This window comes from uncultured Paraglaciecola sp., from assembly GCF_937123705.1.
Classification (GTDB): domain Bacteria; phylum Pseudomonadota; class Gammaproteobacteria; order Enterobacterales; family Alteromonadaceae; genus Paraglaciecola.
Genome location: NZ_CAKZKO010000038.1, coordinates 115,343 through 173,013, shown reverse-complemented (window position 1 = coordinate 173,013; position 57,671 = coordinate 115,343). Strand labels below are relative to the sequence as shown.

The window sequence follows — 57,671 nt, the reverse complement described above, 5'->3', positions numbered from 1 at the left end:
CTCAGGGAATTCGCTTAGGATACAGGGATGCGTTCACAGCTAAACATCTGACTCAGCAAATCGGCTTTGAATTAACGCCAGAAGTGTATATGTCAGATTGGACAATTAATGATGGCAATCTTTATCAAGACATACAATTGGTAAGAGCTGTGGTATATATCGCATTGAGTTTAGTGATTGCCGTGGCTTGTTTTAATATTGTGTCAACCCTTGTCATGGCGGTAAATGAAAAACAAAGTGAAATTGCTATGCTAAAAAGCATGGGAGCAAAAAACCGTCTAATTGTTTTTGTGTTTATGCTACAAGGCACGCTGAATGGGTTAATAGGTACAATTGTGGGGGTTATATTGGGAGTCTTAATGGCTACTAATTTGGCCTCGGTGGCACGCTTTGTTGAAGATTTATTCGGGATACAATTTTTGTCCGGTGATGTGTATTTTATTAACTTTTTGCCCTCAGAGTTAAATTGGAATGAAGTCTTCTTTACCGCGCTGATTGCCGTGGTACTGAGTGTTGTAGCAACGCTATACCCTGCAATTAAAGCGGCAAAAATAAACCCTGCGACAGTACTAGGGCATTAACGATGAAGAACAACCCTATTGAAGTGAGAAATATTCAAATCACCGACCAAAAAGATTGGGCTGCAGGCGTGCCTGCTGTTGCATCGGCATATAAAAATGTCAGTGTTAAAGTCGGCCCAATCAAAGGGACTAAATTACTTGCACAGCTAAATCAGATAGAAGGCTTTGATTGCCCAGGTTGCGCTTGGCCTGACCCTTTATTAAAACGCTCCACTTTTGAATTTTGCGAAAATGGTGCCAAAGCGGTGGCAGATGAAGCGACGTTAAAACGCGCCACAGCAAAGTTTTTCGCTAGTCACAGCATTGATGATTTAAAACAAAAAAGCGATCGTTGGTTAAATGATCAAGGTCGACTTATTGAGCCGTTATTGCTAGCAGAAGGGTCAAGCCACTATCAACCAATCAGCTGGAGTAATGCCTTAACGCTTATAGCAGGTAATTTAAAGAAACTTACCTCACCGAACCAAGCTGCCTTTTATACTTCTGGGCGCACCAGTAACGAAGCGGCGTTTTTATATCAATTATTTGTCCGAGAGTTTGGCACCAATAATTTACCCGATTGTTCAAATATGTGTCACGAGTCAAGTGGTGTGGGATTAAGTGAAACTATAGGTGTGGGTAAAGGTACGGTATCGTTAGAAGATTTAGAGCATAGTGAGGCCATTTTTATATTTGGTCAAAATCCTGGCTCAAACCATCCTAGAATGTTGAGTTCGCTACAAGCGGCTAAGCGCCAAGGAGCAAAAATAGTCGCGGTCAATCCTTTGGACGAAGCGGGTTTGCAACGCTTTAAAAACCCTCAAGAAGTACAAGGTGTAATAGGCGAGGGGACCGCCTTACGAGATCTATATTTACCGGTAAAGATTAATGGTGACATTGCTTTATTAAAAGGCCTATGTAAAGCCCTGATTGAAAGAGACGAAGCCGGCCAAGAGGTGCTAGATAAAGCCTTTATTTCTGAATACTGCCAAGGTTTTTCCACCTTTAGGCAAGATATATTGGCAACGTCTTGGGAGAAGATCGAACACCACAGTGGCTTAACCCAACAGCAAATTAATCAGGCGGCAGATATTGCCTGTGGCTCAAAAAAGACAATCTGTTGCTGGGCAATGGGTATGACCCAACATAAAAATGCTGTGGCTAATATTCAGCTGATGACGAACTTCTTAATGCTGCAAGGCAATTTAGGCAAACCTGGCGCAGGAGTGTGCCCAGTGCGCGGCCATAGCAATGTTCAAGGCGACCGTACTATGGGCATTTGGGAAAAGCCTTCCAAGGCTTTTCTTGATGGATTACAACAAACTTATCACTTTGATGTGCCAACCGAGCATGGCTACGACAGTATTGAAACTATTCAAGCTATGGCACAAGGGCAAGTGAAAGTATTCTTTGCCTTAGGCGGCAACTTTTTTCGCGCTACTCCTGACCATACAGCTACCAAACAGGCGTTAGCTAACTGTGAATTAACGGTGCAAGTATCCACAAAACTCAATCAATCTCATTTGTATACGGGGAAAAATGCCCTCATTTTACCAGCGCTTGGGCGCACCGAAATTGATCAGCAATCCTCTGGCATTCAAACGGTGACAGTGGAAAATTCAATGGGGGTAGTGCAAACCTCTCACGGTAAAATCCCTCCGGCTTCAAATTTACTAAAAAGTGAAGTGGCCATTGTTGCCGGTTTAGCTCAGCGAACCTTAGAAAACAGCCAAATTAACTGGCAACATATGCAAGACGACTATCGCGTTATTCGCGATGGCATTGCGCAAGTGGTCCCGGGTTTTGAAAACTTTAATCAACGTATCGATGAACTAGGCGAATTTGAGTTGCCTAATGCTGTACGAGATAAACGGGAGTTTGCTACCCAAAGTGGCAAGGCAAATTTTGTGGTACATAACATTGAGTCTATTTTGGTGCCGGCTGGTTGCTTATTGATGATGACTATTCGTAGTCACGACCAGTTTAATACCACTGTGTACACCAATAATGATAGATATAGAGGTATATATGGCAGCCGCCGAGTTGTTTTTATCAATGGAGATGATTTAGCAGAATTAGGTTTTAAGGCAGGGCAGCAGGTTGATATACATAGCCACTGGCCAAATGAGAAGGTAAAAACACGAGTAGCTAAAGATTTTACTTTAGTCGAATATGCTATTCCTAGAGGCTGCGCTGCGGCTTATTACCCAGAAACCAATGACTTGATCCCACTTAGCGCCGTGGCTGATAAGAGTAATACCCCTGCCTATAAATCTGTGGTGATAAGTGTGCATAAAGCCTAAGGCTAACCTCCAACTATTTTGAAAAAAGCAGCCTATGATTTCTCATGATGTTTTCTCTGCCATTACTGTTATAGGAGCTAAGTATGATTGACCCACACGCCTCTGAAACGCGGCGTACCTTCGCTGATTTGATTGAACAAAAATATCTTAGCTTAGAGCAGAGCCCTGATGCCTTAGCTTCAAGCGAAATCTCTCCCTCTGCGAAACAGTGGCAAGGCTTTATCGCAACTATGTTACTTTGGTTCGGCGCTATGGCATTGGCGTTCAGTGTTATATTTTTTATTGCCGCCAATTGGCAGGATATAGGGCGCATGACTAAATTTGCCCTAGTAGAAATTGCTTTAGTGATGGCAATGGTTAGTTTTGTCAAATGTAAGCATGATAATAAACTCAAACAAGCTAGTTTAGTGGTGAGTATGTTATTAGTGGGCGCATTAATGGCGCTATTTGGACAAACTTATCAAACTGGCGCCGACCCTTGGCAGTTATTTTTTAACTGGGCAATAGTCACCACTCCTTGGGTTATTATTAGCCGCTCTAGTGTTATGTGGGTGCTGTGGTTACAATTATTGAACCTTTCTGTCGGCCTCTATTATCAAACCTTTGGTGGGTTTCTCAGCTATAACTGGCCCTTGTTTTTATTCAATGCTTTAGCTTTGCTTGTATGGCAAGTAAGTGTGGTTAAATATTCTTTTTTAAACAAAGGCTGGGCAATTAATTGGTTAGCCTTAGTAAGCAGCTATTTTGGTTTGTGGGTATTTTCCCAAGCACTATTTGATGATAGACCGATTCAAGTGCTGATTTGGTGCGGTTGGGCGGGAGCGCTATTTTATATCTACCGTTACCGTACTTTGAATGTATTTATGTTGGCAGTTTGGTCCCTGTCAATTTTGGTTGCAGGCAATGCTTTGTTAATCAAGATCTTACCTGATAGTTTTGATGCTTTTTCTTTTCTGATTTTAACTTCTGTTACCGTTGCAGGCGGTACTTATTTAACGGTTTGGCTAAAAGGCTTGAGTAAGGTGTCTCGCTTATGAAAAATTCTCAGCAATGGCTGGAGTCACTCAAGCAGCAAGGATTAATAACTACAGTAGCTGTAAAGGACAAGCAGGAGCAAGATCCCCCTTGGTATATTAAAACGCTAATGGGCTTTTGTGGTTGGCTGGCAGCTATTTTTATTCTCGGTTTTTTGGCCGTTGGGATGGGCAGTTTATTCGATAACCTTTTTGCCTTAAGCATAGTCGGGACGCTAATGATTGCCGCAAGTTATGGCCTTCTATCTTCATCAAAATTAGAGTTTGTTGCGCATCTAGGATTAGCGGTGAGTTTTGCCGGCCAGGCGCTTATTGCCTTTGCTTTATTTGAATATGGCAACATACCGACATTATGGGCTTGGTTGCTGTTAACCATGTTACATGCAGGTTTGGCAATGTGTATGCCCAGCTACATTCATGCTATGTTGTCGGCGTATTTTGCGACATTTTGCTTGTCTTTCTTTATGTTCGAAGCCGGTGCTGTGTCTTATTTCAGTAGCCTTGTTTTGTTAGTCGTTGCCAATATGTGGTTACGAGAATTTACCTTTAGCCAACAGGTGCGAAAGTTGCAAAGTATGGCCTACGGAATAGTTGTTGGCTTAGTTCAGTTTAAAACTATGGCGCTGCTTATTGGTCAGGGGATATTCTGGGATCAAGCCTCACTGCCTGATGTTAATCAATGGATTGATGAGGGGCTCAATGTATTGGTACTTCTGTTCATTTTACAGCAACTTGTTAGGCATAAAACAACAATATTAAACACGGGCGAAAAATGCTTTGCTGCGGCGCTGGTTGTATTGCTTTGTATTGGCTCTTTTTTTGCTCATGGCATTGTGTCTAGTCTGTTAATCATCATCCTTGGTTTTGCCACTCAAAATAAAATTTTATGGGTGTTAGGCATGCTCTCGGCCATTTTAAATATCTCTGCCTACTACTATCTTTTGGATATTTCATTACTCGATAAGTCATTTATTTTGGCCGGGTTAGGGACAACGGCATTATTACTGGCGTATATATGCAATGCATTATCTAACCTAAGGGCAGATCATGAAAACTAATATTGTGGTGCTGCTAACGGGAATGACTATTATATTTTTGGTTAATTTCGCTATTTGGCAGAAACAGACCCATTTAGATAAAGGGGAAGAGATATTTCTAGAGCTTGCGCCTGTGGATCCTCGCTCTTTGATGCAAGGGGATTATATGGCTTTGCGTTTTGAGCTTAGTGATGCCATTCAAAAAGCCATCTTTGCTACCGATACCCCCCAACAACAAAACTTTCCAGCTAATGCAGGGAAAGGCGTGTTTTCTTTAACATATGACGGTTTTGTTGTAGTTGAAAAAGATATAAATCAAGTCGCACAATTTGTTCGTATTAATAATGAACAAGCTATCAGTTCCAATCAAAGAAAATTGCAGTTTAGAATACGCAATAACAAGATTAAATTTGCCACTAATGCTTTTTTCTTCGAAGAAGGTGATGGGGCGATATACCAAGATGCTCGCTATGGCGTGTTTCGATTAAATGATAAAGGTGAAGTGTTACTGACCGGTATGCTCGATGCAAACCGGCAACCCTTAGGTGATAATTAAATCGCGGTCAGGATAAAGAGGGCATTTTTCCATTATGCAAGAATTGCTCTTGGGTAAACGTCACTGGAAAGGCCCGAGGTTGACAAAACCGCACTATCCCAGCTTGAGGATCGGTCTGGCAGATATATTCTAACTTGTCTTCAGGTTTTGTAGATTGAATAACCTTGTGGTTGTCGATGGCTAAATTGATACCTTGAACTTGTGAGCGCGCTGAAAAATAGCGCAATATATCTGCTCCCGCTTGACGACCGAGTTTCCCGATTTGTTGCGAAAATTGATAGGATCCAGGGTGGGTTAATTGCTGGACTATGTCAGATTGTGAGATCCGAGTTAGATCTAACGTATGGTGACTTAAAACCTGAACAAAAAATAATGAGTGATCCGACTGTATGATCTTAGGGAAGGGCTCTTCGGTGCCTGCAATAAGATAAAAACGATAAAAAGCAGCCTCAGCTAAGCAGGTTGAAATAGACTCGCTGGCATAGAAAAAACTGGGCTCGGTTAATGTACCAAAGCGGGACCCGTACTCTAAAGGAGGATATCGAAAGGGAGTGGCAATAAGGTAATGTAGTGACTCTGTGCCTTCAGCGTAACTAGGTTTAAAGTCATCCAAAATTTGCTCTAAAATGGCTTGCTCTTCAAGGTCATCAACTAAGGATAAGGTCGCCGCATATTCTTGGGTTTCAACCATGCGACATACCGAATTTTTATACGCCCGTAATCCTCCAGAAATCTCTAACAGTTCATCTAAATTCAAGCCTTGCCTCGTAGCGCATCTAAATAGGCATTGATATTGACTAAACCTGTCACTGTAAAACACAACTCTTTAGGTACGCCGCGAACATGTGTGTTTTTATGCTCAAACCAATGTTTCATTGCCATAGTATCGCCACCAAATAACGCAAATAATGAGCGATACAGGCGAATAAAAAGGATCTGAAGTTCACTTTGTTTGGAGCCAGTGTCGAAACTGAGTTTACGTAATAATGTAGAGCGGCCCACACCTATTAATTTTGCCGCTTGAACATCAGAAATTCCCATCGATTTATAGGCATTAATATAGGCTTTCATAATTACTGTTTGATTGTTTGCTGTTTTCAGAGCTTGCATATCACTCACCTTAATAGATTAAAGTGATTATAACACAGCTGTACCATTTGAGACAACGTTATGGCCATTGTCTCAAATGGTGTTCTTCGAGCCCGGCCTTGTGTTAATTGGCCACAGGGGCTTGGTTGCTCTCATGGGCTACTTCGTGTTTTAAGGTCATTGCAATCAATAAGATAGAGCAAATACAGCCACCTACTAGCAATACAAAGCCACCGTCCCAGCCGAAGTGATCCACTGTATAACCTAGGGCTATATTGGCTACCACAGCGCCTCCTAAGTAACCAAACAAGCCAGTTAATCCTGCCGCAGTGCCCGCTGCCTTTTTAGGTACTAGCTCTAGCGCAAATAAGCCAATTAACATTACTGGGCCGTAAATTAAGAAGCCAATCGCCATAAGGGCAATAATATCAACAGTTGGATTACCCGCTGGATTAAACCAGTAAACCAATACGGCTCCTAACACTAATACCATATATAAAATGGCCGCAGGTGCGCGGCGCCCTTTAAACCAAGCATCACTAATGTAACCACATAATAAGGTGCCAGGAATGCCGGCCCATTCGTATAAAAAATACGCCCAAGAACTCTTATTAAATGAAAAGTCTTTTACTTCGTATAAGTAAGTCGGTGCCCAGTCAAGTACACCGTAGCGAATAAGGTAAACAAAAGCATTGGCCACGGCTATATACCAAAGTAATTTGTTGTTCAGTACATACTTAAAGAATATTTCTTTGGCACTAAACTCTTGTTCATGGGCTGCTTCATAATCTTTAGGGTAATCGTTGCGGTGGGCCTCTATGGGGGGCAATCCACAAGATTGCGGCGTGTCTCTTAAGGTGAAAAAGATAAATACCGCGATTACAGAGGCGGCAAAAGCAGGGACATAAAAAATACTATGCCATTCATTAAACCAAGCCATGCCTAATATCGACAAAGGCCCAATTAACCCGCCGCCTACATTATGGGCAATATTCCAGAAAGAAACGGTTTTGCCCCGTTCGTTGCCAGAAAACCAATGCACCATAGTGCGGCCACACGCTGGCCAGCCCATACCCTGTGCCCAGCCGTTTAAAAATAGTAATAAAAAGATGGCACTAACACTTTGGGTAGCCCAAGAGGTAAAGCCGAATATAAACATAACGCCGGCCGATATCAGTAAACCTGTCATTAAGAAAAAACGGGGATTACTGCGGTCGGATACGCTTCCCATTAGAAATTTACTCAAACCATAGGCAATTGACACGGCTGATAGGGCAAAGCCTAGCTCACCCTTGCTAAAACCTTGTTCTTCAATCAGGAAAGGCATGGCTAAAGAGAAATTCTTACGGACTAAATAATATCCCGCATAACCAACAAAAATGCCCATAAACACTTGCCAGCGCAGGTGTTTATAATCATTGTCTATTTGGTCTTTGGGACGTGATGGAATATGTGGAGCGGGTTTAAAAATACCGAACATAACAGCTGAACCTAATTTTTGTTTCGCTAATTAGAACAGATAATTATCTATAGATGTATCAATAATTTACCTTTTGTTGGGATTCGCTTTATGGCGTCAAACCCCCTGAATGTATCCTTTGGTGTTTAGTCTAGGTTTAGTAAAGTATTTGGGCTAGGTTGCAACAGGGGTAAAAGCTCCCTAGCCCGATCGTAATATGATAAACCTTCTGCCGGTTAATTATTGTTTTGAGGTGACGTCAAACCAATCAGCTATCACTTGCCTATCGGCATCTGTCATAGCTGTTTTATTCATCATAGGCATATCTTTGGTGATAACTGCTCGTCTGTGGATCACCGCGGCTCGTTGCTGTATTTGCTGCCATGTATCAAACATTAATCCTAAAGGTGCGACGACAAATATTTCATCTGTAGGCTTTGCAGAATGGCAGTTGGCACAGTGAGTCTGCATCACATCAAACACTTGTTGCTGCTGTTCATTGAGAGCAATGGCTGGCACAGGTGGTTGTGTAGACACTAAGTCAGGGTCAGGCGTGATAGGTCTAGACACCCAACCCGCAATCAACACCATACCGATAGCACCAGTGATTAAAATAGAAGGTCTGGATATGCCAATATGTTTTAAATTGAAATAATGGCGTATCCACGCCGACACCACACCTATCGCCATTAACACCAACCATGCATTTGGGTGCTGGTAGGTCATAGGGTAGTGATTACTGATCATAATAAATAACAAGGGTAGGGTAAGGTAATTATTGTGTACCGAGCGCAATTTAGCCCCTAAACCCCAGCTAGGGTCGACTTGTTTTTTATTGGCTACGGCATCTACCATGAGTCGCTGGGCGGGCATAATTTTGAAAAATACATTGCCGGCCATGATTGTGCCTACTAACGCGCCAACGTGCATAAATGCGCCGCGACCACTAAACCAATGGGTCGCTAAATAACTGGCTGCCATAAGCATAATCAAAAACGCTATGCCGAATATTTGCGGGTATTTAGACAAAGGACTGCGACAGGCAGCTTCGTAAACGAATAAGCCGCCGAAAATTAAGCCTAAACCTCTGATGATGGCTTCGGTAGGTGTTAATTCCATCACAGCGTTGTCAATTAGGTAAATCGATGCGCCGTGGTAATACACTAAACTGAGTAGCAAAAATCCACTTATCCAGGTGGTGTAAGCTTCCCATTTAAACCAATGCAGTTTTTCGGGCATGGCCTCTGGGCCATATTCATACTTAGCAATTTCATAAAACCCACCACCATGAACGGCCCACAAATCGCCTTTTATGCCTTTTTGCTTCTTCCAGTCGGGCGGAGTGCGCAAATTATTGTCTAGCCAAATAAAGTAAAACGATGCACCTATCCAAGCCACGCCTGCAATAACGTGGAACCAACGAAGAAATAACGAAATCCAATCAAGCAACATTACAGTGCTCCTTCTAAAGTGTTTGGGGTTGCCTGATAAACGGCTTTACCGGCTATATAAGTAGCTGTAATAGCTCTATCATCGGCTAACATAGATAATGCAAAAATAATGTCCTGCGGACTGCGATGGTGTTCAAAACGTAACGCACTAAGCTCATCAAATTCTGGATCTAAGATAACAAAGTCAGCATCGCTTCCCACATTTAGGTTGCCAATTTTATCTTCTAGGCCTAATCCTAACGCGGCGCCTTGTGTCATTAAATATAGTCCTTGCATAGGATCCATTTGGTCCCCTTTAAGTTGGCAAACTTTATAGGCTTCGCCTAGGGTTTTTAGCATACTAAAACTGGTGCCGCCGCCCACATCGGTGGCGAGCATAACATTGACCTGTTGTTGCTGCGCTTTTGCAAGATCAAACAATCCGCTGCCCAAAAATAAATTAGACGTAGGGCAAAAGGCAATACTGGCTTGGGATTCATGTAAGCGCTGCCATTCTGCTTGTTCGAGGTGAATACCATGACCTAATACTGTGCCTTTTCTGAGTAAGCCAACATGGTCGTATACATCCAGATAATTTTTTTGCTGTGGAAATAACTGCTTTACCCAAGCGATTTCTTGCAGGTTTTCAGATAAGTGGGTTTGAATAAACACATCTGGATACTGCTGGGCAAGCTCACCCAAAGCATGTAATTGTTCGGGGCTACTAGTAGGCGCAAAGCGCGGTGTGATGGCGTACTTTAAGCGGCCATGGTTATGCCATTTATCGATTAATGCGGCGCTGTCTTGTTGTGCACTGTGTGGGGTGTCTTGGAGCCAGTCAGGGCAATGTCTGTCCATGCACACTTTACCGGCAATCATTAACATATTATGCCTAGCAGCTTGTTGAAAAAGGGCGTCGGCCGCCTGCTTATGTACCGACGAATACACCATGCCTGTGGTGGTGCCATGGCGGTGTAATTGTTTAATAAATAGCTTGGCAATATGACTGGCGTATTCTGGGTCAGCAAACTTACGTTCTACCGGAAAGGTATAGTCGGTTAGCCAATCCAGTAGCTGTTCACCAAAGCTGGCCAGCATTTCTGTTTGCGGAAAGTGTAAGTGAGCGTCGATAAAACCTGGTAAAAGCAGTTTACCTGAATAATCTTGTATTTTTACTTCAGAGTATTGATTTATATAATGTTTATACTCACCTATGAATTCAATTCCCCCGTTACGCGTAACTAAGATTCCATCATCAAAGTACTGATAGTCTTGTTTAGGACTATGGCTTTGTTTCGGAAAATGCAAAATAGAGGCACGATATGCTTGGGTTGTCATTTATTGAATATCTCTATGGTTAAAACGTACAAAATTGACCTAACTGCCACGATAACTACTAAAACCAAAAGGCGAAATAAGCAGCGGCACATGATAATGCCCGCCGTTTTCTTTCAGTTCAAAATGCACATCGACAAAAGGATAAAAAGCTTCACTGTGATGTGTCAGCAAATAGTCTTTAGTCAAGAATCGCAGGCAATATTCGCCTGCTTGAAAATCAAAGTCTTGCCATTGATTACAACGGCCATCGTTATCCGTTTGTGCCTGAATAACTTGCCCATCTATGGTTGTTAAGGCCAATTTCATATTGGCAGCAGGTTTACCTAAGGTGGTATCTAACACATGACTGGAAAGGCTAATGCTCATGATGGGGTATTTCCTCTTTTAATGTATTTTGTAACCCCTTTTGTAACCTAAGCAGGGTAATTTTTAGTTGTTCTGCGGCGGCTAGGGTTATTTCTGTGGCGGTATCATTGGATAAACGCAAGGTCAGGGCATCCAGCATGGTCTTAGCACTCAAGCCAGTGGCACAAATAATAAAAATAAAACCATGTTTATCTAGATATTGCCGATTAGCGGAGGCTAAACTTTGTAGGCATTGTTCATCGGCCTCACTTGCTCCTTGCTGCTCATTACTGGCCATGTTTTTTGTGGCTGCGTATTTCTTACGCAAACTGCTTACATCACCAATCATAGGATGGGCTTCAAAGGCAATTAGAAAGTCTGGTGCTGTGCATTGTTGCCACGCAGTCGTTGCCATTTGTACAACGGCTTTATAATCGGCGAAAGGCCGAGCCTGAGCCATCCCTTTAAACCACTTAGGTGCGGCGCAGCATTGACTAAACCACTTTTCGCTGTCTTGGGTATTAAGTGTATTTAACTGCTGTACGCTTAGGGGGGTATTGATTTGTGTCATTCGGGTATTACCAAGGATTGCATCAGTTGCTTATTATCGCGCCATGCTTGTTTTTGCTGAGTATGAGAGGCTTTTTCTGGGGCAAGCCTATGTATCAATTGCGCCGCTATAGACACAGCTACTTCGATAGGACGCTTACCTGGGATATCTAACATGCCAACCGGAGAAACTAAACGCTCGATCTGAGTTTGTTGAAAGTCTCGGTGCTCTAAGCGCGTTCTAAATCGCCTTGCTTTGGTATCTGAGCCTATCATCCCAACAAAGTCCACATCTTCGCGAGACAAAGCCGCCGCCACCAGATCAAAATCTAGCTGATGGTTATGGGTCATGATCAAAACCCAAGCGGCACTGGGTAAGGTGGTAATAGTGTCAGCAGGGTGTTCACTGGCTTGCAGTTTTACGTTGTTAGGTTGAGTTGTCTTGGCAATATCATCAAGCATTTCTTGGCGGTTATCAATCCAACGTATTTGTAAAGGAAGCTGCGCTAATATGGGCACTAAGGCTTGCGACACATGACCCGCACCGTAAATAGCTAGATACTGGGTGTGCTGAGTAAAAACTTCAAATAATACATTGGTGGCACCACCACAACATTGACCTAGTTTGCTGGAAAGTGGGTAGTGTTCAACTTTCTGAGTAGTGGCATTGTTTGCTAACAAGCTCCGCGCTTGTTTAATGATCTCAAACTCCAAATGCCCACCGCCGATTGTGTCGTAGCTGCTGTCATCACATACTAACATTTTGCTGCCGCCATTACGGGGCGTTGATCCAGCAGTGGCCAGTAAGGTAACTAATACATAACCTTTACCTTGCTGCTGACAAAGATGCAGGGCATCAAACCATGTTGTTGGCTTCATGACTGTTGGTTGGCTCATGGCTGCAGCTCCATCCAAGTTTGGGCTTGGGTGATGGCATGGTAGACTTTTTCTGGGGTGGCAGGAGGATGCAACACAGGATCAATTTGATAGTCAGTGATACTGGATATGGCGTCTTTTAAAGCGCACCACACCGAATTCGCCAACATAAAAGGCGGTTCGCCTACGGCCTTAGAGTGATAAATGCTGTCTTCGTCGTTAGCTCTAGGATACAGGTCGACATTGAATATCTCTGGGGTATCGCCAATGGCTGGGATCTTATAGGTGGCGGGATTGTTACTTATAAGTTTGCCATTATCATCCCACAATAATTCTTCGCTGGTTAACCAGCCCATGCCTTGAATAAAGCCCCCTTCAATCTGACCTATATCAATGGCAGGATTTAAGCTTTTACCGACATCGTGTAAAATATCGACTCGTTCAATTTTGTATTCGCCCGTTAAGGTATCAATACTGACCTCTGAACAACTTGCACCATAAGCGAAATAGAAAAATGGCCGTCCATTACCTGTGGCCCGGTCATATTTTAATTTAGGCGTTTTGTAGAAACCCGACGCCGAAAGAGAAATACGCTGCATGTAAGCTTGTTGAACCAACTCACTAAAGGCAATGGAGTGATCGCCAAGTTTAACATTTTGTTGTTCAAATCTAACTTGTTGTACATCACCCTTCACTTGTTTGGCATAGAATTCCGCTAAACGTTGTTTTATAAGCAAACAAGCATTTTGTGCGGCCTTGCCATTGAGATCGGTACCACTTGACGCTGCAGTGGGAGACGTATTAGGGACTTTATCGGTACGGGTTGAGGTGACTTCAACATGAGATAACGGGACACCAAATTCATTGGCAACTATCTGGCCAATTTTGGTGTGTAAACCTTGGCCCATTTCTGTGCCGCCATGATTGATTTGCATACTGCCATCGGTGTAAATATGCAACAAAGCACCTGCTTGATTGAGATGTTTGGCGGTAAATGAAATACCAAATTTAACCGGCGTTAGGGCCAAGCCTTTCTTAATGATGGGGCTGTTTTGGTTAAACGCGGTCATTTGCTTACGGCGCAACTGGTAATCGCTTGAGCTTTCAAGTTTATCGATTAAATCTGGTAGCAAGTTATGTTCAACTTGCATGCCATATTGGGTGGTGTTTCTGCTGTCTTGGCCATATAAATTGAGTTTGCGAACCGCGAGAGGATCTTTGCCTAGCTTACGGGCAATGGCATCCATCATGGCCTCGGCAACTATCATGCCTTGAGGGCCACCAAAGCCGCGATACGCAGTATGAGAGACTTGATTAGTACGACATCTATGGCCTTCGATATAACAATCAGCTAGGTAATAACCATTGTCACAATGAAACATGGCTCTATCGACTATGGCGTCTGATAGATCTGGCGAATGGCCGCAATTGCCGTTAATTTCGATATGAGTTGCCTGAATTAAGCCTTGTTCGTTTGTAGCTACTCTATAGCTGTTTTCAAAAGGGTGACGTTTACCTGTGGCCATCATATCCAACATGCGGGGCAAGCGTAATTTTACCGCGACGTTATTACGACTGGCGAAAATGGCTGCTAAGCAGGCCCATTGCGCGGCTTGGGTCTCTTTGCCACCAAATCCACCACCCATACGGCGCATATCAACTATAACTTTGTGAAGTTTGATATCTAATACTTCGGCAATGAGTTTTTGCACTTCACTGGGATGTTGGCTAGAAGAATAAACCAGCATGCGGTCTTCTTCCTCAGGGATGGCCATAGACACTTGGCCCTCAAGATACATATGCTCTTGGCCACCAATTATCATGTCACCGCTAAGCTGGATAGGACTTTGTTTAAAACGGCTTTGCATATCGCCTTGCTGCATAAAGTGAGGAGGGCGTACAAAATTGTCTTGAGCTTTGGCTTGATCGATCGACAAGCAGGGCTTGCTACTTGAAATCTCTATCTTGGCTTTTAATGTGGCTTGGCGCGCTAGGTTAACACTAGTGGCTAACACCGCAAATATAGGTTGGCTGTGGTACAAAATTTCAGTGCCAGCAAGCAATGGATCGCCGGGGAAAACCGGCCCTATATCAGTATGCCCTGGGATATCTGCCACTGTGATCACATCTATTACGCCTTCGCTGGCTTTCACCTGTGACAAGTCGATAGATGTGATAGTGCCACTAGAGGCAGAGCTTACACCTACAGCGGCATGATGCAGGTTTGCCGCTTCGGGCATATCATCAACGTAACGGGCCTGGCCACTTACCTGACGTTCGGCACTTTCATGTTGATGTGACTTGCCGGCAACGCCTTGAAGGGCTGAGTCTACTTGAGGTGGTTCAATCAGTTTACGCATGACCTGTCTCCGCTGTAGTAGAGGGTAAATGTACTACACGGGTTTGAATTTGTTGACTTTTTTGATTGGTTTCTAACCAGAAACGTTTCCATAAATTGCTGAGCATAGCCACCCGGTAGGCTTTACTTGCTCTCACATCATCTAAGGGCGAAAACGCATCTTTAAGAATGTCATAACCTATTTCTAAGGCTTCACGGCTCGACCAGCTTTGTCCTACTAGTGCTTCGTTTAATGCAATAACACTTGCGGGTATAGCTGCCACACCACCAAACCCGCTATCTATTTGTTTCACTATTCCGTCTACAACTTTGACATTAAACACCGCGCTTACGGCTGAAATGTCATCTTCATAACGTTTGGATACTTTGTATGCTCCGATGTGGTTAGTGTCATCAATATAAGGAATAAAAATGCCTTCAATCCATTCAGATGGTTGTAAAACGGTTTGCCGATAATCAATAAAGAAGTCCTTTGCGGCTATGGTTCTTTTTTGCTGCCCATCATCTAGGAGAATCATGGCGTTCAAAGCCAACAAAGCCGGCGGCATATCGCCAATGGGTGAGGCGTTAGCGACATTGCCCCCTAGACTGGCTTGATTACGAATAGGCGTGGCGGCAAAACGCCATAATAATTCGGATAACTGCGGAAAATGTTTTATTAAACTGGATTCAATTTTACCTAAAGGTAGCGCGGCCCCTATGAACAATCCTTGCTGTTGTTCAAGCAGTTGGTTTAATTCTGGTAATGCGCCCAACGGGATCATTTTATCAAATGATTTTAGTCCTTGAGTAACCTCTAAGGCTAAGTCTGTACTGCCCGCAAACATTTTCGCTTGTGGATATTGAGCCTTGTATGCGGCAAGCTGTTGTCTTGATGTTGGGATTAATAAATTGTCGGTGCTAATAGATTGCTTATTGATAGCCTGTAATTGTTTAAGCGTCTTGGTTTCTGCTTGTTGAAATTTATCCGTCACCTTGTTTTGGCACACACTTAAAGTCGCATCAATAATAGGTCGATATCCAGTACAGCGGCATAAATTACCCGAAAGGGCTTGAATAACGGTTTCTCTGTCTGGCAAATTTGGCTGTTGATACAAAGCAAACATAGACATAATAAACCCCGGTGTACAAAAGCCACACTGAGAGCCATGGTGATCAACCAGGCTTTGTTGCACAGGATGTAATTCCTTGCCATTTGCCAAGTGTTCAACTGTAATTAATTGTTTGCCATGTAAGGCAGATAAAAAGGTCACACAACTGTTAATTGCACGATATTCTAGTTTGTTCGGCTCAGACTCACCCTTGTTTATCACTTCAGCTATAACAACAGTGCAGGCACCACAATCCCCTGAGGCGCATCCTTCTTTGGTTGCTTTTAGGTTTTGTTGGTCACGCAAGTATTCAAGTAAAGTTAAATCAGCTTTGGCCGTCTCTATGTTGGTAATTACGTTGTTAAGCAAAAAGCTAATCATATTTCGCTCCAGTATGTAGAGTGTAAGGAGTAACCCGACTTCGGGACAGGCGACAATGTATTATCCTTACTCGCGACAAGAATTACAATGCATACTAGACTAATTGGTCAAGTTTTTAAATTCATTTCAAAATTTCATACTTAGGTTGTGGTGTAAGATATTGATCTTATAAGCTAATGTTTCTAGTAATCACCTAGATTGGGTGATATTTTTAAACCTAATATCAGCGACTGTAATGCTTCTAACAAAGGAAAACTAAATAACAAATGTCTGCATCTAAAAGTGATAGAGAAATCAGTATAGGAGATCTTAACCGTAGCAAAATATTAAGCGCAGCTGAGAAAGAATTTGCGTTACACGGTTTTAAAGGGGCAAGAGTGCAGCAAATAGCCGACAGGGCAGAGCTCCCTAAAACTAATGTATTATATTATTTTAAGTCTAAAGAGTCGCTTTATTTGGCTTTATTAGAGGATATTCTAAGCCTGTGGAATGGTCGTTTTGATGAAGCGAATGCCGGTGATGATCCTGCCGAAGTTTTAGCTCACTATATTGCGGATAAAATGGAAATATCACGTTGTCGTCCTGACGCATCGAAAATTTTTGCCCTCGAAATTATTAATGGGGCGCCAAATTTAAGCGCGTTTTTTAAAGATCAACACGCATCTTGGATGGCAGGCCGAGTAGACGTAATCAAACAATGGATTGATCAAGGTAAATTAATGACAACTAATCCTCATTACTTGTTATTTAATATTTGGGCTACGACTCAACATTATGCAGACTTTTCTGCTCAAATTAATGAACTCAAAGGTGAGCCTATGACACAGAGTGACTTTGCTGAAGCCACAAATAATGTCATTGGATTAATTTTGACCGGCTGTGGTTTGGCTGTTCCAACAGAGTTTAAATAAGGTATTTAATGAAACATGCATATCCAAGGGACTTAATTGGATACGGTCAATATCCTCCCCATCCCAAATGGCCAAATAATGCCAAAATAGCGCTGCAATTTGTACTTAACTACGAAGAAGGTGGCGAAAACTGTGTGTTGCACGGTGATAATCACTCTGAAACTTTTTTGTCTGAAATAATAGGTGCACAGCCATATCCTAATAGGCATTTAAGTATGGAGTCCATGTATGAATATGGCAGCCGCGCTGGATTTTGGCGTTTATATAATATGTTGGTGCGTTACAACTTACCTATTACCGTATTTGGAGTCACTATGGCACTACAGCGCAATCCAGAAGCGGTAGCTGCCATGTTAGAAGCTGATTGGGAAATTGCCAGTCATGCTATGCGCTGGATCCATTATCAAGATATGCCAGAAGTCCAAGAAAAGAAAATGATTAATGCTGCTGTACAACTACATCAAGCTATAACCGGTAACAAGCCTGTTGGCTGGTATACGGGAAGAACGAGCCCAAATACCTTGAAACTGATTGCAGAAAGAAGTGATATTTTATATTGCGCCGATTCTTACGCTGATGACTTACCCTATTATGACACCCAATATGCAAAACCTTTGTTAATGGTTCCCTATACACTAGATACCAATGACATGCGCTTTGCCTCACCTCAAGGCTTTAATTGTGGGGAGCAGTTTTATCAGTATCTAAAAGATGCCTTCGATGTGTTGTACGCAGAAGGCGAAACTGCACCCAAAATGTTGTCAATTGGCTTACATTGCCGAATTGTTGGTAGGCCTGCAAGAATGGCTGCATTGCAACGTTTTATTGAATATGTCCAAAGTCACGAGCGAGTGTGGTGCTGTACCAGAGAGCAAATTGCTTTGCATTGGAAAGCGAATTTTCCGGTTTATACCAGTCCCTCCTAACAATTGATCACTCAGCGAGATTTAAAAGCACCTAATCAAGGCGCTCGAATGAAGCAATAGTTATTCTATTGTAAGTTCGGGCAACGCAGAGTAGGTGCTTTTAAACCTCGCCCAAAGGGAGAACACCAGTGACTAATTGTTAGGATGAATTGGTATTAGTTGAAGGCGTTTCGAGCGGCGAGTGACTAGCTACCAGTAATAAAGAAAAAACCGACTCAGTTGAGTCGGTTTTTTCTTGGAATACATACTTTCAAGATAAAAATCTTGCCAAGCTCGTTACTACTTCAAATCCAACACATATCTGAGTACAAACACAGCAGCCATGGCATATGTGATCAAGGTCACTTGTTTATAACGTCCTGTGCCTAACATTATGCCCACGTAGGTAATAAAACCAAGGGCAATACCTTCGCTGATACTAAAGGTCAGAGGCATGGCTAATAGCGCGACTGTGGCTGTAGCTAATGAGGTGATGTCGTCAAAATCGAGTTGTCTGAAGGAGTCCATCATGAGTATTCCAACCATTATGAGAGCGGGCGTGGTGGCCATTAATGGGATCACTTTCATTAAAGGGGTAAGAAATAAAGCCAGTAAAAAGCACATAGCTACAAATACTGATGTTAGCCCAGTTCTGCCTCCAGCCGATACCCCAGCTGCGGATTCAACATAAGAGGTAACAGGAGAGGTACCAACGGCTGCCCCCATCACACTGGCGACAGCATCGGCGGTCATCGCCTTACCCATTTTGGGTAATTGCCCTTGTTTATCAAGTAAGTTGGCGCGACGCGATACACCTATTAATGTGCCAATGGTATCGAACATGTTTACAAACAATAATGCAAAAATTAGATCCCAAGTTTCTGCTAAGTGCTCCACAGGATACATAATATCCATGGCAAAAAACGTACCGCTTATGCTTTCAGGCAAACCGATGAACTGGCTACTATGTTGAGTAAGGTATCCATCACCAACTGGAATTAACGCACCCACTAAAGTTAACACTAGAACGGAAATTAAAATTGCACCCGTTACCTTTCTGATAACTAGGATAATGGTTAATATAATACCTGCCAAAGCCAATAAACTTGCCGGTTCAGATAAGTTACCAATAGACACAAAAGTCGCCGGGTTATCAACCACTAAGCCTGCATTTTTTAGACCTATAAAAGCGATAAATAACCCGATACCGCACTGCACACCAATTTTTAATGCCGCAGGTATGGCAGTGGCAATTTTAGTCCTAACACCGGTAACAGACAGTAATAAGAATAAAATCCCATTCCAAAACACTATGCCTAAGGCTGCATCCCATGGAATTTCACGAGTTAAACAAATAGTAAAAGCGAAAAAAGCATTCAGCCCCATACCGGGAGCCATAGCAACGGGATAGTTGGTCATAAATGCCATCAACAGTGTACCTAAACAAGCTGCAATAGCGGTGACCGTAATGAGCCCTTCAATGGGCATTCCACCAGCGCCCAATATACTTGGGTTGACAACCAGTACATAAGACATAGCGGCAAAGGTAGTTAACCCAGCAATAAATTCAGTTTTAAGGTTTGTGCCATGTTCTGTTAATTTAAAAAATCGCTCAAGAAAATTTGACATAGTTCTCGCTCTGGGTTGCTGTTTAGGGATATAACTAATTTGTTCACATTTGACTATCTAGTCTGGAATTAATCAGGCATATGATGTAGATATACTAATCATGTATTCTAAAGTTGTAAAACAATAGCAACAATGCGTTCTAGTTGCTTGATTTGATTAAACTAAATTATGAACAGGTAATTCTTTTTGGCAAAGAGTTATTATTCAGTTTGGTGACTTATTGGTAAATAAAGCAGGTGAAATATGACCAAAAATGAATTGAAAATGTGGCTGGCAAGTTTGCCTAAAGTAGAGTTGCACCTGCACATAGAAGGTTCACTTGAGCCAGAGTTAATGATGGCCTTAGCCGAGAAACATCAGGTTGAATTACCTTATGGGAACATTCAAGAGGTGAAACAGGCTTACAATTTTGAAAACTTGCAAAGTTTTTTAGATCTTTATTATTTTGGCGCATCAGTGCTACAGGATGAGGATGATTTTTATCAGCTGATGTGGCATTACTTGCTTAAATGCAAACAAGATAATGTCGTGCATGCAGAGATTATGTTCGATCCCCAAACTCATACCCAGCGCGGTATTGGGTTTGAAATTTTTATGGCGGGTTTTAAACGGGCGATGCAACAGGCAGAGCAAGAGTGGGGGCAATCGAGCTTGCTGATTATGTCTTTTCTAAGGCATCTATCCGAAGCAAGTGCCATTGAAACATTGCAAGCTGCCAAGCCCTATTTAGAAGACATTTGCGCTGTTGGGTTAGACAGTGGTGAACTCGGTAATCCACCTGAGAAATTCGTTCAGGTTTTTGAAATGGCTAAGAGTTTAGGATTGAAGCGGGTGGCGCATGCGGGAGAAGAAGGCCCACCTGAATATGTCTGGGGTGCAATCAATTCTTTAGATGTACAGAGAGTCGATCACGGGGTTCGTAGTATCGAAGATCCAAAATTAATTGAATATCTTAAGCAATCACAATTGCCCTTAACAGTATGCCCATTATCAAATACCAAGTTAAAAGTATTTGATCATATGGAGCAGCACAATATATTAGTGTTGCTTGAGTTAGGTTTGATGGTCACCATTAATGCTGATGATCCGAGTTATTTCGGCGGTTATTTAAACGACAACTATTTTGCTGTTATCGACCACCTTGCGATAGAGCAACATCATTTATTGCAATTGGTTACTAATAGCTTTAACGCCAGTTTTATGTCAACAGCACTCAAAGTAGAGTGGTTAAGTCAACTGAAAGGTAATGAATAGCTTTCAGTTTAACTTAGCCATCTAATACCACGCTAAATAAGTAGTTGTGATCTCTGTGCGAGGTTTTAAAACTCATCTTAAAAGAACGACGCTCTTTATTTGTCAATTGTGGTGTTAGCTTTTATCTCGAGCAGCAATTGCTATCACAAGTTGCAAGGCTTGATCTTTGCTGAACCCACTTTGCACCAGTGCATGATAGTGTTGACGAAGCAACTCGGCTTGAGCCTTAACTAACTTTGGCTCACTAAGCACTAATGTTTGATTCAGTAATTGCTTTGATAACTGTTCATTCATAAAGTTAAGGGAATTTTTATGCTCTTGGGCATGTAATTTAGTTAAGCTGCAGGTGAAAATAGCAATAATTATAAAATTGATTGGTTTCATGTGTTCATTCTCATTGGCAAATAAAACACCAGTTTACAGGGTTATGTTTAAGTTGATGAGTTTTTTACTCTATGTGCACTAATTGCTCTAGAAGAAGAGAGCTCAAATACATGATCACAACTATTTGCCATGGTTTCCAGGGCCTGTTCAGTTAGTCGTTGAAAATGCTGAATAAAGCGTTGAATTTGACGCTGATCCATCAATTTTGTTGGTTGTGTATTCTTAGTAGCGGCTGCAAGTTGCTGTTCTTGCTCTAAACGCCATGGCAATACATTGTCAAAAGAAGGAGCTTTTAACATAACCCAACAATCCATTAAGTGATACAAAGGTTGGTAATTCAACGAAAGCTCTAAATTTACATGAGTTCGCCATTTTGCCTGGGGGTCCTCTAAGGCCTCTAATGAATTAACTGCCTGTGCAAGTTGTGCAGGTGTTTGCGACGTCACGCCCCAACACCAACCTTCAACAATCACCACATCTACAGCACTAACCACTTCTGTCCATGCAGATATAGGGGAGGGCTCATCAGTTACTTTGTTAAAGCTGGGTATTGTTGTGGACTGTTGATGTTTTAGTGCCAATAACACCGCTTTGAGCACCGCCATATTGTGGGTTGCGGGTACTCCTCTGGTATTGAATAACGGATGAAACTGATCAGCAATTAACCGGCGGTCGTCTTTACTAATGTAGAAGTCATCTAAAGACATCACAACAACCCCCAACGAATAAGTCTTACTTAAATATTCCTTTAGAAATTCAGATAGAGTCGACTTGCCAGAGCCTTGACAGCCATTAAGTCCAATAAAAAAGGTGTTATTAGCGATTGCTTGCCGTGTTTTAATGTCATCGGCAAGGGGAACAAAATAGTCCCGCGCATTATTAGCAAAAATATTGTCTAGGTTGTGCTTTTTAATAAAGGTGCTGATCATAAAATAATGCGTTTTCACTGAGCTTACTGAATATGTATGTTAATTAATCATGTGGATATACACCAATGAAACACTGTTGTTTCTCAATACAAACTTAGTATTTTATGGTACAAATACCTAAAGGTTATTTGTTTTTACTACAAATAACCTATGGATAACTCCGAGCTTCTTTACCTAAATCCACGACAAGGTAATTTAGCCGTGAATATGGCAAGTTTTGCCAATTCGCCAGGGTAGTAAGAGAAATCGAACTGCCTCCCGCAAGTGCCACAATATTGTGTTACTTCACTTTGGAAAGGTGTTAATAAACATGTTAGAAGATAAATTTGGACGCCGTTTCCATTATTTGCGGCTGTCTATTACAGACGTATGTAATTTTAAATGCAATTACTGCCTGCCAGATGGTTATGCCTGCGATAGCAGTCGTGATTTTTTGAGCTTAGTTGAGATTAAAACCCTAGTAAATGGATTTGCGGCCTTAGGCACCAGCAAAGTGCGTATCACGGGCGGCGAACCCTCTCTCAGAAAAGACTTACCCGACATTATAAGGGCTTGTGCATCTACTCCGGGCATAAAACATGTGGCCATGACCAGTAATGGCTATAAGTTAGAGGCTGACATTCAAAAATGGGTCGATGCGGGCTTAAATTCCCTTAACATCAGTATTGATAGCTTAGATCCCCGCATGTTTGCCACTATTACCGGCCACAATAAACTCGAAACCATTCTCAGAGGTATCGACAAAGCCATTGCCTTGGGCGTAAAAGTTAAAATCAACGCGGTGTTGATGAAACAATACAACCAGCAAGAACTGAAGAACTTTCTAACTTGGCTGCAAGCGACGCCAGTCACATTGCGATTAATTGAGCTGATGCAGACTGGTGATAACGTCACCTTTTTTGAAAAAAATCATGTATCTGGTGCACCCATTAAACAGCAATTATTAGACGCAGGCTGGGGACAACTTATTCGCGATAAAGCAGCTGGGCCCGCACAAGAATTTTTCCATCCAGATTACCAAGGCAAAATTGGCTTGATCATGCCCTACAGCAAAGATTTTTGTGCCAGCTGCAATCGACTCCGAATTTCAGCAACGGGTAAGCTACATCTATGTTTGTTTGCCGACCAAGGTCTAGATATTAGGCCCGCATTACAATCAGCTGATAGCGGCGAATTACAAGCTAAGTTAGTTGATTTACTTGGCGATAAAGAAGCCACCCATTGGCTGCAAGATGGTTTTACCGGAGCCACCAAACACTTGGCTATGCTAGGAGGCTAACTAAAATGTTGGCAGGGTTAATATTAGCAGGAGGCAGGTCAAGCAGGATGGGTACAGATAAAAGTTTGTTAACTTTGCCACACAGCCAAGAAACCCTGCTTCAACATAGTCAAAAGCGCCTTGCTAACATTTGTAATCATCAGGTATTTGTGAGCGGCTCTACTCATCCCAAAGGTATCGCTGATGTTATTCCTCATTGTGGTCCTTTGTCGGGTATACATGGGGTGATAGCTCATATTAAACAGCGTGGCTTGCCTATTACTGAGTTACTGATAGCTGCCGTTGATATGCCTGACTTAAGCACAGAGGATTTTGGTCACTTATTAGAGCAAGGCAGGAAACACGGCAATATATGTGCATTTGAAAAATATTATTTACCTTTGTATTTACCCATTACCAAAGGTGTTACCGCCTACTTAAACACTAAACTTAAATACACACTAGATAATATTGAATTGCCAGCTAAAAACAGTCATTACTCTATCAAAGCACTGCTAGCTGGCCTTCAAGGTAGCGAGATTTCTCCTTTAAATATGAGTCATTTGAACAACATTAATACGCCTAGCCAGTGGCAATCTCACTGTGCTAGACAATCAAACAGCAAGGTATAGAGCATAAATGAAAACCGCAGCCCATAAACAAGCCCTTAATATTGCCGTGTTAACCGTGTCGGATACTCGCAGTGAAGATAACGACACCTCTGGGCAATATCTACAACAAGCCGCCATGGCTGACGCCCATAGTGTTGTCGACAAAAAAATTGTTATAGACGACAAGTTTCAAATACGAGCAGTGGTGTCTAACTGGATAGCCTCTGATGACGTTCAAGTGGTGTTAATAACAGGAGGTACAGGTTTTACAGCACGAGATACCACTCCCGAGGCCATGACACCTTTATTTGAAAAAGAAATAGAAGGCTTTGGCGAATTATTTAGACATATCTCTTTTCTCGAAATCGGCACCTCCACAGTGCAATCCCGAGCATTAGGTGGCATGGCAAATGGTACCGCTATTTTTTGTATGCCGGGCTCAACGGGCGCCTGCAAAACAGCCTGGAATGGCATATTGCAACAACAGCTAGATGCCAGCCATAAACCCTGTAACTTTGCGGTGCATCTAAAAGACATCAGCCAATGTACCAGTAGAAGGTAATCTAGGATATGAATAAAAAAAATGCGGTATTAACCCATGTGAATGAACATGGCACAGCCAATATGGTGGATGTCACAGATAAAAAAATCACTCAAAGACAGGCGGTTGCTGAGGGATATATTACTATGTCATCTCAGGCATTTTCGATGTTAAAAGAAAACAGTCATGCCAAAGGGGATGTGTTGTCAATTGCTCGTATTGCAGGTATTCAGGGGGCCAAAAAGTGCAGCGATTTGATCCCTTTATGTCATCCGTTAATGTTGTCAAAAGTGCACATTGACTTTAAAATCTTAGATGCCGAAAACAAAGTACATATTCAAGCTATGTGTAAGCTCGCAGGTCAAACTGGGGTGGAAATGGAAGCACTAACAGCCGTAAGCGTGGCCGCATTAACGCTTTTTGATATGTGTAAAGCAGTGGACCCCCATATGCAAATTAGTGATATTAAAGTATTAAGTAAACAAGGCGGAAAAAGTGGTGATTGGACATGTTAAAAATATTGTTTTTTGGGCAACTAAAAGATGTACTTAAAACCGATGAATTGAAGATTGAGTTAGTTAAAGGCGCTTCTGCAATAGAGACCGTAGCCATGTTGCGAGAGACTTTGCAGCTAAAAGGTGAGTTGTGGCAAGAATACATGGCTTATGGCAAAGCCTTAGTGGCGGTTAATCAAGAAATAAGCAAGGAAACGGCGCCATTAAAAGCGGGTGACGAAATTGCATTTTTTCCGCCAGTAACGGGCGGTTAAAGAGCACATGCCTCACTTCACCCATATCAATGTGCAAACGCAGGATTTTGATTTTGCCGCTGAATATAAAAAACTACGAGACAGTAGCAACAGTGATGGTGCCATAGTCACTTTTGTAGGCTTAGTGCGAGATAGCAATCTTCAAAAGTCTGTAAGTGGCTTGTTTTTAGAGCATTACCCCGCCATGACCGAAAAAGTGCTCAACAATATAGTCGAACAAGCCCGTTCAAAATGGCCACTAGGCAGTGTGTCGGTTATTCACAGGGTAGGGCAGCTTGATGTATCTGATCAAATTGTGTTTGTTGGCGTCACCAGTCAACACCGCCAAGCGGCTTATCAAGCCAATGAATTTATTATGGACTTTTTGAAAACCCAAGCGCCATTTTGGAAAAAAGAAACCACAGATCAAGGAGATAAATGGATTGAAGCCAAAATCAGTGACATTAAAAAATCACAAGATTGGTGTTAAATAGTTAGAATTACCCAGTTTAATAAACAACGATAGCTCCTGTCTTAAATGTCGCTTTTTTACAATCTTTCTAGGTATATAGAACCTAAGATAAAGTTCATTTAAATTTCTTTCCAGAAGGCATTGAACCATGATTAAAATTGCTACTATTGATTCACTAAGCGAGTTAACCAATCAAAAAAGAGCATACTTTGAAAAAGCGATAGCGCCACTCGACGGCATGTGGCACTTTGGTTTTGTGCCTATGGCGAAACACTTTGGCTTTTACGTTGAGCAAACCATAGTTGGATTTTGTTGTGTTAATGATGAGGGTTACATATTGCAATTTTACTTGGAACCACACTTACACGCACATTCCCGTGAATTATTTACCTTAATTGCACAAAACAACAGTTCAGTAATAGACGAGGTTAAAGGTGCGTTTGTGAGTACCGCAGAGCCTCAATATCAAGCGTTATGTTTAGACAACTCAGCGACATATAAAGTCAACGCCCTGATGTATCAGCACTATGCAGATATGCCTGAAGATGCGAGTGATCTCATTGACATGCAGCTCACTCACACTGAACAATTAGCAGACTTTGTTGCCTTTTCAGTCGCCAATATTGGTGCGCCTGAACAGTGGCTAACGCAATACTATGGTAATTTAATTGAACGTAACGAACTCTTCGGATATTGGCATCAGGGCCAGTTGTTAGCAGCAGGAGAGTGTCGATTATTCGATCAATACCAAACCGAATATGCCGAATTAGGTATGATTGTTGCTCAATCAGTACGCGGACAAGGTATCGCCAAAAAAGTACTAGGCTACCTTGCAATACAAGCGTTCAAGCAGGGATTAACACCTATGTGTTCCACTGAAAGTACTAATGTAGCTGCTCAAAAAGCCATTGCTCACGCTGGGTTTATCGCTGATCATCGGATAATACAATATGAGTTTAATCAAGCATAAAATAAGCAAAACCGAGCGTTAAAAATACATTCAAGGTGCGTGATGATCCGTTGGTTAAAAAAGCCAGATAAACCTGATATTTCCAAATACATTGACTGTTATTGGTTTCTAGAAAAATCAGCCAATGCTGAAGGTACTGATTACCCTAAGCTTAATCCTGATCCGTCAACTCATTTGATACTAGCTATTCCAACACAAAGTTTTCAATATAAAAATGACAAGGGTGTTTCTCAAGTAGTTGGCAACCATTGGCTACATCCTTATAGCAAAACCTACCAATTGGATCATTCTAAAGCATTCGCCTGTATCGGAATCAAATTCCATGCAGGTGCGCCATATTCCCTGATAAATCTGACGGCATTACAAGGTCAAGCCTCCCAAACATTAATCGATAAAGTTTATGGCAGCAGTGGTGACGAGACGATTATCGAAGACGGCACTCACCTCAGTAGCAGCGAGCTCATTGTTATGGCACGCAATGCACCAGATAACTGCTGTAAAATGCTGGATACCTTATGTGTTTATTGGTTTTCAAACGCTATTGAGGATAAGCACAGTCAATTGACGAGGCAAATACTGCCACTGCTGGCTACTAGCACTTCAATTAGTGACTTAGCAAGTGGTCTATTTTGTTCACAACGCACCTTAGAGCGCAGCTTTTTGAAGGTAACAGGTCTAACCCTTAAACAATGCCAATCAATGCAAAGGCTAGAATCGATTTTGGAATTTCTTTATCAGCGACAACAAAGCGAGATTGACTGGGTTGATATTGCCTATCAATTTGGCTTTAGTGATCAACCTCACTTAATTCGCTATTTAAAAAAACACATGGGATTAACGCCCCAAGATTATGCGTTGCAACGAGGTTTTACTATCGACGAATACGGCGGTGTTGAATAACAATAATTCAACTTATTGAACTTAAGGCTCACGCACTATGGCATTAATAAAACAGCCTATAGAGTATTAAATGGTTCTCAGTTGTTAAAGTCGCACTCTTGCCTTAAGAAAATGTTGACTTACAAGTAATGGGTTTAGGAAACCTAGGTTTCGGTGAGTGAAACAATAGTGATTTATTTGCTTTGCCATTGTCTATGAAAACGTCAAGATGATTATCAATGATTGCCTTAATTTCATGCAATTCAGGTCGCATTAAAATTGTTAAATCAATATTACTTGTCGGTTGTGGGGATTGGTATATCGGCATATGACAAAACTCAGTTTCTTCAAAAATGCTAATGGCGTTGTAGTTGTTTAAAATGGCATAGTCACAACGACCTTTTATTAACATCGAGGCTACAGCCCTTTGATAACTTGAATCTAATCGTTGTAATTTTTTGGTTTCAAATGATTGCTGAAGACCGGTATAAATATATGCGTGTTGCGTACATACCTTTTTATTATCAAGAGCCGCTGGCGAAAAGTTGGCGTCAAAGGGAGTAAGGCTATACAAGAAAGTCATATGCTGAATAATAGGTTTACTGGCGATGACTTTTTCGGGGTGTTTTAACCACTTTGGATTCGCGAGGTATAAGTCAGCTTTTCCTGCAATTACAGATTGTTCACTACGCAATTGATTAGAATCAATATATGCAATTTTGAATATTTTTCGCTGCTCCAAATCAGCGAAAAAGTCTGGTATCAACCCTTTGTAAGTTTGCTCAGAATAGTCAAAGTATAAATATGGGATAGAACCTGGCGAGTTTACAGTGAATATAAGAGGGATAGGCTCCGCTCCTAAGACTTTAATTAGACATGACAAAAATAGGCTAATAACGAAACATAATTTGATTGCATAGTTAGTCATGTACTCAACATATTCCTATATAAAATATCGATAAATCCACAATGAACCCTATTGAGTTTAAGGGGATTCATTACAATCATTTATAGATTAAGCTAAAAATTTCCTTTTTAGTGATTTTCATAATATCCACAAACTGGATGGCAGACAATATTGAAATGCAAACTCGTTATTCAAAGCTGATTTATTTCCATATTCACGGTTTGTTAAAAACCGTGATAGCTTACAAATTCTTCATTATCGGCGCGAACAGAGCGTACATCGTTGGCGGCAAATTTATCATCGGGGTAACCCATAGCGATGCAAATCATAATGGCTTCATTATCTGGGATTTGTGCATGCTCATGTACCACATCAGATTGCATAATACCTTGGCCGTTGATCACGCAGCCTAAACCTAGATCCCATGCAGCAAGTACAATTCCATAAGCCAATGAGCCTAAACCAAACTGGGTGATGCCTGCGGGCTCTAAGGATTTGTCATAAGTCAAAACTAAAGATACCGGTGCATCAAACTGGCGAAAACCACGCATCATCCATTCCATACGTTTTTCTTTGTCTTCTCTACCTATTCCCATGACTTCAAAAAGCTGAATAGCCACATCAATTTGGCGCTGGCGATTAACCCCTTGGTAATCTTCTTTATAGGGAAAATCACGCACATGTGGCTTGCCAGCTAGGGTATTTTTAGTATTACCTTCACGGATTTTATCTAACACATCGCCTGTTACCGCGTGGACGCGCCAAGTTTGCGTATTGTAAGAAGACGGCGCCCATTTTGCAGCATTTATCACCGCATCGACCACTTCTTTAGAGACGGCTTTATCTTTGAAACCTCGCACACTTTTTCTGGACGCAGCGAATTCTGCAAAATTCATATAAAAACCTTATTAATTGATTGTTTTAGTAATGATGACGCACTATAACGCGGCCATAGTCTAACTAAAAATCATGGAAACTTATTTTCCTTGTAAAGTGATATTTATTGGGCAAGGTCGGTCATTTTCTTGATACTCTTTTAACAATGGGTAATAAATATAAAACCTCATAATAAAGGTTAACAGTGAGTCGTTATGTCTAAAAGTATCTGTGTTGCATTCTTCATTTTCGTTATTTTTTATATGCTCGGTCTAGGTTTTGCAGTGGATTTTTTGTGGCTATTAAAAGTTATCCCAATCTTGATATTGGGGGCAGGGGTGTTAACCACAAAACCCAGCTCGACTCGCTCTATTTTGCTATTGGCGTTGATGTTTAGTGCCTGTGGCGATCTGCTGTTAGCTTTTGACATATTTATCTATGGTGTGGGCGCGTTTCTGTTAGCGCAACTGAGTTATGCCTTTATGTTTAAGTCTTATTGGACAGGCATTGCACATCGCTGGCCTTTGAGTGTGTTGTTAATTGGCGGCATGGTGACAATGGCGTGGTTACTTATCCCTAGCCTTGGAGACTTAAAGATTCCCGTGATGGCGTATTTGTGCGCTATTGGCGCTATGGGGTTATTGGCGACGCAATCGTCATTACCGATACGTTGGTCCGTACTGGGGGCAATATTATTTATTATCTCGGATTCCTTTATCGCCGTTAATAAATTTATTATGCCTATTCCTTTTGAAGCTTATTGGATAATGAGTACTTATTATGGAGCGCAATTTATGTTGGTAACGGGCTTTCTTGCGGCAATGAAGCAGCAAAATGAGTGATTAATATACAGTCAAACAAAGATAGTCTTTATTCTGCTTTGCTGTACAACGTAAACAAACTGCCATTATTTGAATAGATGAAGTGAGTGGACTATGGTTTTACAAGTCTTCACCTTAACATTGCTCTTAGGAGTCAAGTATGTCTGTTTCAGTGTCTGATTTATGGTTAGCCATCCTAGTTACTGGCTTACTATCTTGGGTCGCCAGTGCATTTATTCATATGCTTTTTAAGTATCATAACGCCGATTATAAAGGGTTAAGTAACGAACAGGGCGTTTCTATTGCTTTGGCCGAAACATCTCCTTCCCCCGGACTTTATACCTTGCCTTACTGCAGTGATATGCAGGCTATGGCAGAAGAGGCAATGCAAAAAAAGTTCACTGAAGGCCCCGTTGCTATGGTGACTATCATGCCCAATGGGATGCCAAATATGGGTAAACTACTCTCTCAGCAGATAGTGTTTTTTATCACAGGGTCGTTTTTGATTGGGTATTTGGCCAGTATTTCGATTGTCCAAAGTGCCGATCATATTATGGTTTTCAGACAGGTTTTTGTTGCTGGTTTTTTAACTTATGGTTGGGCGCAAATTCCCATTAGTATTTGGATGGGGCAGCCTTGGGCCAATTGCCTGCGTTATTTGCTCGATGCCTTGATTTATGCGGCGGTTGCCGGTGCTATATTTGCTTTGCTTTGGCCTAGTTTGCTTTAAAGCTATTATCTTTGTGATAAAAAAACACCCCATTAATTGGGGCGTTTCTTTGTCATTTACAAAACCATATTTAGTCTTCGTCGCAGTCTACTTTACATTCTCCATATAAATATAAACTGTGATGGGTAAGGGTCATATTATGACGTTCGGCGACTTCTTCTTGTCGTTTTTCGATCACTTCGTCTTCAAATTCAATTACTTTGCCACATTTTAAACACACTAGATGGTCGTGATGTTTCTTGTGGCTGATTTCGAACACGGATTTGCCGCCTTCAAAGTGATGGCGGTTTAAAATACCTGCATCGTCAAATTGATTAAGTACACGGTATACTGTGGCCAAGCCTATATCTTCGTCATGTTCAATGAGAATTTTATAGACTTCTTCTGCACTGATATGTTGGTTTTCAGGTAGCTGTAATATTTCCAAAATTTTCAAGCGTGGAAGCGTGACTTTAAGACCTGCTTTTTTTAATTCTTTATTTTGATCCATTATCTTGCATATAACTATAGGTTTGAGGCCATTATAGGGGAGCCTAATTTATTTAAAAGCTATTTAACTTTTTACAGCTTCAAATTTAAAAAAAAGGAGTCAAACTCCTTTTCAATTATTATGCTAATTCGGCTAAACACAGTTCTTCGTGAATTTGTTTACACCATGACTTTACCCGTTCTTCGGTGAGTTCGGGTTGTCTATCTTCATCAATACCTAAACCTACAAAATGGTCTTCATCAGCCATGCCCTTCGATGCTTCAAAGTCATAACCTTGTGTAGACCATTGACCTACCAAAATTGCACCTTTAGCTTCGACAATATCTCTGACCATGCCCATGGCATCTAAGAAATATTCGGCGTAGTCTTCCTGATCACCACAGCCAAAAATGGCCACTAATTTATCTTCAAAATCTATTTGTTCAAGTTCAGGAAAAAAATCATCCCAATCACACTGTGCTTCGCCGTAATACCAAGTAGGAATACCAAAAAGTAATAGATCAAATTCAGCAATATCCTCTTTGCTGCTCTTAGCAATGTCTTTAACATCTATTAAGTTTTTGCCTAATTCTTTTTGGATCATCTTTGCAATATGTTCTGTATTGCCAGTGTCACTGCCGAAAAATAACCCCACACTTGCCATTTTTGTTCTTTCCTCAACTAAAATATAAATTCAAACTGGTTTGACTAAAGCAACATTCAAGACGCTATCAGTCTTAAATAAACAGTTGCATTATGCCTTTAAATATAAAGCCCGCTGCCCCCAAAAACAGTACAAAATACACCACAACTTTACCAATAAGTGGCACATTGTTTTTTTTAAGTACATCATGGACAACATAGGCCATCAATAAAAATAAGCCAACAATCGCAAGGTTTAACCCTATGGCTTCGATTTGCTCATAATGATCACTTAACATCTACTGCGGTCAACTCCTATAAAAAACTGGCGCATAGTAGCATAGTGTATCGACTAAAAAAATTGCCCTAGGTCATCACATCGGGTTATTTAGCTAAAAAAGCCCTGATTAACTTACTACAAAGCTCCGGCTTTTCTGCATGTAGCCAATGACCTGTGCCACTGATCATTTTAGATTTGCTGTTGGGAAATAACTCCATAACAGCGCTTTTGTGCTCTGGCAAAAGGTAATCGGAATGCTCTCCCTTAATAAATAAGGTTTTACCTCCAAATGCTTGGGAAGATGTAATAGCCGCAGAAATATTAGGATAATCCTGCTCTAATAAAGCCAAGTTAAAACGCCACTGCCAGCTATCATTTTCGTTGTATAAACTTTTTAGTAAAAATTGCCGAGTAGAGGTTTCAGTCACATATTCAGAAAGCGCTGTATCTGCTTCCTTGCGGCTCGCAATTGTACCTAGCTTCACATTGTTGAGGCCCTTAAAAACATTATTGTGCCTTGGCGCATAAGCAACAGGCGCAATATCTAAAACCACTAAATGGTTCACTTTATTTGGGTGATTAAGGGAAAATTGCATGGCGACTTTACCGCCCAACGAATGTCCAATGAGATTAATTGATTGAATGCCTAAACTTTCTACAAGTTTAAACAGTAACTCACAATAGCGATTAAAACTGATGCTAGTGGTATGGGCTGATTTTCCATGATCTGGTAAATCTACTGTCAATATTTGATAAGACTCAGTTAACTGCCTGCGAAGTGCAGTTAGATTATCCATACTGCCGAATAAACCGTGAATTAACATAATCCAAGGTTTATCTGGCGAGTTTGAATGTATCTGGTAATGAATATCGCTCATTGCAGCAAGGCCTCATTATTAAATGAAAAGTAATAAGTGTGTTCTAAGATAAAAAAAGGGGCATATGCCCCTTAGTTTCTACATATTTGGGTAGTTAGGTCCACCGGCACCTTCTGGCACCACCCAAGTTATGTTTTGAGTCGGATCTTTAATATCGCAGGTTTTGCAATGTACGCAGTTTTGGCCATTGATCTGTAACTGCTTTTCGCCTGCTTCGGATTCTATAATTTCATAGACCCCAGCAGGGCAGTATCGCTGAGCTGGTTCATCATAATGGGCCAAATTCACTGTAATAGGAATAGCGCTGTCTTTTAGTTTCAAGTGGCAGGGCTGTTCTTCTTCATGATTGGTATTGGATAAAAACACTGAAGACAACTTATCAAAACTTAGTACGCCATCGGGCTTAGGGTAATCAATTTTGACACAATCTTTGGCTTGTTTAAGTTGCTCATGATCGGCTTTGTCATCTTTGAAGTTAAAAGGCAAATTACCGTTAAACCAATTTTGCTCTAGGGTGTTGTACGCACCGCCCATAAAGGTGCCAAATTTATGCAGGGCAGGGCCAAAGTTGCGAGATCTGAATAACTCATCATACAACCAAGAGTCTTTAAATTTCTGGGTGTAACTTGCGAGTTCTTGGGAAGGCGCAGCATCGTCTTGGCTTAACACTTCCATCAACGTTTCTGCAGCTAATAGCCCAGACTTCATAGCGGTGTGGTTACCTTTAATTTTCGCAAAGTTTAAGGTACCCGCATCACAACCTACTAATAGGCCCCCAGGGAAGGTCATCTTAGGCAAAGAATTAAAACCACCTTTGGCTATGGCTCGGGCACCATAAGAAACGCGTTTACCACCTTCAAGATACTGCTTGAAAACAGGGTGATGTTTTAGGCGTTGGAATTCATCAAAAGGACTTAAATGAGTATTGCTGTAGTTAAGATCGATTATTAAACCCACTAAAACTTGGTTGTTCTCTGCATGGTAAAGATAAGAGCCACCTGTAGCATCTGTGATAGGCCAACCCGCTGTATGAACCACTAAACCTTCTTGGTGTTTGGCAGGGTCGATATCCCAAATCTCTTTAAAACCAATACCGTAATGTTGTGGTGATTGATCTTTATCTAACTCAAATTTCTCTATTAATTGCTTTCCTAAGTGTCCACGACAACCTTCAGCAAACACAGTGTATTTAGCTTTGAGTTCCATACCCGGCATAAAGGAGTCTTTGGGTTGGCCTTGTTCATCCAGACCCATATCGCCGGTGATCACGCCACCGACACTGCCGTCTTCATTATACAAAACCTCTGAAGCAGCAAATCCAGGAAATATTTCTACGCCAAGTGCTTCGGCTTGTTCGGCCAACCAACGACATAGATTACCCATACTCACCACATAGTTGCCATCATTATGCATGGTTTTAGGTGTCATAAAGCTTGGGATCTTAGTGCCTTTTTTCTCGTTATTAAGCCAGTAAATATCGTCGCCTGTTACTGGGGTGTTTAGAGGCGCGCCTTTTTCTTTCCAGTCGGGGAACAACTCGTCCAAAGCACGGGTTTCGAATACGGCACCAGATAAAATATGGGCACCCACCTCAGAGCCTTTTTCGACCACGCAAACCATTAATTCTTGGTCTTTTTCCTGAGCTATTTGCATCAACCGGCACGCAGTTGACAGACCAGCAGGGCCAGCACCGACTATAACTACATCAAACTCCATCGATTCTCGTTCCACTTGTTTGTCCTCTTATTTGTTTAAACTATTCATAAAAATGTATTTAATTATTCACAAAAAAAATGTTTGTGAGCCTTATTCATAAGCAAATTTTAGTCATGCGCTGGCTATTTTTACATCAAATACCCTAGTTGTGGGTTTACTAACAATAACATTATAAATCTACCCTGTCTTATCATTCAATATAGACGAATACTTAAATGTTTATACTTAACAAAGACTTATATCAATCCCTTTGATTGAAAAAATTCTAGCCAATACTCAAATTACTCGAGGTATTATGGCATATAATACCCTTTATAAGTGCGGGTTATAGTAACTCTCGGCAAATTGACTTCTTAGTTGACGTATACGTCAACACAAAGTAAATTGTCGCCATCCAAATTTGTGTAACTTGTTAACTCAGTTTAATAACTTGATACCTGTTTAATAGAGGTGAATATGAAAATACTTGTGCCGGTAAAACGTGCCATTGATTACAATGTAAAAGTCAGGGTAAAACCAGACAACAGCGCGGTGGATTTAACCAACGCTAAAATGTCAATTAACCCTTTTTGTGAAATTGCAGTAGAAGAAGCGGTTCGCTTAAAAGAAAAAGGTGTTGCCACTGAGATAGTTGTGGTTTCTATTGGCGATAAAAGCTGCCAAGAACAAATTCGTACGTCATTGGCACTAGGTGCTGATCGCGGTATTCAAATTGATACTGACCAAAGTCTTGATTCTTTACAAATTGCTAAGCTTTTAAAGAAAGTGGTTGAAGAAGAAACACCTGATTTAGTTATTTTAGGCAAACAGTCTATCGATTCAGACAATAACCAAACAGGGCAAATGTTAGCGGCACTAACTGGTATGCCACAAGGTACTTTTGCATCAGAAGTAGTAGTGGATGCGGGTAAAGTAAAAGTGACCCGTGAAATTGACGGCGGTTTACAGACTGTTGAGCTGGCATTACCAGCGGTAGTGACAACTGATTTACGTTTAAATGAACCTCGCTATGCCTCCTTACCAAATATTATGAAGGCGAAACGCAAACCTCTTGATGTTAAGTCTGCAGCAGACTTTGGTGTTGAATTAACGTCAAATGTAAAAGTGCTTAAAGTAGAGCCGCCAGCACAACGCTCAGGTGGCGTGATAGTGGCAGACGTCGCGGAATTGGTCGACAAGTTAAAAAATGAAGCGAAGGTGATCTAATGGCTATTTTAGTATACGCAGAACATGACAACGAACAGCTAAAAACAGAAACCCACAAACTAATGCACGCTGCATCGCAAATAGGTGGAGATATCCATTTATTAGTTGCTGGCTCAGGTTGTGAAGCTGTTGCCGCACAAGCCGCTAAATTAGACGGTGTGACTAAGGTTTTATTAGCCGACAGCGCCGATTATGCCCACCAAATGGCTGAAAATATTGCCGATCTCGTGGCCGAACTAGGTAAAGATGCAAGCCATGTACTGGCTGCGGCTACGACAACAGGCAAAAACTTTATGCCACGGGTTGCTGCCTTACTAGATGTTGCTCAAATATCTGACATCATCAAGGTAGAAGGTGCTGATACTTTCCAGCGCCCAATCTACGCAGGTAACGCTATTGCCACGGTACAATCTAGCGATACGATTAAAGTGGTCACCGTTAGAACCGCCGCTTTTGATGCGGTTTCTGAAGGTAATTCTGCAGCGGTAGAAGCCTGTGCAGTGGCTAAAGCATTAGATAAATCATCTTTTGTTTCAGCTGAGCTAACAGAATCAGAACGACCAGAACTAACAGCAGCCGATGTGATCATCTCTGGTGGTCGCGGTATGCAAAACGGTGATAATTTTAAATTACTAGACGGCATAGCTGATAAGTTGGGAGCAGCTATGGGGGCATCACGTGCCGCAGTTGATGCAGGCTTTGTACCAAATGATATGCAAGTTGGGCAAACAGGTAAAATTGTTGCACCTAACCTATATATTGCTGTGGGTATTTCTGGGGCCATTCAACACTTGGCCGGTATGAAAGACTCTAAAGTGATAGTAGCAATCAACAAAGACGAAGAAGCACCCATCTTCCAAGTAGCGGATTATGGCCTTGTTGGCGATTTGTTTGATGTATTACCAGAGCTAGAAGCCGCTTTATAAGGCTTTACATTTTTATAGTGTTTTAGCCATGGCCCTTATAGTCATGGCTTTTTTTTGCCTAATATTCACATGCATTGAAAGGGGAAGATATGAACAAAGACATTTTTGATTTAAGCGGTAAGGTGGCATTAGTAACAGGTGCGAGCCGCGGAATTGGTGAATCAATCGCAAGATTACTGGCCGCTTATGGCGCTAGAGTGATTGTATCTAGCCGTAAAATTGATGGCTGTGAAGCGGTTGCCCAAAGCATTCGTGAAGATGGCGGCGATGCCGTGGCTATGGCCTGCCATGTGGGCGAAATGGCGCAGATTGATAATATCTTCGAACAAATTAGCGAAAAATATGGACGTTTAGATATCTTAGTGAATAACGCCGCCGCGAATCCATATTTTGGACACATTTTAGATACAGACTTAGCGGCTTATGAAAAAACCGTTGATGTAAATATCCGTGGCTATTTCTTTATGTCGACTGCAGCCGGTAAAATGATGAAACAGCAAGGGGGTGGGGTTATCTTAAACACCGCTTCGATTAATGGTATTTCACCTGGCATGGGACAGGGGATCTATTCCATCACTAAAGCTGCGGTTATTAGTATGACTAAGTCTTTTGCAAAAGAATGTGGAAGTCTAAATATTCGTGTTAATGCGCTATTACCTGGTTTGACTGAAACTAAATTTGCCTCGGCGCTTACAAGCAATGACAAAATTCTTAAAACCGCACTAATGCAAATACCACTTGGGCGCACCGCCCAACCTGATGAAATGGCAGGTACAGTATTGTATCTAGTTTCTGATGCTTCCAGCTATACCACAGGCACCACTGTGGTAGTGGATGGCGGATTTTTAAGCTAAAGAATCCATTCAAATCATTAATATACGGCAACCTATGGTTGCCGTTTTTTTTAGCTAACGACGGGCAACGGCCAAGTTGTTGGTGAGTTCGGCACTAGGATATAACACCACTTGTTCGTTAACCGATAGGCCCTCTGCAACACTGGCTAGGGTGCCATTATTTTGTTCGATGGTAATATGCCGCAATTGGGTTTTATCATTTTCGATGACAAACACCGCCCATTTTTGTTGCTCTCTAAACATGGCGCTCACTGGTACTATAGTGGTGTTGTTGTCTTCCCATACAATTATTGATGCGTCGACTCTAAAGCCGTGGCCTAGATTTAGCGGAATTTTTTCTGTGGGATTCGGTTTAACAATAACGTTCACGCGGCGCTCTTCAACTCCAAGAGAAGAGGTTTTAATAAAGCCCTTAGGCTCAATTCGAGTAATAGTTCCATTGCCTGTCTGCTGTGCGTTCCAGTTTTGCAGCAACACACTTTGCCCAACTTTTACTTGTACCGCATCGCTCGACAACATTTCAATCACCAGCTCTAAGTCGTCTTTAACATTACCCAAGGTTAAAATGGGGGCGCCGGCTTGCAAAACGGTTTCATTTTTTTCAGCAATATCTAACACTCTGCCTGTAATTGGCGCTTTAACATCGACTATTTCAAGGGGCTCTTGAGACTGGTTAATGGTTTGAACGCTACCCACTAACGTAGCTTTGGCTCTGGCTAGTTCAGACTCATGTACTTTTAACATTGATGTAGCCGCAGCCAATTCGGATTTTTTACTGATAACATCTTGCTGAAATTTATCGTTTTCATCGACACTGATAGCCCCAACTTTTATCTGCGCTAAAGCTCGTTTCGCTCTTTGTGCTACCAAGCTAAATTCTGACGCAAGCCGTTTACGGGTGGCTTTGGCGGCATTAACGGTCGATAGCGCAATTTGAACATTGGCTTTAGCTAGTTGCGACTCTTTAACACTGAGTAAATTAGGTAATATACGGGCAATGATGGTTTCGCCCTTACGCACAGGATCACCGGGTTTAAGGTCTATTCTAAGCATTCTCCCGCTAATAGGTGCCGACACTTGATATAACTCGTCTACTCGGGTGTAGCCTTCTTCGTCAATGGTTATTTGCATTTTCCCTGTGCTGACAGTACCTATATCCACTAGTGTTGGTTTTGGCCATAACCCATAAATTAAGGCGGCAACAAGGATAATTGCAGCACCTGTGGTTAATGTGTTTCGAGAGACCTTTTTCATTGTTTTTGTAACCTTATTGTTTAGATTTTAGCGCAGCAACCAAGTCCACTTGGTCGATGTCACGTTTGATTAAGTAGCCCGACACTATAGCGGCAAGTAATACCGCAATACTCGCAATGGCATAACTTTGAGGTGAAAATGTAGCAGGAATTTGATAAATATCGGTGCTGTAACCCTTTGAAATTAAAATAGATAAAAAATAGCCCACTGCAGATCCCAAAGGCAAAGCCGCTAGTGTGACAGTTCCTAACTCGCCCAGCAGTACAAAGGCCGTTTCGCTCTTTGTAAAGCCTATTACCCGTAAACTGGCTAAATCTCGTTCCCGCTCTGCAAAGGCAATGCGCGCGGTGTTATATACAATACCAAAGGTGATGACTCCGGCAATTAAGGCCATCACGTAACGCATGGCCCCGGCACCGCTGTCCATTAATTTTGCAAAGGCTTGTTGGCTATCCTGTTTTAGTGTCATGCCCATTACGGCAGGCATTTGTTTTATGGCTTGATAGACCTCACTGCTTTGCTTGTCATCAATGGATAAGTACACACCGCTTACAGTGTTGGGCTCTTTTAGTAGTCGATTTAAACGATCCATATCCATGTAGGTGGGGGAGCCTAACAGAGTTTTGGATACGCCCATTACAGGTACATTCAATGTTGGTCTTCTGCCTTCTCGTACATCTATGGTGAGCATATCACCGGGTCCAATTTTTAATATATTGGCCAAAGGCGTGCCTATAACTATACCTCTATTTGACAGTGGGATAGCTTCAAATTCACTATTAAGTGCGCGATACAACTGAGGATTTTCTGTCAAGCCGCTTATGGCTCCTCGGTAGCTCTCTCGACCGTTCTTAAAGATAACCGAAACACTACGAAAAGGCTCCACATGCTGTACCCCTGAAATATTTTGTAATTCATACACAGCTGTATTGCTAATAGGATGAGTAAAGAAAACTGTGGCATCGCTTCTATCGAGCACACTAAACGTTAAGTCTATAGTGTCATCAAAGCCTACTAGCACAGTGATCATACCTACAGACAAGCCCATGCCGGTTGCTATGCCAATAACGGCACCAAACATACGTCCAGGCTGGCGAATGATACCGCGCAATACCATGCGGATAGACTGTTCAAATAAAAAATCGAAGCGCCTTAGCAAACTACCAGAATGGCTGTAATCTGGGGGTATTTCAGGGCGCATTGAATCGGCGGGCGTTAATGCAAATACCTTTCTAAGAACGAATAACCCGCCCACTGACGCGGTGAAAATGCTGACCAAAAAACCTGCCACAAATACTTGGGGGTTGACCTGAAATACGATAAAGGGAAATTTAAAAAAATTCTGATAATAGGCCGCTAGGCTTTTACCCGCCAGCACGCCGAATACGCTGCCTGCTATGGCTCCGCCACAGGCAATTATGAGCACAAATTTTAAATAATGAATACCAATTTCAATGCCAGAATAACCAAATGCTTTAAGTAAGCCAATCTGCTCTCTTTCTGACTGCACTAATCGCGATACCACTATGTACAACAAAAATGCCGCTACGCCCATAAAAATAGGTGGCACACCGGTAGATGAGGCGCGTAAACCGCTGATTTCTTCAGAAACAAAACGGTTTGATTGTAAATCTTCTACACCATATGCCCCAAATCCACCATAGTTTTCAACAATACGATCGGCATGCTCTAGTACGGCGGGTAATTTTGCGCCTGAAGATAAGGACAACAGCGCTTCATTAAATGCACCTTTCATATCATAAGCCGCTTCGAGGGCGGTATAACTTATCCAAAACACCGCAAAGCGGCCGTCATCAGGGACCATTTCACCTGGGGCGGTGATATATAAAAACTCAGGCGACTGGGCCATACCCACAATAGTAAAATCCCAGCGTTTGCCGTTCATGGTCATAGTAAGTTGGTCGTTTAACTGTAGATTTCGAGCCTTGGCAAAACTGTCTAAAATCAATATTTCTTGAGGGTGTCGGCTATCGATATAACGTCCGCTTTTTAGGCGAATATTATTAAGTTGAGGGGTGCCGACATCAGGTAGTGATATGGCTTTGGCACGAAGTGGTAAAGCAACGCCATCTAAATCAACTAAGGCGTCGCCAGTAATACGGCCTTCAACGGCTTTGACGTTTTCAATATCTTTGATGGCCTTTAATAAGGTATTGGGGGCACGTTTTACCGGAATAAATACGTCGGCTAATCGATAACGCTGATAATAGGCTTCGCGGGTTTCATCTAAGGTATTAACTAAGCCGTCCATCATTACCAATAGTAATACTCCAAGAGATATTACCAAACCAATGGCGATAGCTTGACCTTTCATACGCCATAAGTCGCGCAACAGCTTTCTATCTAAGGGGCTTACCATTCAATTTGCTCAGCAGCCAGCTTATCGGTATTTTGAATGATCTCTTTAATATCACCATCGGCAAAATGAATCACTTTATCGGCCATGCGGGCAGTATTGGCGGCGTGAGTGACTATCATAACGGTAGAGCCAAGTTCTTGATTGACATTTTGCAACACTTTCAACACGGATCGCCCTGTGGTGCTGTCTAAAGCCCCTGTGGGCTCGTCGCAAAAAAGTACTTGAGGTTGTTTAGCAATAGCCCGGGCAATGGCCACTCTTTGTTGTTCACCACCGGATAACTGAGATGGAAAATGGCTGCCGCGATCTTTAAGGCCGACTAAGTCCAGAGCATCACTGGCATCAAGTGGATTAGTAGCAATTTCGGTGACCAGTTCGATGTTTTCTTTAGCGGTTAAACTGGGCATCAGGTTATAAAACTGGAAAACAAAGCCAATATGATCTCGACGATATTGAGTTAATTGTGCGCTACTAAATTGTGTGAGTTCTTGTTCTTCAAAAAAGGCTTGGCCACTGCTGGCACTATCTAGCCCACCAAGAATATTCAAAAGTGTGGATTTCCCGCTACCAGAAGGGCCAAGTAATACCACCATTTCGCCAGCAGGAATATCTACATTAACTCCTCGAAGAGCATGAACAGCGGTTTCACCTTCACCGTAGATCTTAGTTAAGTCTTTGGTTGAAAAAGCGCAAGGGGTGTGTTTTTTAGATTGTGCAAAGTGCATTTTTTGGTCTTTTAATCATTTACGAAATCGGTACTCTGCAATAAACTTATCATATTGTTTAGTTTTGACTAAACAATAAATATACTAGTAGTAGATTTGTTGACTGTCATCAATTACGTTCTGTTTAATTTTGACTGAACAAATTAAACCCTATAAACTCACGCTATGAAAAAAACTCAAACCGACATCATTAATCAGTTGATTGAAGATATGGGCATGATTGCTCAAGGTGATGGCATGCCCAGAATTGCCGGAAAAATCATGGGGTTATTGGTAGTCGAGGTTGGTCCTTATAGTTTCAGTGAGATTGCCCAGCGTTTGCAAGTCAGTCGGGGCAGTATTAGCACTAACACCCGTTTGTTAGAGAACTTACATGTGATTGAGCGTGTTTCTAAAAAAGGGGAGCGGGGCGATTATTTTCAGTTAGCTGAAGATCCCTACAGTAAACTATTGCAAGGCGTATCTCAAAGGATGGAAAAATCCATCAGCATTTTACAAAAAACACGTGATGCCTTACCTAAAGACTTACAGCAATCACAAGCAAGAATACAAGATCTACAAGAGTTCTATATCGAATATCTCAAGAGCACAACTGCACTTATCGGTAAACTTCAAGGCGAGTAAATTCCTTTGGTCCTAGCAAAATTATATTTTAGGCAATTTGGGTTGCTGCATAACCTTATGATTTAACTCTTTAGGGAGTCACGACATGCCTCTCATGACATTTAACTTTAGCATTTACGAGCAAATTTTATGAACCTATACGTTGCAACAAAGAACCCTTTCAAATTTGCGGTTCCAGCTTTAATGATGGGTCTTAGTTTACCTCTCTACAGCGCTGCTCAAAGTGCTGAAAAAAAACAAGATGAAGCGGACGATAAAAGTATTGAGCATGTGCAGGTTATCAGTCGTAAATACGAAGGGTTGACAAACATTACCGAAGACACTGAAAAATTAGTCACTATGCCAGGCGCCGGTGGCGATCCTTTAAGGGCTATATTTGCCTTGCCTGGGGTTATTCCGGCTGGCGGCTCAATGAGCGAACCTGCGGTACGAGGCTCCTCGCCAAAAGATAACCGCTTTGAAGTGGATTTTATGCCTACGGGTTATATCTTTCATGATTTCGGCAACTCTATTTTTAGTAAATATATAGTGCAAGATTTTCGTTTATATACCGCGGCGTTTAACCCTAGCTTTACCAATGCTACAGGGGCGGTATTTGACGTGTCTCTCAGATCACCCAAATTTCAGCCCATTGAGACAACAGTTGATCTCACAATGTTTAGAGCAGGTTTATTTTTTGAAGGGCAAGTAACTGAAAATAGTGCGTTTTATTTCTCGGCTCGTAAGAGTACCTTACCTTTATTTTTCGATACGGGTGAAGAGTTAGAGGATGATGACGGCGAACTCACGGGTATTACTATTAACGATCCTCCCGATGACCATGACTACCAAGGAAAATGGTATTGGCAATTGGGTAAGCATAATAGTTTAACTCTTTCATTTACTGGAGCAGAAGATGTTTTTGCAGCAGGTATAAGTGACTACTCCGACTGGGCACTTAAATCCCCAGAATTTGTAGGCGATGTGATCTATGATCGTAAATTCAACGGTCAACATCTGGTATGGGATAATGAGCTAAAAAACAGCCATTTAAAAGTAGGCGTGGGCGTATTACACAATGATACGCGTATCGATTACGGCAAAGTAGAAGATGACGGATTTTTTCAAGACGATGTAAGCGATCAGTATATAGCCAAGGCGCGTTGGCGCTATAAGCGATCAAAGGCACAAAGTGTGGTATTGGATGCGGGTGTTAACCATATAAATAATCAATTATCTTTTTATGGCTTTTTGTATAATTGCACCGAAATTGATCCTGATTGTGAATTAAAAAAGGGCGAAAAAGTCAGTGTTGAATATGAGTTAAACTACAACCAGTATTATCTAGGCGCCAATCATATTTGGGATCTTAGTGAGGATTGGCAAAGTGAAATTGGGGTACATTATCAAGGGAATACTTATCTAGATGACCATTTTGTATTGCCGAGAATGCAGCTTCATTACTTTATGGGGCAGGACAAAACAATTTCAGTCAAATATGGGCAATATGCACGGATGCAAGATAAGGCGATTCTGGTGCCGGGTATAGGTAATCCCAGCCTAAAATCTCAACAGGCCGATCACTACGCTGTCAGTTTTAGTCAATCCATAGATACCGACTGGGAATGGTCAATTGAACCTTATTATAAGTCTATGGAAAACTTACCTTTGGCGTTAGACGGGTCTCACCTAGACAGCGCCTTGTTATACAGCGATGACGTAAGCGGTCAGGCTTATGGGGTTGATTTATTAGTTAATAAGAATTTATCCAACAATTGGTACGGTTGGGCTTCACTGAGTTACTCAAAAAGTGAGCGTACTAATGATCTTAGTGGTGAAAAAATCGATTATTTTGCCGACACGCCTTTAGTGTTTAATTTGGTATTTAATTATCAAATCAGTGATTTATGGCAAGGTGGTGCTAATTTCACGTTGCGCAGTGGTCAAGTGTATACCCCTATAGTCGGTGTTCAGCAAAACCCCGATTTTGAAGATAATTTTCAACCTATCTATAGCGAACCTTTCTCCGAGCGGTTTTCACCCTCGCACCGTTTAGATATTCGATTTGAACGAAAAACAAATTTTTGGGGACTAGACGGCTTGCTGATTTTAGAAGTGGTGAATGCTTATGGATATAAAAGTCCTACTTCGATTGATCTTGATTACAAAAATATCGTATCTACTGATGAATTATTGTTAGAAGAACAGGAAGAAGGCTTAGATATTATGCCGTCTGTAGGGTTCAGCCTGACATTCTAGTTGAACTATTTATTACTACTAAGAACAAAGTCACACTCTTTTACTTACCGGAAATACCATGAAGATTAAACCATCAGCAATTTCAACCTTGTTAAAGTTGTTAGCGCTAGTTAGCATCACCTTATGTAGCCGTCAAACTTTAGCGCAAGCAGCCGCAAATACCCCTACGCAAGCCCAATATACTATTGGGTTAGGTGTTGCTTCACTACCCGAGTTTGACGGTGCCAAAGAAAACGAAATTCGTGTGTTGCCTATTATAAATATTCGCTATGGTCGCTTAACTATCGGAGGCATAAACGGAATTGGTTACGAAGTTGCAAACGTTAAGGGGGTGCGTTTCAGTGCCACAACTGGATACTTTCGAGGCAGGAACGAGAATGATGCATTATATCTTAGAGGTGTAGGGGATATTGACTCCTCGATAACCGCTGGGATGGCTATTAACAAATCCTTTGGCCCATTTCGTTTAGGTTTCAAGGCGAATCGCGATTTTAGCGATGATGTGGGCGGTCTTACTGCTTCTTTGTCAGCCGGTTTTTCACATAGAATATCTCAGCAACTAGTTGTATCTATTGGTACTAGCTTAAGTTGGATGAATTCTAACCATGCTGCTGGAGTTTATGGTATCAGTAACCAACAATCTCTGGCCTCTAATTTACCGCTGTTTGAAGCTAAAAGTGGTCTAAAAAATGTGGGTGTTTCTTTAGTCGGGTTGTATTTTATCGATCAACACTGGAGTATTACCACTATGTTACGCCAAAGCGCACTACTGGGTGATGCCAAAGCATCGCCTATATCACTTGGCAACTCTCCCTACTTTGTTATGAGTGGTTTTTCCTATAAATTCTAATCGCACTTTCTGCCAGAACATTTACATTAAGGTTTCTCCATGTTCAAACTGAATACAAACGGCATATTACTCGCCAGCGCCACCTCTATACTTTTTGCCTGTTCGGCAACAAAAACGGCTGATCCTATGGTTAGCCAAGATCAAACAGTAAAGCCGAGCATTATAAAGGCGGTACAGCAGGTATCCAATAATGCTAAGTCAACGTTATTGACCTTAGAGAAGATTATGGCGGATCCCGATTGGATGGGGCGTCAACCAAGTGCTGCCTATTGGGGGGACGACAACCAGAATGTCTATTATCAACAAAAACAGCTCGGCTCACCGTTGACTGACTTATGGCATAAATCCTTAGAACAAGAAGGGAATGGTAAAAAGGTTGAATTGTCACAGTTACACCTTCACGCCTATAAAAAACGTGTTCTGAATCAAACTAGAAACATCGCTGCATGGGTGTTCGAAGGTAATATTTTTGTTAAGGATCTGACCAGCAAAAAAGTTAAACAACTTACTAAAGACAATAGAAAACCATCCAAATTATTATTTTTACATGATGGCCGTTTAAGTTTTCAAATTGGCAATGCAATTTATGCCATACACCCAGAGCATGGCGTATATGAACAACTGGTAAGCTGGCAGTTTGCCGAAAAACCGACAGCGAACCAAAAGCCTAAGGATTATATAGCGGAGCAACAGCAACAATTAATTGAAGTGGTGGCATTAAAACGCCAGCAAAAAACACAGCGTTTTCAGAGAAAACAGCAACTTTCAATACAAAATAGTACTTTGTCACCTAGCGATTTTTACTTTTCTGAAGACCATAAAACGGTAGACGTCAGTTTATCACCAAACGCAAAATGGTTAGTGCTGGTAGAGCAAAAAATCACTAGTCAACGTGATGACAGTGATATTATGCCTAACTACATAAACCAAGATGGAAGAATTGCCAGTAACGAAGTGCGCCGCCGAGTGGCTGATGTAACACCCGTGCAGCACAATATTTGGTTACTTGATCTTGTTGGCCGCACTCAAAAACAACTCAGCTATACCAGTTTACCAGGGTATAACGAAGACGTTCTAGAAGCAGTAAAAAGGGAAAACGCGTTAGCAAAGGGAGAACAATATACAGCCAATCGTTTGCCTAGAAATATTAGCCTTATGCAAGGGGCTCAAGGTGCTATTCAATGGCATAACAAGGGTAATCGGGTTGCCATAATGCTCGAAGCATGGGACAACAAAGATAGGTGGCTGGCAACGATCAATACCGCCAAAGCGACCTTAGTTTCACAACATAGATTACACGATGACGCTTGGGTAAATTACAAGTTCAACAGCTTTGGCTGGTTAAATTATAGCGATGAACTGTTTTATTTATCTGAAGAAAGTGGCTTTTCACACCTTTATGTTAAACCTTTAAATGGTCAAGCAAGAGCTGTTACATCAGGTCAATTTGAAGTGAATGCGTTGACATTAACGGCTAATGATCGATACATGTATTTCAAGGGAAATAAAAAACATCCCGGCATATACGAGATCTACCGCGTTGCCTTAGCTGACAATTCATTGGAAGAAATCACCCAACTAAATGCTATGACGGATTATCAATTAAGTCCTGATGAACAGTCGTTATTATTGACCCATTCAAGTTTAACTCGACCACCTGAGTTATTTTTGCAGTCAGTGGACAGTCCTACGCCAATACAACTGACTCATACCACGAGTCAGGCGTTTTTAGATATTAATTGGCTGGCGCCCGATATAGTCCCAATAAAATCTTCGCACAGCCAGCAACCGATATATTCTCGGGTATATTCACCCAGAGAGATGCAGGCGGGCGAAACATACAAAGCCGTAGTATTTAATCACGGGGCAGGGTACTTACAGAACTCTCACCTCGGATGGTCGGGTTATTTTAGGGAATTTATGTTTAATAATATGCTTACCCAACAAGGCTATGTAGTACTTGATATGGACTACCGCGCGTCGGCGGGATATGGCCGAGACTGGCGAACCGCTATTTATCGACAGATGGGCACTCCTGAAATTCAAGACTTACAAGATGGAGTGAATTGGTTGGTTAAAAACCTAGATGTTGATCCACAAAGAATCGGCACTTATGGTGGCTCCTATGGCGGCTTTATGACTTTTATGGCGCTATTTAACGCACCTGAGTTATTTCAAGCGGGAGCCGCACTTAGGCCTGTTAGTGATTGGGCACACTATAATCATGGTTATACCTCTAACATCCTAAACACACCTGATGTTGACCCTATTGCTTACGAAAAAAGTTCACCTATCTATTTTGCCGAAGGTTTGCAAAAGCCTTTACTGATCAACGCCCCGATGGTCGACAACAATGTGTTCTTTGTTGATGTAGTGAGATTAGTGCAACGATTAATTGAGCTCGAGAAACAGGACTTCGAAACAGCTATTTATCCAGTGGAATCACATGGCTTCGTGCAGCCTAGTTCTTGGCTTGATGAGTATCGCAGGATCTACAAGTTATTTGAGACTAACCTGTAATTGTTTTTATCGTTAATAAGGTGCTTTACGTTATGGCTTACCACAACCTAAGCACTTTATTTTGCTGTTCTTCTATTGAAAATATAAAACAAAATGACTAGGCAGCCACTAACGGTTCCGCTTAAGTGCGCATCTATTGCCACATTAGCCTGAATCAATTGGGCTATATCTTCGCTGGCACCGTATATTTGTTCATGGATAACCTTTAGCCAAACACCAGCTATCATAATCCAACCGCTTGTAAATTTATTCTGAATATCAAAATAGGCACCAAGTATAAATAGACCATGAAGTACACCAGATAGCCCCACGTACCACTGCATTTGTGGAGCAAAAAGAAGTAAGCCGATAGATGTACCTAAGCAGAGTAGAAACAATATTACGAGATAGTGACGTGTAGAGTAGTAATGCCCATGCAACGCCCATAATAATACTAAACCAAGAGTATTGAGAACCAGGTGCATATTGTTGGTATGTAAAAAGTGGCCGGTGATCAGCCGCCACCACTGAAAGTCATGTAATTCATTTTTGTCGTAAGCTAATAAGTCACTGCTTAGTGGCTCTGATAAAAACAAAATAATACAAACTAAAATTACGCTTAAGGGCGCTAAGGTGAACTTTCTTTCAATGGGCAAGTTAAACATAGTGACTGTTAATTAATCAGCCCAAACGCTGGGCCATTATTGATACAGTTAGGCTAAATTTTATAGCTAATCTATTCAGCACTAATTACATCAACTTTCCAATCGTCATCGACCTTGATAAGTTCAACTATACGCACATCTTTAAAAACATCACCGTCATACTCTCCTTCAAAAAACAACGATATTTTTGCATCTTTTGCGTATTCATTTCTGCCCGCTCTGCGGGTATTGGGTTGTATAACAACTTTGTCAAAACGCATATTTAAAACGTGCTTTTGCACCCCTTTATTGGTGTGGTAAGACCTAAGTAATCTTTCCATCTTTGGGGTGCTTAACTTAATAGCGCCTTCGAGGGTCTTTTTATGGTAGATCTGGTCGAAAAAATCTATGGCTGTGTATTCAGGAATACCACTATCTAACATACCAAATTTACCACCTCCTTGTTTTTTTGGTTCTTGATCGCATGCGCTGAGTAGAAGCGTGGCTATTAGGAGAAGTTTTATTTTTTTCAGCATGTTAGGTTCCATTTTATTAAAGGAATTGGCGCATATATATTTATCTTTACATATTTTTTAGTTGACCAAAAGAAAAGAGAAGCAAAAGCTTCTCTTTCTAATAAGAGGTTATTGTAAACATCCTTCACTTACAATGAGTAACACACTACTGAACATTTTCAGAATCAGAAAATTCTCCGGCAAATAATGGGCTACTTAAATAACGTTCAGATGCGCTAGCTAAGATTACCACAATATTTTTATTGGCATTTTCGGGTTTTTCCGCCCAACGTTTTGCTGCCACTACCGCAGCACCTGAAGAGATACCCGCTAAAATACCTTCTTCTTTCATTAATCGGTGTGTCATAGCCATACTGTCTTCATTACTGACTTGCTCAACGGCATCTACCATATCTAAATCCAAGTTACCTGGAATAAAACCTGCGCCAATGCCTTGAATTTTGTGTGGCCCTGGAGTCAGTTCTTCTCCGGCTTTGGCTTGAGTAATAACCGGTGAATCTGTTGGCTCTACCGCTACGGTAGTTATTGCCTTACCTTGATTGTTTTTAATGTATCGGCTCACGCCAGTAAGTGTACCGCCTGTTCCTACACCTGCTACAAAAATATCAATTTTACCGTCTGTGTCATTCCAGATTTCAGGGCCAGTGGTTTTCACATGAATGTCAGGATTAGCAGGGTTATCAAATTGATTCATGGGAATATATTTTGTGGGATCAGATGCAACAATTTCATTGGCCGCCGCAAGAGCGCCTTTCATACCCTTCGGAGCTTCAGTTAACACTAGGTTAGCACCCATGGCCTTAAGTAATTTACGACGCTCTAAACTCATGGAGCTAGGCATAGTTAACGTGATCTTATAACCTCGTGACGCGGCAACAAAAGCCAAAGCGATACCGGTATTGCCACTGGTTGCTTCTACTATCTCATTTCCTGGCTTCAATAAACCTTTTTGCTCTGCGTCCCAAATCATATTGGCGCCAATGCGACATTTAATGCTAAAGCTAGGATTTCTTGATTCTATTTTTGCGTAAACATTTCCACCGGTTACGCGATTAAGTTTTACTAAAGGTGTTTTACCTATAGACAATGAATTGTCGTTGTATACTTGCATACTGAATTCCTTACTAAATTTTCTATTTTTACAGTGTAACCTTGATTGGTTTACCGTCAATGGGTCATTTTTGATGTTATTTCTCTCTATATATATACAACAATGAGCCCTATAAATATTATTGATACATAAAGACTATAAAACTGTTTTATCATAATGGCATTCTTTGTAACAGATAAGGGTGAAGTACTCAATTTAACGAGTTTTTTCGCTATATCTTATGGTTAAATTAAAAAGGTTTGGAATTTTACATGGCGTTTAATGGGACAGAAAAATATATTGCTGGTCGTGAATTGCAGCTTGCTGTTAATGCGGCTATCACCTTAGAAAAACCACTTTTAATAAAAGGCGAACCAGGTACAGGTAAAACCATGTTGGCAGAAGAGCTGGCAAAAAGCTTAGATGCCAACTTAATACAGTGGCATATCAAGTCCACTACAAAAGCACAACAAGGGCTATATGAATACGATGCGGTTTCTCGCTTACGTGACTCGCAATTAGGTGACGAGAAAGTCCATGATATTGGCAACTACATTGTAAAAGGTAAATTATGGCAGGCCTTTGAATCAGAAAAACGTAGTATTTTATTGATAGATGAAATAGACAAAGCGGATATCGAGTTTCCGAATGATTTATTGTTAGAGATCGATAAAATGGAGTTTTTTGTTTATGAAACTCAGCAAGTTGTTAAAGCTAAACAACGCCCAATAGTGATTATTACTTCTAACAATGAAAAAGAACTACCAGATGCGTTTTTACGCCGTTGTTTCTTTCACTATATTCAATTTCCTGATGCTGACGAAATGCGACAAATTGTTGATGTACATTTTCCCGACATTAAAAAAGTGTTGCTTAATCAAGCATTACAATCCTTTTTTGATTTGCGAGACGTGCCTGGTTTACGTAAAAAACCATCAACCTCAGAGTTGTTAGACTGGTTGAAGTTATTGGTTGCGGAAGATATCCCACCGGAAGCACTACAGAACAAAGATGGTAAACAAAGCATTCCTCCGCTTTATGGAGCGCTATTAAAAAATGAACAAGATATTCACTTGTTCGAAAAATTGGTCTTTATGGCGCGTCGTTAATGTTAGTTGATTTCTTTTTTAAACTTAGAGAATACCGCCTGAAGGTCAGTCTACGAGAACTTTTAGACTTACTGAATGCCCTAGAGAAAGGTGTGATTTTTGCCAGTATTGATGACTTTTATATAATAGCCAAAATGATGTTGGTAAAAGATGAGAGCCAATTTGATAAATTCGACAGGGCGTTTGCTGATTATTTTGAAGGTGTACAAAGTCTTGATCTATTTGGTAAGGATATTCCTGAAGAATGGTTGAGAAATGCTTTAGAAAAGCATTTTAGTGAAGAAGAAAAAGCCCAAATAAAGGCTTTGGGTGGCCTTGAAGAGTTGATGAAAACCCTAAAAGAACGTTTAGCCGAGCAAGAAAAACGCCACCAAGGTGGTAATAAGTGGATTGGTACTGGCGGCACATCCCCCTTTGGGGCCAATGGATACAATCCTGAAGGTGTGCGTATTGGTCAAGAAGGCAATCGCAATTTTTCTGCCGCTAAGGTTTGGGACAAACGAGAGTTCAAAAACCTTGCAGGTGATGTTGAGCTGGGCACCCGTAACATTAAAGTCGCATTGCGAAAATTACGAAAATTTGCCCGCACCGGTGCGACAGAAGAGCTTGACATGCCTACCACTATAGGTGCTACCGCTAAAAATGCCGGCTTTTTAGATATTCATATGGCTCAAGAGCGCCATAACGCAGTTAAAGTCTTGATGTTTTTTGATGTAGGCGGTTCGATGGATGCTCATATTAAAGAGTGCGAAGAGTTGTTTTCTGCAGTCCATACTGAATTTAAGTACCTTGAATACTTTTATTTTCATAATTGTGTGTACGAAGGGGTGTGGAAAGATAATAAAAGGCGCGACCGAGAGGTGATCCCTATTGCGAATATCATTCATAAATATGGCGCCGACTACAAACTGATATTTGTAGGGGACGCCACTATGGGGCCGTACGAAATTACTTATCCAGGCGGCAGCGTAGAACATTGGAACGAAGAAGCCGGATCAGTGTGGATGCAACGTTTACTTAATCATTTTGAACATGCAATATGGCTTAACCCCCAGTTAAGTCAGTATTGGAACTATTATGCTTCTATTAGCATAATGAAAGAACTGATGACTGAGAGAATGTTTCCCCTCACGTTAGACGGAATAGGAGAGGGAATTAAAAGTCTAACTAAAAGAGGTGGATAAAAAGTCGTTTATGGTGAAGCTCACAGAGGTACAAACTCGTCAGATAGACGTTCAACCAGCCCTAAGTGCAGAGTCTGCCCCCCCAGACTCTAACAATCAGAATACCCATTTAAGCCGCAATGAAACCCGGCAGATTGTGACGCCCTATGCATTTTTTGTGGCAGACGATTTGTTAGGTACGCCTTTAGCTGGGCCATTTCGTCGAGGGTTTGGCATGTTAATCGATTTGATTTTTGTCAGTCTTTTGACTCAAGTCAGTGGCTGGATATTGGCTGCGGTGGCCGCTTGGACATTTTTTAAGGCAGGTAATCGCTTAAAGGTTAAAAAACGCTTCAATGGGGCGCGCATTATTCTAAGAATGTTGGTGGCTGTCATGCTGTTTGTGGTTGTTATAGGAGTAGTTGAAGAGTTTAACCATGAAAGTCCTGAAAATTATGACTCAGTCGATATGGTTATCAATTATGAACCGGAAGCAGAAGAAATCGAACAAACTGCTCAAACACGAGTAAGCGACAATCCTGAAGACTCGGACTCAGAGTCTGAGTCAAACTCAAAGGGTATTCTAAATAGGCTAGAAAACTTGGCTGATGAGCTGGGGTTAGGATTTGGTTGGGCCATTTTCTATTTCAGTATATTTACCGCTTGGTGGGAAGGGCAAACACCTGGAAAGAAACTATTAGGCATGAAAGTCATAAAACTCGATAACTCGCCATTAAATTTATGGGAGAGTTTTGGACGCTACGGTGGGTATGCCGCGGGTTTAGCTACAGGTTTAATGGGATTTTTACAGGTGTTTTGGGATCCCAATCGACAAGCAATTCAAGATAAAATTTCCGAGACACTAGTCATTAATATTCGCAAACCAAAAATTCAATTTTCCTCAGAAAGAGTCGAATAATTCTATGGCAAATAGGATCAGTCAATTACTTCATCATTGGTCTGCGGATCGTGATAACCACCTTTGGGTACTGGCCACCATTATTGAAACCGACGGTTCATCCTATCGTAAAGCCGGTGCCATGATGTTAATCAACGACTTAGGGCAATATTTTGGTTTGTTGAGCGGCGGATGTTTAGAATCTGACATTATGCGCCAAGCAAGGCGCTGTTGGGATAATCAAAAGAACCGCATTGTTGAATACGATATGCGCGAAGAAGAAGATCTTGCATGGCAATTAGGCATTGGTTGCGGCGGCATGGTGAGGATCTTGTTACAACCAGTTAATATCGAAAATGACTATTTAAAGCTGGATGAAATAGCAGGCTTTTTAGCTAAGCGCCAGCCAATCGAATATCAGCAACAAATTAATGAGGATAAGCCCAATAACATTATCCAGCCCTTTGTTAAAAAAATGACCGCCAAGATCAAGCAACAAGGTGAGAAGCAGGTTTTTACTCAAACATTAGCTGCCGCGCCACTTGTTGCCATATTTGGAGCTGGGGTGGATGCAAAACCCGTGGTGGCAATAGCTGCAGAATTGGGTTGGGACGTCATATTAGTTGATCCTAGAATGGGGTATGCCAAACCGGAATATTTTGTTAAGGCTCAGCTCATCATACGCCAGCCAATTAAGGAGCTGGAAACGGCTAGTTGGTTACAGCAAATCGACGTAGCATTGGTGCTTACGCACAATATTAAACTCGATGCCGAGGCTTTAGATGTGTTGCAAAACAGCAGCGCTAAATATGTCGGGCTTCTTGGACCGAATCATCGAACCGACAGAGTATTACAACATGCTGACTTAACCTATGATTGTCTATCTCTACCTTTAGCTAACCCAGTAGGGTTGAGGTTAGGGGGGGAATTACCCGAATCTATTGCCTTATCAATGTTAGCCGAAGCCCATGCGGTGTTAGAGCAAACCGATGCTTTATCTCTAAGTGGTGTAATAGGAAGTGAGTAGCACCAAAACAGAACTATTGTTATTGGCCGCAGGCCAAAGTGCGCGCTTTGCTGGGATCAAGCAATTAGCAGAAATTAACGGGCAACCGATGATTTGCCATTGTTTGTCGAAATTTAGGCAAGGTAATGAGTGGATGGTTGGTTTGGCTAATGGTCACGTGGTACTCGGTGCCAATATCGAAGTGATCATCAAGGTTTTGCCGAAAACTATCTCGACCTTTTTTGCTCAGAGTTGGCAACAAGGAATAGGCCATTCATTGGCCGAGTCTATTCAAGTGTTATCTGCGCAAACGACTCATGTATTAGTGGGATTAGCCGACCAGATTAATATTACTCAGAGTCAAATAGAACAATTATTGGCTACGTCTAAGCAAAACCCCCAATTAATTATTGCTGCAAAATATAACCAAAGTTTAGGCGTGCCGGCAATATTTCCCCGAACCTATTTTTCTCAATTAGCCAGTTTAGAAGGGGATAGAGGGGCAAGGTTATTGCTTCGAAAATATCCACAGCAGACTATAAGTATTTGTATGCCAGAAGCCGCTTTTGATATTGATACACGGCACGATCTTAACAATATTTAACGCAAGTTTTTCATTATAGTAAACGGGTAAGTATTGTGTTTAAGAGTAAAACTGTGTCGAAAAATCTAAAAGTTGGTTTTTGGGTAAAGGTTTACTTAGATAAAAACCTTGTACAAACTCGCAACCTAAATCATCTAAAAGGCTAAGCTGCTGCTTGGTTTCAACGCCTTCGGCAATGACTGACAACCCTAAGCTATGTGACATAGCAATTGTAGCCTTTACTAGATCACAATCAGCCTTATTTTCGGTAATGCCACTAATAAAACTGCGATCTATTTTTAATACATCGAAGGAATATTGTCTTAGATAACTTATTGATGAATAACCCGTGCCAAAATCATCCATGGCAATTTTGATACCTAATGCTTTTATCTGTGCCAATGCATCGTAAATATATGATTGCCCGGTCATTAGTACCCCTTCAGTGATTTCTAATTCCAAACTTTCGGGAGTAATTCTCTCTTTAACTAGGGCTTCCTTGATAAAGTCGATTAGCCCTATATCTCGAAATTGCCGTGGCGATAAATTAACTGACATAGTGTAAGTGTGTTGTTGAGTGTCTTGCCACTTACTTAAAAAGTTTAGTGCTTGAGCAATGACAAATTGGCCTATAGGTACAATGAGTCCAGTATGTTCAGCGATGGGAATAAACTCTTCTGGTGATACATGACCTAAGTTGGGGTTATGCCATCGCAATAATGCCTCAGCGCCAATCATTGTTTTGTTTTTCACATCAAATTGAGGTTGGTAAAACACCTCGAATTCATGTCGCTCTAACGCGCTGCGCATTTGCTCTTCTATTTGTAAGCGTCTTTGCATCATGATGTTCATTTCTGGGGTGAAAAATGAATAAGTATTGCGGCCCATATTCTTTGCTTGATACATGGCCGTATCAGCATTGCGTAACAAATCTGAAGGGCTTTCTCCGTCGTCTGGGTATAAAGCTACACCTATACTTATGGTAAGCATAAGTTGTTTGTCATCGATGCTAAAAGGCTTTCTAAAGTTTTTCAGTAGGTTTTCAGCTATGGCTAAAAGGTTTTGATGGCTCCCCAAATCACTAATTAATACTATAAATTCGTCGCCACCTAAGCGGCCAACTGTATCTTGTTCTCGTAATGATTGCTGCAGTCTATTGGAAGCTTGTACTAATAATGTGTCGCCTATCTCATGCCCTAATGAATCGTTAACCTTCTTAAAGTCGTCTATATCCACAAAAAGTACCGCGCTTGTTTCGCTATTTCTTTTGGCCTCAATTAGCATTTGAGACAGGCGATCTAGTGCTAAGGCTCGATTCGGTAATGAGGTTAAATTATCAAAATATGCTTGATGGCGAATAAGCTCCGCGGATTTATGTTGTTCTGTGATATCACGAATAATAACAACAACCTGATTGTATTTAGATAAATGGCTCATTCTTGCTTCGAAATGGGTCACACCATGGGGTAAAGTTAGATCATATTCAAAGCTAACCATTTCTGTTTTCTGCTTTAGTTTTTCAATATTTACTTTAAATTCTTTGGCGACATTTAAAGGGATAACATCGGCCATGTTCTTGCCTACAAAGTGCTCGGGCGAGACAAGTAAGTTCTTAAGGTTACTCGCGTGATAGTCAACGATAGTGCCGTTGTAATCCATTAAGAAAAACAAATCGGGTATTGCTTCAAATATGCTCTCTAGCATATGTTCTTTGAAGATAACTTGCGCTTGAGCCTGCTTTACTTCTGTTAAATCAACATCAATACAATACATTTGTTTGGTATTAAATTGATTGGTAAACATCACGTGACTAGAAAATACTGAAACGTCGCTACCATCTTTATGGCGTAGTGTAATATCTGACGCAGG

Annotated in this window: 57 protein-coding genes and 1 riboswitch (2 of these 58 running past the window's edge); of the genes, 30 read left to right on the top strand and 27 right to left on the bottom strand. The window is 41.4% G+C overall.

Annotated features, from left to right (window positions below):
* The 5 genes from Q0688_RS07025 to Q0688_RS07005 form a co-directional block, all read left to right on the top strand.
* Positions 1-581: the final stretch of a lipoprotein-releasing ABC transporter permease subunit gene (locus Q0688_RS07025; RefSeq protein WP_299074545.1), read on the top strand. Its footprint begins 655 nt before the window's first position; the window shows 581 of its 1,236 coding nt (coding positions 656-1,236); the start codon falls outside the window, past its left edge; its stop codon occupies positions 579-581.
* 2 nt (positions 582-583) lie between these two features.
* Positions 584-2,863, top strand: a complete 2,280-nt coding sequence (locus Q0688_RS07020) for an FdhF/YdeP family oxidoreductase (RefSeq protein WP_299074543.1) — start codon at positions 584-586, stop codon at positions 2,861-2,863.
* Positions 2,864-2,946: 83 nt separating this feature from the next.
* Complete coding sequence (locus Q0688_RS07015) at positions 2,947-3,900, top strand: DUF2157 domain-containing protein (RefSeq protein ID WP_299074542.1); 954 nt, start codon at positions 2,947-2,949, stop codon at positions 3,898-3,900.
* The gene (locus Q0688_RS07010; RefSeq protein ID WP_299074541.1) at positions 3,897-4,955 is read left to right on the top strand and encodes a DUF4401 domain-containing protein; all 1,059 of its coding nucleotides are present in this window, start codon (positions 3,897-3,899) and stop codon (positions 4,953-4,955) included. Before Q0688_RS07015 ends, Q0688_RS07010 begins: the two co-directional genes overlap by 4 nt.
* Complete coding sequence (locus Q0688_RS07005; RefSeq protein ID WP_299074539.1) at positions 4,945-5,490, top strand: GDYXXLXY domain-containing protein; 546 nt, start codon at positions 4,945-4,947, stop codon at positions 5,488-5,490. Before Q0688_RS07010 ends, Q0688_RS07005 begins: the two co-directional genes overlap by 11 nt.
* A 7-nt stretch (positions 5,491-5,497) precedes the next feature.
* On the opposite strand, the gene Q0688_RS07000 is transcribed toward Q0688_RS07005, so the two are convergent.
* From Q0688_RS07000 to xdhA, 10 genes are all read right to left on the bottom strand, one after another.
* Positions 5,498-6,247 (bottom strand): RES family NAD+ phosphorylase, encoded by a 750-nt coding sequence (locus tag Q0688_RS07000; protein WP_299074537.1) that lies wholly within the window; start codon positions 6,245-6,247, stop codon positions 5,498-5,500.
* On the bottom strand, positions 6,244-6,600 hold the full coding sequence (locus Q0688_RS06995; protein ID WP_299074535.1) for an MbcA/ParS/Xre antitoxin family protein: 357 nt from the start codon (positions 6,598-6,600) through the stop codon (positions 6,244-6,246). Before Q0688_RS06995 ends, Q0688_RS07000 begins: the two co-directional genes overlap by 4 nt.
* 103 nt (positions 6,601-6,703) lie before the next feature.
* On the bottom strand, positions 6,704-8,059 hold the full coding sequence (glpT, locus tag Q0688_RS06990; RefSeq protein ID WP_299074532.1) for a glycerol-3-phosphate transporter: 1,356 nt from the start codon (positions 8,057-8,059) through the stop codon (positions 6,704-6,706).
* A gap of 219 nt (positions 8,060-8,278) precedes the next feature.
* Positions 8,279-9,490: a urate hydroxylase PuuD gene (locus Q0688_RS06985; RefSeq protein ID WP_299074530.1), complete on the bottom strand. Its 1,212-nt coding sequence runs from the start codon at positions 9,488-9,490 to the stop codon at positions 8,279-8,281.
* Positions 9,490-10,806 (bottom strand): guanine deaminase, encoded by a 1,317-nt coding sequence (gene guaD, locus Q0688_RS06980; protein ID WP_299074529.1) that lies wholly within the window; start codon positions 10,804-10,806, stop codon positions 9,490-9,492. The genes Q0688_RS06985 and guaD overlap by 1 nt, the downstream gene beginning before the upstream one ends.
* Positions 10,807-10,845: 39 nt before the next feature.
* Positions 10,846-11,172 (bottom strand): hydroxyisourate hydrolase, encoded by a 327-nt coding sequence (uraH, locus tag Q0688_RS06975; protein WP_299074527.1) that lies wholly within the window; start codon positions 11,170-11,172, stop codon positions 10,846-10,848.
* Positions 11,162-11,722 carry a 2-oxo-4-hydroxy-4-carboxy-5-ureidoimidazoline decarboxylase gene (gene uraD / locus Q0688_RS06970; protein WP_299074525.1) on the bottom strand — a complete coding sequence of 187 codons (561 nt, stop codon included), beginning with the start codon at positions 11,720-11,722 and terminating at the stop codon, positions 11,162-11,164. Before uraD ends, uraH begins: the two co-directional genes overlap by 11 nt.
* A complete protein-coding gene (xdhC, locus tag Q0688_RS06965; RefSeq protein ID WP_299074523.1) occupies positions 11,719-12,597 on the bottom strand; it encodes a xanthine dehydrogenase accessory protein XdhC in 879 nt (292 codons plus the stop codon). The genes uraD and xdhC overlap by 4 nt, the downstream gene beginning before the upstream one ends.
* On the bottom strand, positions 12,594-14,936 hold the full coding sequence (xdhB, locus tag Q0688_RS06960) for a xanthine dehydrogenase molybdopterin binding subunit (protein WP_299074521.1): 2,343 nt from the start codon (positions 14,934-14,936) through the stop codon (positions 12,594-12,596). Before xdhB ends, xdhC begins: the two co-directional genes overlap by 4 nt.
* Positions 14,929-16,407 (bottom strand): xanthine dehydrogenase small subunit, encoded by a 1,479-nt coding sequence (xdhA, locus tag Q0688_RS06955; RefSeq protein ID WP_299074519.1) that lies wholly within the window; start codon positions 16,405-16,407, stop codon positions 14,929-14,931. The genes xdhB and xdhA overlap by 8 nt, the downstream gene beginning before the upstream one ends.
* A 266-nt stretch (positions 16,408-16,673) precedes the next feature.
* Between xdhA and Q0688_RS06950 the strand changes: the two genes are divergently transcribed.
* Both Q0688_RS06950 and puuE read left to right on the top strand, forming a co-directional pair.
* Positions 16,674-17,318 carry a TetR/AcrR family transcriptional regulator gene (locus Q0688_RS06950; RefSeq protein WP_299074517.1) on the top strand — a complete coding sequence of 215 codons (645 nt, stop codon included), beginning with the start codon at positions 16,674-16,676 and terminating at the stop codon, positions 17,316-17,318.
* 8 nt (positions 17,319-17,326) lie between these two features.
* Positions 17,327-18,244 carry an allantoinase PuuE gene (gene puuE, locus Q0688_RS06945; protein WP_299074515.1) on the top strand — a complete coding sequence of 306 codons (918 nt, stop codon included), beginning with the start codon at positions 17,327-17,329 and terminating at the stop codon, positions 18,242-18,244.
* Between the two features lie 279 nt (positions 18,245-18,523).
* Here puuE and Q0688_RS06940 read toward each other — a convergent pair whose 3' ends face one another.
* Positions 18,524-19,852, bottom strand: a complete 1,329-nt coding sequence (locus tag Q0688_RS06940) for an NCS2 family permease (protein ID WP_299074514.1) — start codon at positions 19,850-19,852, stop codon at positions 18,524-18,526.
* A gap of 243 nt (positions 19,853-20,095) precedes the next feature.
* Here Q0688_RS06940 and Q0688_RS06935 point away from each other — a divergent pair, with 243 nt between their 5' ends.
* Positions 20,096-21,106, top strand: a complete 1,011-nt coding sequence (locus Q0688_RS06935; RefSeq protein WP_299074512.1) for an adenosine deaminase — start codon at positions 20,096-20,098, stop codon at positions 21,104-21,106.
* Between the two features lie 114 nt (positions 21,107-21,220).
* Here the strand turns inward: Q0688_RS06935 and Q0688_RS06930 are convergent, their stop codons facing one another.
* A complete protein-coding gene (locus Q0688_RS06930; protein WP_299074510.1) occupies positions 21,221-21,490 on the bottom strand; it encodes a hypothetical protein in 270 nt (89 codons plus the stop codon).
* A gap of 47 nt (positions 21,491-21,537) precedes the next feature.
* Positions 21,538-22,419: a kinase gene (locus Q0688_RS06925; RefSeq protein WP_299074508.1), complete on the bottom strand. Its 882-nt coding sequence runs from the start codon at positions 22,417-22,419 to the stop codon at positions 21,538-21,540.
* Between the two features lie 146 nt (positions 22,420-22,565).
* Positions 22,566-22,736, top strand: a riboswitch (molybdenum cofactor riboswitch).
* Between Q0688_RS06925 and moaA the strand changes: the two genes are divergently transcribed.
* From moaA to Q0688_RS06885, 8 genes are all read left to right on the top strand, one after another.
* Positions 22,730-23,698: a GTP 3',8-cyclase MoaA gene (gene moaA / locus Q0688_RS06920; protein WP_299074506.1), complete on the top strand. Its 969-nt coding sequence runs from the start codon at positions 22,730-22,732 to the stop codon at positions 23,696-23,698. Its footprint overlaps the riboswitch before it by 7 nt.
* A 5-nt stretch (positions 23,699-23,703) precedes the next feature.
* Positions 23,704-24,309: a molybdenum cofactor guanylyltransferase gene (locus Q0688_RS06915; RefSeq protein ID WP_299074503.1), complete on the top strand. Its 606-nt coding sequence runs from the start codon at positions 23,704-23,706 to the stop codon at positions 24,307-24,309.
* A gap of 7 nt (positions 24,310-24,316) precedes the next feature.
* Positions 24,317-24,850 carry a molybdenum cofactor biosynthesis protein B gene (moaB, locus tag Q0688_RS06910; RefSeq protein WP_299074501.1) on the top strand — a complete coding sequence of 178 codons (534 nt, stop codon included), beginning with the start codon at positions 24,317-24,319 and terminating at the stop codon, positions 24,848-24,850.
* An 8-nt stretch (positions 24,851-24,858) separates the two neighbouring features.
* Positions 24,859-25,344: a cyclic pyranopterin monophosphate synthase MoaC gene (gene moaC / locus Q0688_RS06905; protein WP_299074499.1), complete on the top strand. Its 486-nt coding sequence runs from the start codon at positions 24,859-24,861 to the stop codon at positions 25,342-25,344.
* Positions 25,338-25,598 (top strand): molybdopterin converting factor subunit 1, encoded by a 261-nt coding sequence (moaD, locus tag Q0688_RS06900; RefSeq protein ID WP_299074497.1) that lies wholly within the window; start codon positions 25,338-25,340, stop codon positions 25,596-25,598. Before moaC ends, moaD begins: the two co-directional genes overlap by 7 nt.
* A 7-nt stretch (positions 25,599-25,605) precedes the next feature.
* A complete protein-coding gene (gene moaE, locus Q0688_RS06895) occupies positions 25,606-26,067 on the top strand; it encodes a molybdopterin synthase catalytic subunit MoaE (protein WP_299074495.1) in 462 nt (153 codons plus the stop codon).
* A gap of 130 nt (positions 26,068-26,197) precedes the next feature.
* Entirely contained in the window at positions 26,198-27,019 is an 822-nt protein-coding gene (locus Q0688_RS06890) for a GNAT family N-acetyltransferase (RefSeq protein WP_299074493.1), read from the top strand.
* A gap of 42 nt (positions 27,020-27,061) precedes the next feature.
* Complete coding sequence (locus Q0688_RS06885; RefSeq protein WP_299074490.1) at positions 27,062-27,919, top strand: helix-turn-helix transcriptional regulator; 858 nt, start codon at positions 27,062-27,064, stop codon at positions 27,917-27,919.
* 103 nt (positions 27,920-28,022) lie between these two features.
* Here Q0688_RS06885 and Q0688_RS06880 read toward each other — a convergent pair whose 3' ends face one another.
* Both Q0688_RS06880 and Q0688_RS06875 read right to left on the bottom strand, forming a co-directional pair.
* A complete protein-coding gene (locus Q0688_RS06880; protein ID WP_299074488.1) occupies positions 28,023-28,826 on the bottom strand; it encodes an ABC transporter substrate-binding protein in 804 nt (267 codons plus the stop codon).
* A 203-nt stretch (positions 28,827-29,029) separates the two neighbouring features.
* Positions 29,030-29,701, bottom strand: coding sequence for a nitroreductase (locus tag Q0688_RS06875; RefSeq protein ID WP_299074486.1), 672 nt, complete (start codon positions 29,699-29,701; stop codon positions 29,030-29,032).
* A gap of 195 nt (positions 29,702-29,896) precedes the next feature.
* On the opposite strand from Q0688_RS06875, the gene Q0688_RS06870 reads away from it, so the two are divergent.
* Both Q0688_RS06870 and Q0688_RS06865 read left to right on the top strand, forming a co-directional pair.
* A complete protein-coding gene (locus Q0688_RS06870; RefSeq protein WP_299074484.1) occupies positions 29,897-30,523 on the top strand; it encodes a lysoplasmalogenase in 627 nt (208 codons plus the stop codon).
* 139 nt (positions 30,524-30,662) lie between these two features.
* Positions 30,663-31,232, top strand: a complete 570-nt coding sequence (locus Q0688_RS06865; protein WP_299074482.1) for a hypothetical protein — start codon at positions 30,663-30,665, stop codon at positions 31,230-31,232.
* 70 nt (positions 31,233-31,302) lie between these two features.
* On the opposite strand, the gene fur is transcribed toward Q0688_RS06865, so the two are convergent.
* The 5 genes from fur to Q0688_RS06840 all read right to left on the bottom strand — a co-directional run bounded on the left by fur (position 31,303) and on the right by Q0688_RS06840 (position 35,217).
* Positions 31,303-31,722, bottom strand: a complete 420-nt coding sequence (fur, locus tag Q0688_RS06860) for a ferric iron uptake transcriptional regulator (protein WP_299074480.1) — start codon at positions 31,720-31,722, stop codon at positions 31,303-31,305.
* A 118-nt stretch (positions 31,723-31,840) separates the two neighbouring features.
* The gene (gene fldA / locus Q0688_RS06855; RefSeq protein WP_299074478.1) at positions 31,841-32,365 is read right to left on the bottom strand and encodes a flavodoxin FldA; all 525 of its coding nucleotides are present in this window, start codon (positions 32,363-32,365) and stop codon (positions 31,841-31,843) included.
* A gap of 73 nt (positions 32,366-32,438) precedes the next feature.
* Positions 32,439-32,642: a DUF2788 domain-containing protein gene (locus Q0688_RS06850; RefSeq protein WP_299074476.1), complete on the bottom strand. Its 204-nt coding sequence runs from the start codon at positions 32,640-32,642 to the stop codon at positions 32,439-32,441.
* 85 nt (positions 32,643-32,727) lie between these two features.
* Complete coding sequence (locus Q0688_RS06845) at positions 32,728-33,501, bottom strand: alpha/beta fold hydrolase (protein WP_299074474.1); 774 nt, start codon at positions 33,499-33,501, stop codon at positions 32,728-32,730.
* Between the two features lie 78 nt (positions 33,502-33,579).
* Complete coding sequence (locus tag Q0688_RS06840; RefSeq protein ID WP_299074655.1) at positions 33,580-35,217, bottom strand: electron transfer flavoprotein-ubiquinone oxidoreductase; 1,638 nt, start codon at positions 35,215-35,217, stop codon at positions 33,580-33,582.
* Positions 35,218-35,673: 456 nt separating this feature from the next.
* Between Q0688_RS06840 and Q0688_RS06835 the strand changes: the two genes are divergently transcribed.
* From Q0688_RS06835 to Q0688_RS06825, 3 genes are all read left to right on the top strand, one after another.
* Positions 35,674-36,423, top strand: coding sequence for an electron transfer flavoprotein subunit beta/FixA family protein (locus Q0688_RS06835; RefSeq protein ID WP_299074472.1), 750 nt, complete (start codon positions 35,674-35,676; stop codon positions 36,421-36,423).
* A complete protein-coding gene (locus tag Q0688_RS06830; protein WP_299074470.1) occupies positions 36,423-37,349 on the top strand; it encodes an FAD-binding protein in 927 nt (308 codons plus the stop codon). The genes Q0688_RS06835 and Q0688_RS06830 overlap by 1 nt, the downstream gene beginning before the upstream one ends.
* An 89-nt stretch (positions 37,350-37,438) precedes the next feature.
* Complete coding sequence (locus Q0688_RS06825) at positions 37,439-38,203, top strand: SDR family oxidoreductase (RefSeq protein ID WP_299074468.1); 765 nt, start codon at positions 37,439-37,441, stop codon at positions 38,201-38,203.
* Between the two features lie 54 nt (positions 38,204-38,257).
* Here the strand turns inward: Q0688_RS06825 and Q0688_RS06820 are convergent, their stop codons facing one another.
* Genes Q0688_RS06820 through Q0688_RS06810 form a run of 3 tightly spaced genes read right to left on the bottom strand, consistent with a single transcriptional unit; the run spans position 38,258 to position 42,562 of the window.
* Positions 38,258-39,457: an HlyD family efflux transporter periplasmic adaptor subunit gene (locus Q0688_RS06820; RefSeq protein WP_299074466.1), complete on the bottom strand. Its 1,200-nt coding sequence runs from the start codon at positions 39,455-39,457 to the stop codon at positions 38,258-38,260.
* A gap of 13 nt (positions 39,458-39,470) precedes the next feature.
* Positions 39,471-41,837 carry an ABC transporter permease gene (locus Q0688_RS06815; RefSeq protein ID WP_299074464.1) on the bottom strand — a complete coding sequence of 789 codons (2,367 nt, stop codon included), beginning with the start codon at positions 41,835-41,837 and terminating at the stop codon, positions 39,471-39,473.
* Positions 41,831-42,562: an ABC transporter ATP-binding protein gene (locus Q0688_RS06810; protein ID WP_299074462.1), complete on the bottom strand. Its 732-nt coding sequence runs from the start codon at positions 42,560-42,562 to the stop codon at positions 41,831-41,833. The genes Q0688_RS06815 and Q0688_RS06810 overlap by 7 nt, the downstream gene beginning before the upstream one ends.
* A 165-nt stretch (positions 42,563-42,727) precedes the next feature.
* Here Q0688_RS06810 and Q0688_RS06805 point away from each other — a divergent pair, with 165 nt between their 5' ends.
* The 4 genes from Q0688_RS06805 to Q0688_RS06790 all read left to right on the top strand — a co-directional run bounded on the left by Q0688_RS06805 (position 42,728) and on the right by Q0688_RS06790 (position 48,794).
* On the top strand, positions 42,728-43,186 hold the full coding sequence (locus tag Q0688_RS06805) for a transcriptional regulator (protein ID WP_299074460.1): 459 nt from the start codon (positions 42,728-42,730) through the stop codon (positions 43,184-43,186).
* A 129-nt stretch (positions 43,187-43,315) separates the two neighbouring features.
* The gene (locus Q0688_RS06800; protein ID WP_299074458.1) at positions 43,316-45,424 is read left to right on the top strand and encodes a TonB-dependent receptor; all 2,109 of its coding nucleotides are present in this window, start codon (positions 43,316-43,318) and stop codon (positions 45,422-45,424) included.
* A gap of 58 nt (positions 45,425-45,482) precedes the next feature.
* Positions 45,483-46,274, top strand: a complete 792-nt coding sequence (locus tag Q0688_RS06795; RefSeq protein WP_299074456.1) for a MipA/OmpV family protein — start codon at positions 45,483-45,485, stop codon at positions 46,272-46,274.
* Positions 46,275-46,313: 39 nt separating this feature from the next.
* Entirely contained in the window at positions 46,314-48,794 is a 2,481-nt protein-coding gene (locus tag Q0688_RS06790) for a prolyl oligopeptidase family serine peptidase (RefSeq protein ID WP_299074454.1), read from the top strand.
* 56 nt (positions 48,795-48,850) lie between these two features.
* Here the strand turns inward: Q0688_RS06790 and rrtA are convergent, their stop codons facing one another.
* From rrtA to cysK, 3 genes are all read right to left on the bottom strand, one after another.
* Positions 48,851-49,438: a rhombosortase gene (rrtA, locus tag Q0688_RS06785; RefSeq protein WP_299074452.1), complete on the bottom strand. Its 588-nt coding sequence runs from the start codon at positions 49,436-49,438 to the stop codon at positions 48,851-48,853.
* A gap of 71 nt (positions 49,439-49,509) precedes the next feature.
* Positions 49,510-49,953 (bottom strand): hypothetical protein, encoded by a 444-nt coding sequence (locus Q0688_RS06780; protein ID WP_299074450.1) that lies wholly within the window; start codon positions 49,951-49,953, stop codon positions 49,510-49,512.
* A 145-nt stretch (positions 49,954-50,098) separates the two neighbouring features.
* Complete coding sequence (cysK, locus tag Q0688_RS06775) at positions 50,099-51,064, bottom strand: cysteine synthase A (RefSeq protein ID WP_299074448.1); 966 nt, start codon at positions 51,062-51,064, stop codon at positions 50,099-50,101.
* A gap of 251 nt (positions 51,065-51,315) precedes the next feature.
* Here cysK and Q0688_RS06770 point away from each other — a divergent pair, with 251 nt between their 5' ends.
* The 5 genes from Q0688_RS06770 to Q0688_RS06750 are packed head-to-tail and all read left to right on the top strand — an operon-like array spanning position 51,316 to position 55,823.
* On the top strand, positions 51,316-52,152 hold the full coding sequence (locus Q0688_RS06770; RefSeq protein ID WP_299074446.1) for a MoxR family ATPase: 837 nt from the start codon (positions 51,316-51,318) through the stop codon (positions 52,150-52,152).
* Positions 52,152-53,336 (top strand): hypothetical protein, encoded by a 1,185-nt coding sequence (locus Q0688_RS06765; RefSeq protein ID WP_299074444.1) that lies wholly within the window; start codon positions 52,152-52,154, stop codon positions 53,334-53,336. Before Q0688_RS06770 ends, Q0688_RS06765 begins: the two co-directional genes overlap by 1 nt.
* A gap of 10 nt (positions 53,337-53,346) precedes the next feature.
* Positions 53,347-54,234, top strand: coding sequence for an RDD family protein (locus tag Q0688_RS06760; RefSeq protein WP_299074442.1), 888 nt, complete (start codon positions 53,347-53,349; stop codon positions 54,232-54,234).
* Positions 54,235-54,238: 4 nt separating this feature from the next.
* Positions 54,239-55,240, top strand: a complete 1,002-nt coding sequence (locus Q0688_RS06755) for an XdhC family protein (RefSeq protein ID WP_299074439.1) — start codon at positions 54,239-54,241, stop codon at positions 55,238-55,240.
* Entirely contained in the window at positions 55,233-55,823 is a 591-nt protein-coding gene (locus Q0688_RS06750) for a nucleotidyltransferase family protein (protein ID WP_299074437.1), read from the top strand. The genes Q0688_RS06755 and Q0688_RS06750 overlap by 8 nt, the downstream gene beginning before the upstream one ends.
* 39 nt (positions 55,824-55,862) lie before the next feature.
* Here Q0688_RS06750 and Q0688_RS06745 read toward each other — a convergent pair whose 3' ends face one another.
* A protein-coding gene (locus tag Q0688_RS06745; RefSeq protein ID WP_299074435.1) for a bifunctional diguanylate cyclase/phosphodiesterase crosses the window boundary here: on the bottom strand, positions 55,863-57,671 show its 3' portion. The gene runs 273 nt beyond the window's last position; the window shows 1,809 of its 2,082 coding nt (coding positions 274-2,082); its start codon lies off the right edge, out of view; its stop codon occupies positions 55,863-55,865.

Excerpts from the sequence above, each read along its gene's own strand:
- moaA (WP_299074506.1), top strand. The coding sequence starts at position 22,730 with ATGTTAGAAGATAAATTTGGACGCCGTTTCCATTATTTGCGGCTGTCT.
- Q0688_RS06810 (WP_299074462.1), bottom strand. The coding sequence starts at position 42,562 with ATGCACTTTGCACAATCTAAAAAACACACCCCTTGCGCTTTTTCAACC.
- Q0688_RS07005 (WP_299074539.1), top strand. The coding sequence starts at position 4,945 with ATGAAAACTAATATTGTGGTGCTGCTAACGGGAATGACTATTATATTT.
- cysK (WP_299074448.1), bottom strand. The coding sequence starts at position 51,064 with ATGCAAGTATACAACGACAATTCATTGTCTATAGGTAAAACACCTTTA.
- Q0688_RS06755 (WP_299074439.1), top strand. The coding sequence starts at position 54,239 with ATGGCAAATAGGATCAGTCAATTACTTCATCATTGGTCTGCGGATCGT.
- xdhB (WP_299074521.1), bottom strand. The coding sequence starts at position 14,936 with ATGCGTAAACTGATTGAACCACCTCAAGTAGACTCAGCCCTTCAAGGC.
- moaE (WP_299074495.1), top strand. The coding sequence starts at position 25,606 with ATGCCTCACTTCACCCATATCAATGTGCAAACGCAGGATTTTGATTTT.
- xdhC (WP_299074523.1), bottom strand. The coding sequence starts at position 12,597 with ATGAGCCAACCAACAGTCATGAAGCCAACAACATGGTTTGATGCCCTG.
- moaC (WP_299074499.1), top strand. The coding sequence starts at position 24,859 with ATGAATAAAAAAAATGCGGTATTAACCCATGTGAATGAACATGGCACA.
- moaB (WP_299074501.1), top strand. The coding sequence starts at position 24,317 with ATGAAAACCGCAGCCCATAAACAAGCCCTTAATATTGCCGTGTTAACC.
- Q0688_RS06890 (WP_299074493.1), top strand. The coding sequence starts at position 26,198 with ATGATTAAAATTGCTACTATTGATTCACTAAGCGAGTTAACCAATCAA.
- Q0688_RS06815 (WP_299074464.1), bottom strand. The coding sequence starts at position 41,837 with ATGGTAAGCCCCTTAGATAGAAAGCTGTTGCGCGACTTATGGCGTATG.
- Q0688_RS06820 (WP_299074466.1), bottom strand. The coding sequence starts at position 39,457 with ATGAAAAAGGTCTCTCGAAACACATTAACCACAGGTGCTGCAATTATC.
- Q0688_RS06935 (WP_299074512.1), top strand. The coding sequence starts at position 20,096 with ATGACCAAAAATGAATTGAAAATGTGGCTGGCAAGTTTGCCTAAAGTA.
- Q0688_RS06780 (WP_299074450.1), bottom strand. The coding sequence starts at position 49,953 with ATGCTGAAAAAAATAAAACTTCTCCTAATAGCCACGCTTCTACTCAGC.
- Q0688_RS06790 (WP_299074454.1), top strand. The coding sequence starts at position 46,314 with ATGTTCAAACTGAATACAAACGGCATATTACTCGCCAGCGCCACCTCT.
- fur (WP_299074480.1), bottom strand. The coding sequence starts at position 31,722 with ATGGATCAAAATAAAGAATTAAAAAAAGCAGGTCTTAAAGTCACGCTT.
- Q0688_RS06840 (WP_299074655.1), bottom strand. The coding sequence starts at position 35,217 with ATGGAGTTTGATGTAGTTATAGTCGGTGCTGGCCCTGCTGGTCTGTCA.
- Q0688_RS06800 (WP_299074458.1), top strand. The coding sequence starts at position 43,316 with ATGAACCTATACGTTGCAACAAAGAACCCTTTCAAATTTGCGGTTCCA.
- Q0688_RS06870 (WP_299074484.1), top strand. The coding sequence starts at position 29,897 with ATGTCTAAAAGTATCTGTGTTGCATTCTTCATTTTCGTTATTTTTTAT.
- glpT (WP_299074532.1), bottom strand. The coding sequence starts at position 8,059 with ATGTTCGGTATTTTTAAACCCGCTCCACATATTCCATCACGTCCCAAA.
- Q0688_RS06885 (WP_299074490.1), top strand. The coding sequence starts at position 27,062 with ATGATCCGTTGGTTAAAAAAGCCAGATAAACCTGATATTTCCAAATAC.
- Q0688_RS06835 (WP_299074472.1), top strand. The coding sequence starts at position 35,674 with ATGAAAATACTTGTGCCGGTAAAACGTGCCATTGATTACAATGTAAAA.
- Q0688_RS06985 (WP_299074530.1), bottom strand. The coding sequence starts at position 9,490 with ATGTTGCTTGATTGGATTTCGTTATTTCTTCGTTGGTTCCACGTTATT.
- Q0688_RS06805 (WP_299074460.1), top strand. The coding sequence starts at position 42,728 with ATGAAAAAAACTCAAACCGACATCATTAATCAGTTGATTGAAGATATG.
- uraH (WP_299074527.1), bottom strand. The coding sequence starts at position 11,172 with ATGAGCATTAGCCTTTCCAGTCATGTGTTAGATACCACCTTAGGTAAA.
- Q0688_RS07020 (WP_299074543.1), top strand. The coding sequence starts at position 584 with ATGAAGAACAACCCTATTGAAGTGAGAAATATTCAAATCACCGACCAA.
- Q0688_RS06795 (WP_299074456.1), top strand. The coding sequence starts at position 45,483 with ATGAAGATTAAACCATCAGCAATTTCAACCTTGTTAAAGTTGTTAGCG.
- puuE (WP_299074515.1), top strand. The coding sequence starts at position 17,327 with ATGAAACATGCATATCCAAGGGACTTAATTGGATACGGTCAATATCCT.
- fldA (WP_299074478.1), bottom strand. The coding sequence starts at position 32,365 with ATGGCAAGTGTGGGGTTATTTTTCGGCAGTGACACTGGCAATACAGAA.
- Q0688_RS06845 (WP_299074474.1), bottom strand. The coding sequence starts at position 33,501 with ATGAGCGATATTCATTACCAGATACATTCAAACTCGCCAGATAAACCT.
- Q0688_RS06850 (WP_299074476.1), bottom strand. The coding sequence starts at position 32,642 with ATGTTAAGTGATCATTATGAGCAAATCGAAGCCATAGGGTTAAACCTT.
- uraD (WP_299074525.1), bottom strand. The coding sequence starts at position 11,722 with ATGACACAAATCAATACCCCCCTAAGCGTACAGCAGTTAAATACACTT.
- Q0688_RS06930 (WP_299074510.1), bottom strand. The coding sequence starts at position 21,490 with ATGAAACCAATCAATTTTATAATTATTGCTATTTTCACCTGCAGCTTA.
- Q0688_RS07015 (WP_299074542.1), top strand. The coding sequence starts at position 2,947 with ATGATTGACCCACACGCCTCTGAAACGCGGCGTACCTTCGCTGATTTG.
- Q0688_RS06950 (WP_299074517.1), top strand. The coding sequence starts at position 16,674 with ATGTCTGCATCTAAAAGTGATAGAGAAATCAGTATAGGAGATCTTAAC.
- Q0688_RS06760 (WP_299074442.1), top strand. The coding sequence starts at position 53,347 with ATGGTGAAGCTCACAGAGGTACAAACTCGTCAGATAGACGTTCAACCA.
- Q0688_RS06875 (WP_299074486.1), bottom strand. The coding sequence starts at position 29,701 with ATGAATTTTGCAGAATTCGCTGCGTCCAGAAAAAGTGTGCGAGGTTTC.
- Q0688_RS06925 (WP_299074508.1), bottom strand. The coding sequence starts at position 22,419 with ATGATCAGCACCTTTATTAAAAAGCACAACCTAGACAATATTTTTGCT.
- moaD (WP_299074497.1), top strand. The coding sequence starts at position 25,338 with ATGTTAAAAATATTGTTTTTTGGGCAACTAAAAGATGTACTTAAAACC.
- Q0688_RS06995 (WP_299074535.1), bottom strand. The coding sequence starts at position 6,600 with ATGCAAGCTCTGAAAACAGCAAACAATCAAACAGTAATTATGAAAGCC.
- Q0688_RS07010 (WP_299074541.1), top strand. The coding sequence starts at position 3,897 with ATGAAAAATTCTCAGCAATGGCTGGAGTCACTCAAGCAGCAAGGATTA.
- Q0688_RS06880 (WP_299074488.1), bottom strand. The coding sequence starts at position 28,826 with ATGACTAACTATGCAATCAAATTATGTTTCGTTATTAGCCTATTTTTG.
- guaD (WP_299074529.1), bottom strand. The coding sequence starts at position 10,806 with ATGACAACCCAAGCATATCGTGCCTCTATTTTGCATTTTCCGAAACAA.
- Q0688_RS06940 (WP_299074514.1), bottom strand. The coding sequence starts at position 19,852 with ATGTCAAATTTTCTTGAGCGATTTTTTAAATTAACAGAACATGGCACA.
- Q0688_RS06765 (WP_299074444.1), top strand. The coding sequence starts at position 52,152 with ATGTTAGTTGATTTCTTTTTTAAACTTAGAGAATACCGCCTGAAGGTC.
- xdhA (WP_299074519.1), bottom strand. The coding sequence starts at position 16,407 with ATGATTAGCTTTTTGCTTAACAACGTAATTACCAACATAGAGACGGCC.
- Q0688_RS06865 (WP_299074482.1), top strand. The coding sequence starts at position 30,663 with ATGTCTGTTTCAGTGTCTGATTTATGGTTAGCCATCCTAGTTACTGGC.
- Q0688_RS06830 (WP_299074470.1), top strand. The coding sequence starts at position 36,423 with ATGGCTATTTTAGTATACGCAGAACATGACAACGAACAGCTAAAAACA.
- rrtA (WP_299074452.1), bottom strand. The coding sequence starts at position 49,438 with ATGTTTAACTTGCCCATTGAAAGAAAGTTCACCTTAGCGCCCTTAAGC.
- Q0688_RS06825 (WP_299074468.1), top strand. The coding sequence starts at position 37,439 with ATGAACAAAGACATTTTTGATTTAAGCGGTAAGGTGGCATTAGTAACA.
- Q0688_RS06915 (WP_299074503.1), top strand. The coding sequence starts at position 23,704 with ATGTTGGCAGGGTTAATATTAGCAGGAGGCAGGTCAAGCAGGATGGGT.
- Q0688_RS06770 (WP_299074446.1), top strand. The coding sequence starts at position 51,316 with ATGGCGTTTAATGGGACAGAAAAATATATTGCTGGTCGTGAATTGCAG.